This is a genomic window from Actinotalea solisilvae (assembly GCF_016464425.1).
Lineage (GTDB): Bacteria > Actinomycetota > Actinomycetes > Actinomycetales > Cellulomonadaceae > Actinotalea > Actinotalea solisilvae.
In genome coordinates this window covers 57,672-114,380 of record NZ_JADDKQ010000015.1, presented here as the reverse complement: position 1 = coordinate 114,380, position 56,709 = coordinate 57,672, and the positions used below count along the sequence as shown (strand labels likewise).

Below are 56,709 nucleotides of genomic sequence, written 5' to 3'. Positions count from 1 at the left end.
CGGGGGACGGGTCGTAGCCCGCGCGCGCGAGGGCGTCCACGACGGCGCCTGCGCCCCAGAGGTCCTCGACGGCGGGGCGCAGGCCCCCGTCCGGCCACCGCTCGCCCGCGGGCACCACGGCGACGACGCCAGGGGTCTGCGTCGCGACCCACTCCGCCACCGCCGACGCGTTCCGCAGGCACGCGCCCACGACGACGCAGCCCGCCAGCGCCAGGGCAGCGCTGATCGCGGACCCGTTCGGTGACGGCAGCACGAGCGTTTCGACCGGCGGTGCGACGCGCAGCGACGCGGGCGAGAGGCTCGGACGGCCGTCACGGGCCTCGCGGCCCGACGCGACGACGCCGCCGTGCCGGGCCGCCAGCGCCGCGGCGTCACCCCGGACGTCGCAGGGCACGACGCGGGTGCCGAGGTCGGCGGCCACCGAGAGCGTCGTCGTGAACGAGAGGACGTCGACGACGACGGCCACGTCGGCCCGGCCCGCCACCTCGCGGGCGCCGGTGAGGCCCCACTCGAGCCGGAGGTCCCAGGGCGTCTGCCGGTGCGCGTCCACGGCCCCCTGTCTAGCAGAAGCCCTCCAGGGGCGGTGGTGGGCTCCGGGACGCCCACGGGCGCGGCGCGCCGCAGCACGCCGCGCCCGTCGGACGCTCCGGGGGGAGCAGGTCAGGGGACGATGAGGCCCGAGGTCTGCGAGCGTGCGCGCTCGAAGCGCGCACCCGCGTCGGCCCAGCTGACGATGTTCCACCACGCCTTGACGTAGTCCGCCTTGACGTTGACGTAGTCGAGGTAGAAGGCGTGCTCCCACATGTCGAGCAGGACGATCGGCACGATGCCCAGCGGGATGTTGCCCTGCTGGTCGTAGAGCTGGAAGATGCCCAGCTTCTGGCCGACCGAGTCCCACGCGAGGATCGCCCAGCCGGAGCCCTGGATGCCCACGGCCGTGGCGGCGAAGTGCGCCTGGAAGGCGTCGAACGAGCCGAAGAACTCGTCGATCGCGGCGGCGAGCTCGCCCACGGGACGGTCGCCGCCCTCGGGGGACAGGTTGGCCCAGAACGCCGAGTGGTTGACGTGGCCGCCGAGGTTGAACGCGAGGTTCTTCTCGTGCAGGTTGACGGCCGCGAAGTCGCCCTTCTCGCGCGCCTCCGCGAGCTTCTCGAGCGCCGTGTTGGCACCCGTCACGTAGGCGGCGTGGTGCTTGTCGTGGTGCAGCTCCATGATGCGCCCCGAGATGTGGGGCTCGAGCGCCGCGTAGTCGTACGGGAGATCGGGCAGGGTGTAGTCAGCCATGAAGCTGCTCCTCCGGTCGGGTCGCTGTCGCGACGGCTCGTACTGCTGGTCGGATCAGGACTGCGGGTCGTGCGGCAGGACGTCGTGAACGGGACCGGGCTCGCCCCGCGGCGCGCGAGCGCTGCGTGACGAGCCCGGGATGCCCACTCTGGTCGATCGTCAGTGGTCCTGCACGGGGGGACGGGGGTTCTCGCCCTCGTCGGGGAGCGGGGCACCGGTGACGGCGTGACGCCCGCCGCCCGAGCCGGCACCGATCTCGCGGGCCTCGTGGTCCGCCGCCGGGAGGGCGTCGTGCTCGCCGTGCGAGTGCGCGGCAGCCAGCTCGGCAGGCGTGACCGGCTCGACCCGGTCCTCGTAGAAGAAGCGCGAGACCCGGGCGCGCAGCGCGTCGGCGCGGTAGCCCTTGCGGCGCACGCCACGCGCGTCCTCGGCCGGCAGGAGCTCCAGCGGCCGACGCGGCTCGTGGTGCACCCGGATCCACCGCTCGTACTCGTCGAGGGGCTTGTGCACCTCGATGTACTCGCCGTTGGCGAAGCGCACGATGCGTCCGGTCTCGTGCCCGTGGAGCACCAGCTCGCGGTCCTTGCGCTGCAGGCCGAGGCAGATGCGCTTCGTGGCCCAGAACGCGACGAACGGCAGGACGAGCACCAGCACGCGGAACACGTTCGTGATGTCGTTGATCGACAGCGCGAAGTGCGTCGCGATGAGGTCGTTCGAGCCCGCGAGGATGAGGATGAAGAACGCCGTGAGGATCGCGACACCGGTCGCCGTGCGGACCGGCGCGTTGCGCGGGCGGTCGAGCACGTGGTGCTCGCGCTTGTCGCCGGTGGCCCACGCCTCGATGAAGGGGTACAGCGCGAGGAGCGTGAACAGGATGCCCGGGACGACCATCGCGGGGATGAGCACGTTGAGCGGCAGGGTGTAGCCGCCGATCACCCACTCCGTGCCTTGGCCGGGCATCATGCGGAGCGCGCCCTCGAGGAAGAGCATGTACCAGTCGGGCTGGGCGCCGGCCGAGACGGGCGACGGGTCGTAGGGCCCGTAGTTCCACACCGGGTTGATGCTCATCGTGCCGCCCATGAGGGCGAGGACGCCGAACACCACGAAGAAGAAGCCACCCGCCTTCGCGACGTACACGGGGAAGAGCGGGAACCCGACGACGTTGCGCTCGGTGCGCCCCGGCCCGGGGAAGTGGGTGTGCTTGTGGAGCACCACGAAGAACAGGTGCAGACCGATGAGGGCCAGGATGAGGCCCGGCACCAGCAGGATGTGGACGGTGAAGAGCCGCGGGATGATGTGCTCGCCCGGGAACTCGCCGCCGAAGAGGAAGTACGACGTGTAGCTGCCGATGATCGGGATCGACTTCACGACCCCGTCGGTGATGCGCAGGCCGTTGCCCGAGAGCACGTCGTCCGGCAGCGAGTAGCCGGTGAAGCCCGCGGCGAGGCCGAGGATCATGAGCACGAAGCCCACGAGCCAGTTGACCTCGCGCGGCTTACGGAAGGCGCCGGTGAAGAAGACGCGCATCATGTGCGTGACGATCGAGGCCATGAAGAGCAGCGCCGACCAGTGGTGGATCTGCCGCATGAGCAGACCGCCGGTCACCTCGAACGACAGGTCGAGCGTGGAGGCGAACGCCTCGGACATCTCGACGCCGTTCATCGGCGCGAAGGGGCCCTCGTACGTGACCAGGCCCATGCTCGGCACGAAGAACAGGGTGAGGAACACGCCCGTGATGAGGAGCACCACGAACGAGTAGAGGGCGATCTCGCCCAGGAGGAAGGACCAGTGGTCCGGGAAGATCTTCCGCGCGAAGTTCTTCACGGCCAGGCTGATGCCGGTGCGCTGGTCGAGGTAGTCGGCCGCGCCACCTGCGGCGCGCTGCGCCGCCGTCGTCGGTGTGCTCACTTCAACCGCTCCCAGTAGCTCGGGCCGATCGGCTCGTTGAAGTCGCTCTGCGCGACCAGGTAGCCCTCGTCGTCGACCGTGATCGGCAGCTGGGGCAGGGGCCGGCTCGCCGGCCCGAAGACCACCCGCGCCTCGTTCGCCATGTCGAACGTCGACTGGTGGCAGGGGCACAGGAGGTGGTGCGTCTGCTGCTCGTAGAGGGCCACGGGGCAGCCGACGTGCGTGCAGATCTTCGAGTAGGCGACGATCCCGTCGTAGGACCAGTCGCGGCGCTCCTCGCGCTCGGTGAGGTCGGCCGGGTCGAGGCGGACCATGAGCACGACGGCCTTGGCCTTCTCCTCGATCCAGTGCTCCTCGTCGCGCAGGCCCTCCGGGATGACGTGGAACACCGACCCGATGGTGACCTCGGACGCCTTGATCGGCTCGCCCGAGGGGTCGCGGGCGAGCCGGCGGCCCGCGCGCCACACGGTGTGGCGGAACTTGGAGACGTTCCAGTCGCCGCCGACCTCGCCGATGAGCGGCACCGCGATGCTCAGGGGCGCCAGGGCGAGCGCGGTGACGACCGCGCCCTTGAGCACGCCGCGCCGGGCGATGCCCGAGTCCGCCACGCCCTCCTCGAGGGTCGCGACGGCCGCGGCGCGGACCTCGGCGTCCTGGCGCTGCGGGTGGCGCGGCTCCTGACGCTCGTGGTCGGACATGAGCACCTTGGCCCAGTGGACCGCGGCGATGCCGATGCTGAACATCGCGAGGAAGAGCGTGAGCCCGAGCAGCAGGTTCGACAGCCGCATGCTCGCGATCGACTCGCCGGGCGGGAACGCGAAGTAGGCGACGAGGAAGCCGATCGTGCCGAGCACGGAGAGGCCGAACAGCGCGACGACCTGGCGCTCGCCCTTCTTGTCCGCAGCCGGGTCGACGTCGGCCATCCGCTCGCGGTGCGGCGGGAGGCCGGGGTTCTCGAACCGCTCGGGCAGCGCCGAGCCGTCGCGCCGGACCTCGAGCCCGGTCGAGCTGTTGTCGGTGGTCATGAGGACTTCGCTCCGATCCAGACCGCGCAGCCGATGAGCAGGCCGATGCCGACGACCCAGACCCACAGGCCCTCGGCCACGGGGCCGATCGCGCCGAGGTCGGTGCCGCCGGGGCTGCCGGCCTTCTGCTCCTCGAGGAAGGCGATGATGTCCTGCTTCTCGTCGGGGGAGAGGTTCGCGTCGTTGAACACGGGCATCGACTGCGGCCCGGTGACCATCGCCTCGTAGATCTGCGTGGGCGTGCTGTTGGTCAGCGACGGGGCGTACTTGCCCTCGGACAGGGCGCCGCCCTTGCCGATCGAGCCGTGGCACATCGCGCAGTTGGTGCGGAACAGGGCCATGCCGTTCGCCGCGTCGCCGCCGGCCGGGTCGACCTGCTCGGGGGCGGGGATCGCCGGCCCGGGGCCGAGCGACGCGACGTACGCCGCGAGCTGCGCGATCTGCTCCTCGTCGAACTGCGGCGGCTTCGCCTGCGCCTGCGGGCCGTTCGCCTGCATGGGCATGCGGCCCGTGGAGACCTGGAAGTCGACGGACGCGGCGCCGACGCCGACGAGCGACGGGACGCCCTCGCGTCCCTCGGCGGACGGGCCGTGGCACGTCGCGCAGTTGGCCTGGAAGAGCGCCTCACCCGCCTCGACGTCGGACTCGTCCGGGGCGGCGGCACCGGCGGCGCTCGGGGCGAGGGCGGCGTACAGGCCCCCGGTGACGAGCAGCGCCAGCAGGAGCAGGACCACCGGGGCGAGCCGGTGGTTCCTGCGGGCGGCGATGGCCTTCACGAAGCGGTCCTCATCTCGTCGGTGCACGTCGGCGGTGCGTCTGCGCTGGTGGTCCTGTACCCACTACCCGCCGGGAGGCCCCGGCGGATGCAGGCGGGCGTCATCGGATCAGGTAGATCGCGCCGAAGAGCGCGATCCACACGACGTCGACGAAGTGCCAGTAGTAGGAGGTGACGATCGCCGTCGTCGCCTCGTGGTGGCCGAACCGCTTCGCGGCGAACGAGCGGCCGAGGAGGGCGAGGAACGCGATGAGGCCGCCGACGACGTGCAGGCCGTGGAAGCCGGTCGTCAGGAAGAAGACCGAGCCGTACGGGCTCGAGGAGATCGTCAGACCCTCGTGCGCGAGCTCGGCGTACTCGTAGACCTGGCCGCCGATGAAGGTCGCGCCCATGAGGTAGGTGAGCGTCATCCACTCGTTCATGCCCCAGCGGTTCACCTGGAGCAGGCTGCCGGTGCGGGTCGGCTGGAACCGCTCCGCGGCCCACACGCCCATCTGGCACGTGATGGAGCTGAGCACGAGGACGATGGTGTTCGCCGTCGCGAAGGTCAGGTTGAGCTTCGCGGTCTCCTCGGTCCAGAGCTCGGGCAGCGTCGAGCGGATCGTGAAGTACATCGCGAAGAGCCCCGCGAAGAACATCAGCTCGCTCGCGAGCCACACGATCGTCCCGACCGAGACGGGGTTCGGTCGGTTGACGCTCAGGTGCGGGCGCGTGACAGGGGCAGCCGTTGCGGTTGACACCCCGTCATTATGGCCGACGCGCGGCGGACATGGGTCCAAAGGCCCGGGTCGGCACGACACGAGTCGATCACAGTGCCGCCGGGTCGCCGCCGCTCGGGCGGCGCGTGCCTCCACGTCGCGTCCGCACCGTCTGCACAGGACGTGCCAAGATGCGGTGGTGCCAGGCGGCACGCGACGCGAGGACGGGTGAGGACTCATGGCCACGACCGGGCAGCACGACGGCGACGAGTGGGAGGTCGCCGACCGCGCGGACGCCCCGACGACGTTGCGCGTCCTGCTCTACAGCGACCACGTCGAGACCCGCGAGCAGGTCAAGCTCGCCGTGGGCCGCCGGATCTCCAAGGACCTGCCGCCCGTCGAGTGGGTCGAGGTCGCGACGCCCGACATGGCGATCACGACCGTGGACGCCGGAGGGCTCGACCTGCTCGTGCTCGACGGCGAGGCGGGCAAGGCCGGCGGCATCGGCCTGTGCCGCCAGGTCAAGGACGAGGTCTACCGGTGCCCCCCGGTGCTCGTGCTCATCGCGCGTCCTCAGGACGCGTGGCTCGCGTCGTGGGCGCAGCCCGACGCCGTCGTCTCGCGCCCGCTGGACCCGATCGAGCTGCAGCAGGCCGTCGCCGGGCTGCTGCGCACCGCCCGCGCGGCGTGACCCGGGGGACGGTGTGACGACGGGGCCCGACACGACCGCGACCACCTGGCCGCGCCTGCTCACCCGGCTCGTCGCCGGGACCGACCTCGAGCCGGCCGACGCGCGCTGGGCGATGGACCAGGTGATGAGCGGCTCCGCGAGCCCGGTGCAGCTGGCCGGGTTCCTCGTCGCGCTGCGGTCGAAGGGCGAGACGGTCGAGGAGCTCACGGCGCTCGTCGAGGTGATGCTCCAGCACGCGCGACGCATCAGCGTCCCCGGGCGTGCGGTCGACATCGTCGGCACGGGTGGCGACATGATGCACACCGTCAACATCTCGACCATGGCGTCGCTCGTGGTCGCGGGTGCGGGGGTCCGCGTCGTCAAGCACGGCAACCGCGCCGCGTCGTCGTCGACCGGCGGGGCGGACGTGCTCGAGGCGCTCGGCGTGCGGCTCGACCAGTCGCCCGAGCGCGTCGCTGCCCTCGCGGGCGAGGTGGGCATCACCTTCTGCTTCGCGCAGGTCTTCCACCCGTCCATGCGGCACGCCGCGACGGCCCGCAGCGGCCTCGGCGTGCCGACGATCTTCAACTTCCTGGGCCCGCTGACGAACCCGGCGCAGCCGGCCGCCGCGGCGATCGGGGTGCCCGACGCGCGGATGGCGGGCCTCATGGCGGGAGTGCTCGCCGCGCGCGGGACGTCGGCGCTCGTCTTCCGCGGGCACGAGGGTCTCGACGAGCTCGCCGCGACCGGCCGGGCCGACGTCTGGTGGGTGCGGGACGGCGAGGTCGAGCGCACGGAGCTGGACCCGACGGGCGAGCTCGGGCTCGACGCGATCGCCGTCGGCGACCTCCGCGGGGGTGACGCCGCGTCGAACGCGGGTGTCGTCCGGCGCGTGCTCGAGGGCGAGCAGGGGCCGGTCCGGCAGACCGTCCTGCTCAACGCCGCGGCGGCGCTCGTCGCGGACGGCACGCTCGAGGGCACCGGGAGCGGGACGCTCGTCGAGCGCCTGCGGGCGGGCCTGGGCCTCGCGGCGGCGTCCGTCGACTCGGGGAGCGCCGCGGCCGTGCTCGGCCGCTGGGTCGAGGCCTCGAGCCGGTCCTGACGGCGCGCGACCGACGCGTCAGTCGCCCAGCCCGAGGTCGAACGCCGCCTCGAGGTCGTGCTGCGAGTACGCGCGGAACGCGATGTAGGTCTGCGTGCGCAGCACGCCGTCGACCTTGCTGATGCGGTCCGCGATGACGTCGGCGAGCTGCTCGTGCTCGCGCACGCGGACCATGGCGATGAGGTCGACCTCACCGGTGACCGAGTAGACCTCGCTCACGCCGGCCACCTCCGCCACCTCGGTCGCGATCTCGGGGATGCGGGCCGGTTCGGCGTCGATCATGACGACGGCGGTGAGCATGCGCGTGCCTCTCCCTTGGTGCGGTGACGACCCATCATGCCCCCACGCCGCGCTGCCGCGTAGCCGGGTCGAGGGGGTGGCCCGTGACGTCGTGGGGCGGCGCCCAGCCCTCGGCCCCGGCCGTGCCGGCGGTGCGTGCGAGGGCGTCCGCCTCGTCGAACGGCCCGGCCCCGCCCTCGGCGTCGTCGGCGCGGAGCGGTGCCACGCCCCACGTGCGGGGCGCCGGCACCAGGGTCGGCAGGGGCGCGTCGAGCGCAGCGGTGGTCGTCCGGGCGAGGTCACCGGCCGCCTGCGCGGCCGAGACCGCGGCGGCGGTCGCTCCCGGCGTGCGGAACGCCTCCGCTCCGTGCACCGGGCACGCCCAGCCCTCGTCGACCTCGACGAGGCGCACGCCGGGCTGCTCGAGCCAGTCGAGGACGAGGTCGGTCTCCTCGGGGTGCGCGGCCGAGGCGGGCAGCACGGGTGCGGGGACGTGCTCCGCCGTCGCGACGAGCGCGCCGATCGCCGGACGGGGGTCGGCGCACGGCGGGGTCGCCGTCGTCGACGAGAGGCGGCCGTGGCGGACGACCGCGACCTCCCAGCCGCCGCCGTCGCGGGGCCGTGCGGCGACGAGCTGGGCGTGCGCCGCGGCGCGGCGGGACCGCTGGGCCCGGGCGGCCCCCCGCAGGAACGCCGCGAGCTGGTCCCGCCAGGCGGCGGCCTCCTCGAAGCGCTCGGCCGCGGTCAGCGCGGCGATCCGGGCCGCGTGCACGCGGACGACGGGGCCGGGGTCGCCGAGCATCGCGTCGCGCACGGCCGCGACGACCTCGCCGTAGGCCTGCTCGTCCTGGCCGCCCGTGCACGGCGCGCCGCAGCGACCCATGCCGGCCAGCGCGCACGGGCTGGCCGCCGGGTCGGCGACCCGCGGCAGCCGCGGGGTGCACTGGCGCACGGGGAACGTCGCGTGCAGCGCGTCGAGCGCCTGCTGGGCCGCCGCGCGGCTCGCGAAGGGCCCGATGTGCGCCTCGGCCTCGCCCGGTCGCGGGCCGCCGTCGGCGCGCACCTCGCGGACGACCGACAGGCGCGGGTAGGGCTCGACCGTCAGGCGGACCCAGGGCATGCGCTCGGGAGAGCGCGAGCGGCGGTTGTAGCGCGGCGAGTGCTCCGCGATGAGCCGGAGCTCGCGCACCCGGGCCTCGAGCACGGTGCCGCAGACGATCGGGACCACCTGCTCGGCGAGCCCGACCATCTCGTTCATGCGGCGGCGGTGCTCGGCGGCGGTGAAGTAGCTGCGCACGCGGGTGCGCAGCGAGGTCGCGGTCCCGACGTAGAGGATCTCGCCGCGCGCGTCGCGGAACTGGTAGACGCCCGGCGCGTCCGGCAGCCCGTCCGCGAGGTGGCGCTTGCGGCGGCGCGCGGCGGGCACCGGGTCCGCCGCCGTCGCCAGGTCCTCGAGGTGCGTGACGCCCAGCGGGCCGAGCCGCCCGAGGAGGGCGTGGAGCACGTCCACGGTCGCGCGGGCGTCGGACAGCGCGCGGTGGTCGGGCGTGACCGTCGCACGGAAGTACCCGGCGAGCGTCGAGAGCTTGTGGTTGGGCACCTCGTCGCGCGTCACCGCGCGCCGCGCGAGGGCGACGGTGTCGACGACCTGGTGCGCGGGCCACGCGTAGCCGTGCTCGGCCGCCGCGGCCTTGAGGAAGCCGATGTCGAACCCGGCGTTGTGGGCGACCAGCACCGAGCCGCGCGCGAACTCCAGGAAGCTGGGCAGCACCTCTCCGATGCGGGGCGCGCCGCGCACCATCGACGTCGTGATCCCGGTGAGCGCCGCGATGAACGCGGGCACGGGACCGCCGGGGTCGACGAGGGTCTGGAACTCGCCCAGCACCTCGCCGCCGCGCACCTTGACGGCGCCGATCTCGGTGATGGCAGACGTCGCCGGCGTGCCGCCCGTGGTCTCGAGGTCGACGACCACGAACGTCACCTGCGCGAGCGGCGTCCCGACGGCGTCGAGCGTGAGCTGGACACCGGGCCCCGAGGGGACGGGACCGCGCCCGCCGACGGCCGTGGCACCCGGCAGCCCGGCGAAGGGCGTCGAGCGCGGGACCAGGTGCATGGCGAGGACGGTAGGCCGGGGCACCGACACGACGGGTCGCGCAACGCCGGTCGAGCGGCCGGACGTGCCGGACGGCCGGTCGTGTCGGAGGTCGGTCGTAGCGTCCGGGGCATGATCATCGACTGCGGGACCTGCACGGTGCGCGGGGACGCGTGCGCCGACTGCGTGGTGACCTTCCTGACCATCCCGGTGCGCGCGGCGACCGCCGACGAGGCGCACGGCCGCGACGCCCCTGCGCACGGAGCAGTGCCGTCGGTGTCGGCCGCCGTGTCGTCCGGCGGCGCGCCCGCCGTCGCCACGGCGTCGTCGGCGGCGGCGGCGGCAGGGGCCCCCGGGCGACCGGGTGCCGGGGGAGTGGACCTCGACGACGCCGAGCGCGCGGCGATCGCGGTGCTCGCCGGCCAGGGACTCGTCCCCCCGCTGCGCCTGGTGCGCGCGGTCTGACGCCGTCGGGCGGGCACGCGCCCGGCGCGCCCGGGCTTGGAAGGCACGACACGCGACGGCGGTGCCGGTCGAGGTGACCGGCACCGCCGTCGTGGTCCCGCGCGTGGCGGTTCGTGCCGCCCTCAGCTGGCTCCCGCGGACCTCAGTGGTGCGACTCCTGCGCGGCGCCCGCGTACAGCGCCTCGATCTCGGCGGTGAAGTCGGCGATGACCTTGGCGCGCTTCACCTTGAGCGACGGCGTGAGGTAGTCGTTCGCCACCGTGAAGTCGCTCGTGAGGACCGTGTACTTGCGGATCGACTCCGCGCGGGACACGGCCGAGTTGGCGCGCTCGACGGCACGGTCGAGCGCGGCGCGGACGTCGGGGTGGGTGGCCGCGGCCGTGACGTCCATCTCGGGCAGGCCGTGCGTCGAGAGCCACCCCGGCAGGGACTCGGCGTCGAGCGTCACGAGGGCGCCGATGAACGGCTTCTGGTCCCCGACGACGACGACCTGGCTCACGAGCGGGTGGCCGCGCAGGCGGTCCTCGAGCACCGCGGGCGCGACGTTCTTGCCGCCGGCGGTGACGATGATCTCCTTCTTGCGCCCGGTGATCCGCAGGTACCCGTCGGAGTCCATGGAGCCCAGGTCGCCGGAGCGGAACCAGCCGTCGACGAACGCGTCGGCGGTCGCCTGGGCGTTGTTGTGGTAGCCGACGAAGACGCCGTCGCCCTTGATGAGGATCTCGCCGTCGTCGGCCACGCGGACGGCGAGGCCGGGCAGCGGCGGGCCGACCGTGCCGATCTTCACGGCGTCGGGGACGCTCACGGTCGCGGGCGCGGTGGTCTCGGTGAGGCCGTAGCCCTCGAGCACGTTGAGGCCGACGCCGCGGTAGAAGTGCCCGAGCCGCTCGCCGAGGGGCGCGCCGCCCGAGATGGCCCACTGCGCGTCGCCGCCGAGCGCCGCGCGGATCTTCCCGAGCACGAGGACGTCGGCGACCTTGTGCTGCAGCCGCAGCCACGGGCTCGGGCCGCCCTTCTGGTCGAGCGCGCGCGAGTAGACGATCGCCGTCTTGGCAGCGCGCTGGAAGATCGCGCTCTTGCCGCCCGCCGCGGCCTTCTGCTCCGAGGAGTTGTAGACCTTCTCGAACACGCGCGGGACCGACAGGATGAAGGTCGGCTTGAAGGAGCCGAGGTCCGCGACGAGCGTCTTGGTGTCGGGCGCGTGACCGAGGATCGCTCCCGCCGGGATGATGAGCACCTCGATGAACCGCGCGAACACGTGGGCGAGCGGCATGAAGAGCAGGGTGCGGGACCCGGGCGGGCACACCTCGCCGAGCCGTGCGACGGCGTTGCGGGTCAGCGAGACGAAGTTCGCGTGCGTCAGCTCGGCGCCCTTGGGGCGTCCCGTGGTGCCGGACGTGTAGATGATCGTCGCGACGTCGGAGCCCTGGGCGATCGCGCGCCGACGCACGATCTCCTCGTCGGGCACGGCCGCGCCCGCGTGCGTGAGCGCGGCGACGGCACCGTCGTCGAGCACGAGCACGTCCTGGAGCGCGGGGGTCTGGTCGCGCACCTCGGCCGCGGTCGCGGCCAGCGCCGCCGTCTCGACCACGAGGAGGCGCACGTCGGAGTCGGTGAGGATCCAGGCGATCTGCTCGGCGGACGAGGTCTCGTACAGCGGCACGGGGACGGCGCCCGCCGCCCACACGGCGAAGTCGAGGAGCGTCCACTCGTAGCGCGTGCGGCTCATGATGCCGACGTGGTCACCCGGCTGGATCCCGCGGGCGACCAGTCCCTTCGCCACGGCGACGACCTCGGCCTCGAACTCACGCGCGGAGATCGGGATCCACGGGCCGTCGGGCGTCGTCTTGTGCTCGATGAGCGTCGCGTCGGGGCGGTCGGCCACACGTGCGGCGAGCAGGGTGTTGAGGTTGTCGGACGGGGACACCTCGACGAGGCGGGGGGAGCGGAACTCGTCCATGCTGACTCCAGTGGCAGACGGATGGTGCTGACGACCCTATCGATTCCCCGGTCGAGGGCGGTGCAGGTCCGGTCGTCCTGCATCCGAACGTGTGAGGATCGGTAGCCTGCACCGACGCGCCCGGCACGGGCACGTCCCCACTCCCAGTCAGCAAGGACGGACATGTACGCGATCGGTGTGGACATCGGCGGCACGAAGATCGCCGCGGGTGTGGTGGACGAGGACGGCGTCATCCTCGCCAAGGCGAAGCGCAAGACCGCGGCACGCGATGCGGCCGAGATCGACCGGGCCGTCGCCGACCTCTACACCGAGCTCGCCGCGCAGTACGAGGTGAGCGCGCTGGGCGTCGCGGCGGCGGGCTTCATCGGCTCCGACCGCGCGACGGCGCTCTTCGGAGCGAACATCGCCTGGCGCGACTACCCCCTGCGCGACCGCATCGCCGAGCTCGTGGCCGACGACGTCCGCATCGTCGTCGAGAACGATGCCAACGCGGCGGGCTGGGCCGAGTTCCAGTTCGGCGTGGGGCGCGACGTCGACGACATGCTGCTGCTGACCGTGGGCACGGGCCTCGGGGGCGCGCTGGTCGTCGGCGGACGCCTCGTGCGCGGTGCCTGGGGTGTCGCGGCCGAGGTCGGCCACCTGCGCGTCGTGCCGCAGGGCCACCAGTGCGGCTGCGGCCTGCACGGGTGCTGGGAGCAGTACGCGTCCGGCAGCGCGCTCGTGCGCGAGGCGCGCGCCGCCGCCGCGGCCCACCCGTCCCGGGCGACGCGGCTCGTCGAGCTCGCCGACGGCCGCCCGGACAAGGTGAGCGGCCCCTCGGTGACGCAGGCGGCCAAGGAGGGCGACCCGCTGTCGATCGAGCTCCTCGCCGAGCTGGGCCGCTGGATCGGCGAGGGGTCGGCGTCCGTCGCCGCGCTGCTCGACCCGGCGCTCGTCGTCATCGGCGGCGGCGTCGGTGCGGCCGGCGACCTGCTCCTCGAGCCGGCGCGCGCCGCCTATCTCAGCCAGCTCTCCGGCCGGGGCTTCCGGCCCGAGGCGCGCATCGAGCTCGCCGCGATGGGCAACGACGCGGGCATCGTGGGCGCGGCGGACCTCGCGCGCCTCTGACCGGCACCGCCGGCGGCGGGCCTTCGTCGGCGTCAGACCACGGCGCCCGGCCCCGCGTCGTCGTCGCGCCGGTGCGGCATGCGCCACAGGAGCAGGGCGATGGCGCCGACGAAGGCGACGCCGGCGACGCGGAGGACGACCGACGGCATGTCGCGCCAGACGACGACCGCGACCAGGAGCAGCACGGGGACGCCGACGGTCGCGATCCAGGCCATCGTGAGCAGCGGGTCGCCGCCGAGCACCGGTCCCGGGTCGGGCGGCTGGAAGTGGTCCTCGGCCTCCTCGACGTCGGGGTCGGGCGACCACGCCCGCGGACCCGTCGGCGTGGGTGGCTGCGCGGGGCGCACGGTGCGCGCGCCGGGGGCCTGCGCCCGGGGGAGCGCGGACGGCGGCTCGGGGGGCAGGTCGGTCGCCCTGCGCCGCGGCGGGCCGGCGGGCGGGGCCGTCCCGAGGTCGCCGAGCTCGGCCACGATGGCGCGCCACCGGGCGTCGATGTCGACGTCGGCCTCGGACAGCGGTCCGGTCGCGGGTGTCCCCGGCCCGGCGTCGCCGTCGTCGGCGGAGGCCCGCGGTGCCGGCAGCGCGGCGTCCGACGGCGCGTCCGCGGCGACGGCGTCCGCGTCGCCGGCGAGGTCGGGGCCGGGCTCGCCGGAGCCGGCCGCGTGCTCCTCGCCGGGGTGCTGGTCGTCCCCGTGCCCGCCTGCCGGCGGCTCGGCCGGACCCGGCGTCGCGCCGACGGGCGGGTCGCCGTCCCCCGGCCTCGCCGAGGGCTCGTCGGCGTCGTGCGGACGTCCAGCCATGCAGAGCACTCTAGAGTGGGGACGCTGCGCGCGGGTCGCGCGGGCGCCGCAGCGGAGGTGACGCTTGTTCTACTGGCTGATGAAGCACATCGCGGCCGGACCGCTCCTGCACGGGATGTTCCGTCCGTGGGTGCGTGGCCTGGAGAACGTCCCCGCGGAGGGGGGCGCGATCCTCGCGAGCAACCACCTCGCGGTGATCGACTCGTTCGTGCTGCCGCTCGTGCTCTCCCGGAAGATCCGGTTCATCGGCAAGTCCGAATACTTCACCGGGACCGGCATCAAGGGCCGGCTCAAGGCGGGCTTCTTCCGCGGTGTCGGGACCATCCCGGTGGACCGCGGCGGCGGCAAGGCGAGCGAGGCGGCGCTGCGCACGGGCCTCGCGGTGCTCGAGTCCGGCAACCTCTTCGGCATCTACCCGGAGGGCACGCGCAGCCCCGACGGGCGCCTGTACCGCGGCAAGACGGGCGTCGCGCGCCTCGCGCTGGAGTCGGGCGTGCCGGTGATCCCGGTCGCGATGATCGACACCGACCGCGCCCAGCCCCTCGGCACCGTCATCCCGAAGCCCATCCAGATCGGCATCGTCATCGGCGAGCCGCTCGACTTCAGCCGCTACAAGGGCATGGAGAACGACCGGTTCATCCTGCGGTCGGTGACGGACGAGATCATGTACGCGCTCATGAGCCTCTCGGGCCAGGAGTACGTGGACATCTACGCGGCGACCGCGAAGGCCCGGATCGCCGCAGGCCACGGGACCGACGCGGGCCCCGCGGAGGTGGGTCCGCCCGCTCCCGGCGGTCGCCCGGCCCCCGACGTCCAGGTTCCGGTCCCGCCCCAGGACGAGACGCCGCCGTCAGTAGGATGACGCGGTCGCAGGCGCCCGGTCAGGACCCAGGGCCCCTCGTCGTGCGGTCGGTCGCCCCGATGCTTGCGGGGGTCGTCCGACCCTGAGCTTGATCTGCATCCAACGAGAGGTGTGTCCCGAGATGTCGGTTCGTCGTGTCGCCCTGCTGACCGCCGGTGGCTTCGCCCCCTGCCTGTCCTCCGCCGTCGGAGGCCTCATCGAGCGGTACACGGAGATCGCGCCCGAGATCGAGATCATCGCCTACCAGCACGGCTACCACGGCCTGCTCACGGGCACGAAGGTCGTCGTCGACGACGAGGCGCGGGCCAAGGCCGGCATCCTGCACCGCTTCGGCGGCAGCCCGATCGGCAACTCGCGCGTCAAGCTCACCAACGCCAAGGACTGCGTCAAGCGCGGCCTCGTCCAGGAGGGCCAGGACCCGCTGCACGTCGCGGCCGAGCAGCTCAAGGCCGACGGCGTCGACGTCCTGCACACGATCGGCGGCGACGACACCAACACGACGGCCGCGGACCTCGCCGCGTACCTGCACGAGAACGGCTACGAGCTCACCGTCGTGGGCCTGCCGAAGACGATCGACAACGACGTCGTGCCGATCAAGCAGTCGCTCGGTGCCTGGACGGCGGCCGAGGAGGCTGCCGGGTTCGCGCGCAACATCATCGGCGAGCACCGCTCGGGCAACCGCATGCTCATCGTCCACGAGGTCATGGGGCGCCACTGCGGCTGGCTCACGGCGGCGGCGGCGGCGGAGTACCGCCGGTGGCTGGACACGCAGGAGTGGGTGCCGAGCATCGGCCTGTCGCGCGAGCGCTGGGACGTGCACGCGGTCTTCCTGCCCGAGCTGGCGATCGACCTCGACGCCGAGGCCGCGCGCCTGCGCGAGGTCATGGACACGGTCGGCAACGTGAACATCTTCCTGTCCGAGGGCGCGGGGATGCACGAGATCGTGGCGCAGCTCGAGGCCGCGGGCGAGGAGGTCCAGCGCGACCCGTTCGGCCACGTCAAGCTCGACACGATCAACCCGGGGCAGTGGTTCGCGAAGCAGTTCGCGGAGAAGCTGGGCGCCGAGAAGACGATGGTCCAGAAGTCCGGCTACTACTCGCGCGCCGCGGCGGCGAACGCCGAGGACCTGCGCCTCATCAAGTCGATGACGGACTATGCGGTGGAGTGCGCCCTGCGCGGGGAGTCGGGCGTCATCGGGCACGACGAGGAGAACGGCGACCGCCTCGCGGCGATCGCGTTCCCGCGCATCGCGGGCGGCAAGGCGTTCGACGTCACCGTGCCGTGGTTCGGCGCGCTGCTCGAGGGCATCGGCCAGCCCCTCGTCCCGGGCGGGCATCAGTGAGCGTCGCGCCGGACCCGGCGCTCGTCGCCGGGCTCGACGCGTGGCGCTCCCTGCCCGCGCGTCAGCAGCCGCACTGGCCCGACGCGGACGCCGTCGCCGTGGCGACCGGCGAGCTCTCGACCCTGCCGCCGCTCGTCTTCGCGGGCGAGGCGGACGTGCTCACGGCGCGCCTCGCCGCGGCCGGGCGGGGCGAGGCGTTCCTGCTCCAGGGGGGCGACTGCGCCGAGACGTTCGCCGAGGCGACGGCCGACAACATCCGCAACAAGATCAAGACGATCCTGCAGATGGCCGTCGTGCTCACGTACGGCGCGAGCCTGCCGGTCATCAAGATGGGCCGGATGGCGGGGCAGTACGCCAAGCCGCGCAGCTCGGACGACGAGACGCGCGAGGGCGTGACGCTCCCGGCCTACCGCGGCGACGCGATCAACGGGCACCCGTTCACGCCCGAGGCGCGCATCCCGGACCCGCAGCGGCTGCTCGCCGCGTACCACCGCTCGTCCGCGACGCTCAACCTCATCCGCGCGTTCACCACCGGGGGCTTCGCGGACCTGCGCCGCGTGCACGAGTGGAACCGCGGGTTCCTCGACAACAAGGCGTACTCGCGCTACGAGGAGACCGCGGCGCAGATCGACCGCGCCATCCGGTTCATGGCCGCGTGCGGCGCGGACTTCGACGCGCTGCGCACGGTCGAGTTCTTCTCGAGCCACGAGGCGCTCCTGCTCGACTACGAGCGCGCGCTCACGCGGATCGACTCGCGCACGGGCACGGCGTACGACTGCTCGGCGCACTTCCTGTGGATCGGGGAGCGCACCCGGCAGCTCGACGGCGCGCACGTCGACTTCCTCTCGCGCGTGCGCAACCCCATCGGCGTCAAGCTCGGGCCGACGACGTCGCCCGACGACGCCCTCGCGCTCATGGACCGCCTCAACCCCGCGGACATCCCGGGTCGGCTCACGTTCATCACGCGCATGGGTGCGGGCCGGATCCGCGACGCGCTGCCCGCGCTCGTGGAGAAGGTCCACGCGTCCGGGCGGCCCGTGACGTGGGTGTGCGACCCGATGCACGGCAACACGATCACGTCCGCGAGCGGGTACAAGACCCGGCGCCTCGAGGACGTCCTCGACGAGGTGCGTGGGTTCTTCGAGGTGCACCACGCGGCGGGCACCGTGCCCGGCGGCCTGCACATCGAGCTCACGGGCGACGACGTCACCGAGGTGCTCGGCGGCAGCGAGGAGATCGACGACGCCGGCCTCGCGCGGCGCTACGAGACGCTCGTCGACCCGCGGCTCAACCACCAGCAGTCGCTCGAGATGGCGTTCCAGGTCGCGGAGATGATCCGCGGCGCCTGAGCCCCGCTCGGTGCGACGACGTCGGGCCCCCCCCCCCCACCGGGCGGGGGGGGGCCCGCGGCCCCGCCGGGGGGGGAGGCGCCCCCGGGGGGGCGCGCCGCGGGCCCCCCCCCCCCGCGCGGGGGGGGGGGCCCGACGCGCGTACGAGCGGGGCGGTCAGACGACCCGGAGGGTGATGGTGCTGCCGACGGGCGCCATCGTGCCGGCGGCGACGTCCTGGCTGTGGACGGTGCCGAAGAGCCCGCCCAGCACGTTCTCCTTCGCGACCACGAAGCCCAGGCCCTCGAGCGTCGCCTTCGCGGCCGAGAACTGCTGGCCGAAGACGTTCGGCACCTCCACCAGCGGCGGGCCCTGCGACACCGTGATCGTGATGACGTCGAGGCGGAACGCCTGGCTGTCCGGCGCGAGGCTCTGGGCCATGACCGTGCCGGCGGGGTACTCCGTCGAGAAGTCCGCGGCCTCGGCGACGTTGAGACCCGTGTCGGCGAGCTGCTGGATCGCGACCTCACGGGTCGCACCGAGCACGCTGATGACCGTCACGGGCTCACGGCCGTCGGAGACGGTCAGGGTGACCTCGCTGCCCACGGGGAGCTGGGTGAGCGGCTCCGCGCCCACGGCGATGACGTGGTCCAGCGGTACCTCGTCGTGGTACTCGCGGACAGGCTCGGGCACGACGAAGCCGGCGGACTCGAGGGCCGCGGTCGCGTCGGCCACCGCCAGCCCGGCGAGGCCCTCAGGGACGACCCGCAGGTCGGGGCCCTTGGAGACCACGAGCTCGACGGTGCCGTCCTTGCGCACGCGGTCGCCCTCGGCGGGCGTCGCCGAGACGACGACGTCGTCCGGGACCTGGGGGTCGAACGCCTCCGTGACCGACGCCTCGAGCTCCGCCGCCGCGAGCACGCTCTGCGCCTGGGTGAGCGGCACGCCCTCGAGGCCGCCGGGCACGGTCGTGTACGCGCCCGGGCCTGCGGCGGCGTACCACCACACGCCGCCGGCGGCGAGGCCGAGGACGAGCAGGACCGTCGCGAGGAGGCCGAGCCGGCGGCGCCTCCCGTCGGCCGGCGGCGGGTCGTCCGTGCCGTCGGGGCCGTCGACGCCGGCGCCGATGCGCAGCGCCATCGTGCGACCGAAGGGTGCGCCGTCACCCGGCGCGTCGGCGCGCGCGACGCCGTCGGCCCGGCGGGCGGCGACGTCGAGCGCCTCGGTCGCGTGCGGGTCCGGCGTCGTGGCGCCGTCCGCGTCCCCGGCCGACGCCGGCGCGTCCGCCTCGACCGTGCCCGCGGGCGTGGTCGTCGCGGCCGCGGTGCGGTCGAGCGTCGCGTCGTCGAGCGCTGCGCGCGTGCGGCGCACGAGGTCGAGGGCGGCGCGCGCGTCCGTGGGGCGCTCGTCGGGCTCGCGCGCGGCGAGCGCCTCGACGAGCTCGTCGAGCTCGGCGGGGATCCACGCCACGGCCGCCGACGGGGCCGGCACGTCGGAGTTGACGTGCTGGTAGGCGATCTGGATCGGCGTCGCGCCCGTGAACGGCTGGGCGCCCGTGAGCATCTCGTAGAGCAGGATGCCCGCGGCGTAGATGTCGGTGCGCGTGTCGCTGGCGCCGCGCGCGACGAGCTCGGGCGCGAGGTAGGCGACGGTGCCGAGCACCGTGCCCGTGGTCGTCGCCGTGACCTCGGTGACCGCGCGCGCGAGCCCGAAGTCGGCGACCTTGACGCGGCCGTCGGCCGCGAGCAGCACGTTCTCGGGCTTGATGTCGCGGTGCACGAGGCCGACGCGGTGCGCGGCGGCCAGCGCGTCGAGGACGGCCTCGAGGACGTCGAACGCGTCGCGCACGCTCAGCGGCCCGTCGCTGATGCGGCGGCGGAGGTTGGTGCCCTCGACGTACTCCATCGTGAGGTAGCTGGTCTCGCCGTCGACGCCCTGGTCGAAGACGGCGACGAGGCCGGGGTGCGTGAGGCGCGCCGCGGCGCGGGCCTCACGCCGGAAGCGGGCGACGAACTCCGCGCCGGTGCCCCCCTCGGCGAGGTGGGCGTGCATCACCTTGATGGCGACCTCGCGGTCGAGGCGGCGGTCCACGGCGAGGTACACCGTCGCCATCCCGCCGCGCGCGATCCGGGACAGCACCTCGTAGCGCCCGTCGATCAGGTGACCGAGGAGCGGGTCCGCGAGGGTGGTTGCCACGGCCGCAGTCTACGGAAGGCAGGCCCGCGAACCCGTCAGGCGTACCGGGCCATGTGCGTCTGGACGCTGGCGACGTAGCGGCGCGTGTCCGGGTACATGCCGTAGCGCGCGACGCCCGCGGCGCCCTGGTAGTAGCCCGCGATCGCCGTCGGCAGGTCCGGGCTCGTCGCGACGAGCTGGCGCAGGATCGCGACGCCGGCCGTGACGTTGTCGCGCGGGTCGAGGAGGTTGAGCGGGCGGCCGACGAGGTCCGAGGCCCACTGGCCGGAGCTCGGGATGACCTGCATGGTGCCGATCGCGTTGGCGGGGGAGACGGCCGACTGGTTGAAGCCCGACTCCTGGTACGCGACCGCCTGCGCGAGGGCCGGGTCGACGCCCATGGCCTGCGCCGTGGAGATGACGAGCTGCTGCATCTCGGCCTTGCTCGGCACGCCGATCGCGAGCAGCGTCGCCTTGTTCGCGTTGGCGGACGCGACGGTCGCCTCCGGGTAGGTGCGGCCCGCGAAGGTGTTGCCGACGAGCGCCGTCGTGGGCGTGGCCGCCGGCGCCGCTCCGGGCACGGAGAGCGTCTGGCCGATGCGGATGAGGGCGTTCGCGCCGAGGCCGTTGGCGCTGACGATGGCGGCGGTCGTGGTGCCGTAGCGGGTGGCGATGCCGGAGACGGTGTCGCCGCGCACGACGGTGTGGCTGCCGGCGGCGGGTGCGGCCGGGGCCGGGGCGGCGGCGGGTGCTGCGGTGGGTGCGCCACCGGTCGGGACGGTGAGGGTCTGGCCGATGCGGATGAGCGCGTTCGCGCCGAGGCCGTTGGCGCTGACGATGGCGGCGGTCGTGGTGCCGTAGCGGGTGGCGATGCCCGAGACGGTGTCGCCGCGCACGACGGTGTGGCTGCTGGCGGCGGGTGCGGCCGGGGCCGGGGCGGCGGGTGCGGCGGTGGCTGCGCCACCGGTCGGGACGGTGAGGGTCTGGCCGATGCGGATGAGCGCGTTCGCGCCCAGGCCGTTGGCGCTGACGATGGCGGCCGTCGTCGTGCCGTAGCGGGTCGCGATCCCCGAGACGGTGTCGCCGCGCACCACGGTGTGCGACGCGGACGTGGGCGCGGGAGCGGCCGCGGGGACGGGCGTCGCGGCGGCCGCGGTGGGGATGACGAGCCGCTGGCCGGCCGTGATGGACGCGCGCGCGTCGAGACCGTTCGCGCTGACGATCGCCGCGACCGAGGTCGAGGTCCGCTGCGCGATGTGGCTCACCGTGTCGCCCGGCGCGACGACGTAGTCGCCCGCGTGCGCCGGGGCCGCGGTCGCGGCGACGCCGACGACGGCGAGCGCGAGGCCGACACCGGTGCCGCTCGCGGCGCGGCGCCTCGTCGCTGGGGCGCGCAGGGCGGCGTTCGACGCGGCGTTCGGCATGGGGTGTCTCCGTCGGTTCGAGTCACGCGTGTGACTGGTGTTACTGGTGTGACTGAAGTGAAAGTACCGTGCGGCGGCGCGCCGACGGAAGCGGTAGCGGTGAGCCGGTCGGGTGACCGTAGGGTGACGGCGTGAGCATGGACACGCTGGTGGACGAGTGGCTGACCCTCCCGGACGTGGCCGAGCGCCTCGGGACCGACGTCGGGAAGGTGCGACGCCTGCTGCAGGAGGACAAGCTCGTGGGCGTCCGGCAGGGGGAGCGGCGCATCCTCAGCGTCCCCGCCCGGTTCCTCGCGCCGACGGCCGAGGGCGGCTGGGAGGTCGTGGCGTCGCTGCAGGGCACGCTCGTGCTCCTGCGCGACGCCGGCTTCTCGGAGGAGGAGACCATCGCCTGGCTCTTCACGCCCGACCCCTCGCTCGAGTCGCTCGGGACCGGCGCGACGCGTCCGTCGACGCCGATCGACGCGCTGCGCGCGGGGCACAAGACCGAGATCCGGCGTCGCGCGCAGGCGCTCGCGCTCTGACGTCGAGGCGCTGCCCGGCCCGCTGCGCGCGGGTCAGGCCTGGCGGTGGACCGCCGCCCGGCCGAGCTCGACGAGCATGCCTCGTCCCGGCTCGGCGAGCGGCGCGGCCGCCAGCGCGGACAGCGCCGGCTCGGACAGCTCGGCGATGAGCCCCTCGACGGCCTCGACCGCCCCGGACCGGTGGAGCACGTCCCGGAGCGCGGCGACGTCGTCGGACGTGAGGTCGCGGCGGCCCAGGTGCTCGCGCACCAGGGCGCGGTCCGCGGGGGAGGCCGCGCCCATGGCCCGCGCGACGAGCACGGTGCGCTTGCCCTCGCGGAGGTCGTCGCCGGCCGGCTTGCCCGTCGCCGCCGGCTCGCCGAAGACACCCAGGAGGTCGTCGCGCAGCTGGAAGGCCTCGCCGAGCGGCAGGCCGACCTGCCGGCACCGGTCGACGTGCTCGGCGTCGGCGTCGGCGAGCGCCGCGCCGAGCACGAGCGGGTGCTCGACGCTGTAGCGCGCGCTCTTGGCGCGGATGACCTCGCGCGCCCGGCGCTCGTCGTCGGCCGGGTCCTCGCCCCACGGCAGGGCCTGGGCGAGGACGTCGAGGTACTGGCCGACGGTCACCTCGGTGCGCATCGCGTCGAACACCGCCCGCACCGCGCCGCCCCGGGGCACCGGCAGGTCGGCGACCGCGGCGGTGAGCTCCCGGTCGCACGCGATGAGCGCGAGGTCGCCCAGGAGGATCGCCGCGGACTCGCCGAACCGCTCCGCGGGGCCGGACCACGCGCTGCTCCGGTGCAGCGCCTCGAACGTGCGGTGCGCGGCGGGTCGCCCGCGGCGCGTGTCCGAGCCGTCCATGACGTCGTCGTGGAAGAGCGCGGCCGACTGGAAGAGCTCGAGCGCGGCGCCCGTGCGCACGGCCGCGGTCCGACCTGCGGCGTCGGCCGGGTCGCCCCCGTGCGCGCGCCAGGACCAGTAGCAGAGCGCCGCCCGGAGCCGCTTGCCGCCCGTGAGGATCGCGGCGACCTGCTCGACGAGCGGCGCGGCGTCGCCCAGGGCGGACAGCTCGGCGCCGAGCACCTCGAGGTGCCGCGCGAGCGCGGCGTCGACCTCGGGCCGGACGTGCTCGACGGCGGCCTGGGCGCTCGGGGTCGGGTCCACGGCGCCACCCTACGGGCGGTCAGGCGGGCGTCCGCACCCGTCCGCCGACCGTGACCGTGCGCGCGCTGCCGTCGTCGACGACGCCGATGGAGACGAGCTCGTCGCCGCCCGACCGGACGAACGTCACCTCCGCGGCGAGGTCCGTGGTGGCGAGCGCGGACGGCGGCACCTCGGTGAACCCTGCCTCCGTGAGCGCGCCGCGGTAGAGCGCGACGACGTCCTGCACCGCGGCGGCGGTCCGCAGGTTGAGCGAGACCTCCTGCACCTCGGCGTCGCCGACCGGTACGGCGGAGGTCACGAGCACGACGGCGTCCGGCGGCACGGGCAGCAGGTCCGTGGGGAACCCGGCGACGAGGGCGCCGACCTCCGAGTGTTCGTCCGGCGCCGCCGTGACGAGGGGCTCGCCCTCGTCGGCCGGTGCGGGCTCGGGCGGCGCGGGCGTGGCCGTGGGTGCGGGAGCGGCGACGGTCGGGGTCTCCTGCGGCGCGTCCTGGCCGCACGCCGCGGTGCCCGTGACCAGCAGGAGCGCGGCGGTCGCCGCGGCGAGCGCGGCCCGCGCACGCGGGGTGCTCGGGGCCACGTCTCGGACGCTCGACGTGCCGGCGTGGGCCATGGACCCACGGTAGCCCGCGCCGGGCCGGTGGGCGCCCCGGGGGCACGGCCCGTCGCTGCACGGGGCACGCCCGCCCGCCCGGCGCCGTGCACGGTGCCGGTGCCGGTCCGCCGCGGCGCCTCGTCCACAGCCGCGCCTCGTCCACAGCCCGCGGGGTCCGTCCGGCGCGGGGCGGCGGGGACCGGCTGCGATGGGCGCATGCCGACGACGATCCGCACCTCCGAGCCCCGCGAGCTCCTCTCGCTCATCCCGTTCCAGCTGGGGTTCCAGCCGACCGAGAGCGCCGTCCTGCTCAGCCTGCGTGGCGAGCGGTCGCGCGTGGGTCTCGTGGCGCGGGTCGACCTCGCGGACGTCGCGGACCCCGAGCACGGCGGCCACGTGGCGCGCTCGGTCGTCCGGCACCTCGAGGAGGACGGCGCGACCCGCGCGGTCCTCGTGCTCTACCCCGGGCGCTCGCGGGCCGCGGCCGCGGGGCTCGTGCGCGACGTGCGGGCGGTCGTCGGGGACGCCGCGGCGCACCTCTTCGGCCAGGTCGACTGCTGGGTCGTCGGGCCCGGGGGCTACTACGCGCCGGACTGCGCCGACCCCGGCTGCTGCCCCGGCGAGGGCCGCCCGCTCGAGGAGCTCGCGTCGACCCGGGTCGGCGCGGAGATGGTGCTCTCGGGGGCCGCGGTGCTGCCGTCGAGGGACGACGTGGGTCGCATCCCCCCGGCGTCCGAGCCCGCCCGGCGCGCCGCGCGTCGCGCCGCGCAGCGGTGGTCGCGCCGGGTCGAGGGCGCCGTGGACCCCGGCGAGCTGCACGCCTGGCGCCGGGAGGGGCTCGCGCTGTGGCGGGCCGAGGTCGAGCATGCGGTCGCGGCGATGGACGCCGGCGTGCGTACGGGGACCGCGACGGGACGGGGGGCGGCGCGCGGCCGGCCCGCCCCGGGCCCCCTGGAGCCCGTCGTCGCCGGCAGGCTCCAGGCGTTCCTCGCCGACGTGCTGTGCCGCGACGCCGCCCTCCTCGGCTTCGTGCCGGGCTCGGCCCGCGCGGCCGACCGGCTCGTGGCCGGCGACTCGACCGGCGTGGCGGCGGTGCTCGCCGCGATCTTCGAGCCCCGGCCCGGGGTCGCGCCGGACCCGGTGCTCGCCGCGGCCTCCACGGTCCTGCTCGAGCAGGTCGTCGCGCACAGCGCGCGCCGCGGGCAGGGCCCGGCGCTCACGCTGCTCGGCGTGCTCGCGTGGTGGCAGGGCGACGGCGCCCGCGCCGCTGTGCTGGTCGACCGCGCCCTGAGGTCCGAGCCGGGCTACCGCCTCGCCCTCCTGGTCGACGAGGCGCTCGCCGCCGGCCTGCCGCCGGGCTGGATCCGTCGGTCGACGGCCTGAGGGGCCGTCCGCGGGGCGGAGGGGAGGACGAGGCGGGTGCCGGGTCGCCGGGGAGCGCCCTCGCGGTCGTCGCAGCGGGGCGTCCAGGGTGCCGCCGCGGTCCCGGGGGCGCGGGCGCGCCGATCCGGTACGGTCGGTGGCGAGCCGTGGGCCTCGTCACTCGTCCGAAGGAGCATCGATGAGCGTGGTGGTGGGCTACGTGGCCACCCCGGAGGGCGCCGCGGCGCTCGAGGCGGCGACCGAGGAGGCGCGGAGCCGGGGGGTGCACCTCGTCGTGATCCTCAGCGAGCGCGGCAACCGCTTCGGCAGCGACGCGCCCGACGTCGAGAGCGCCGCCGAGGAGGTCCGGACCCGGCTCGCGTCCAGCGGCGTCGAGCACGAGGTGCGTCTCACCGGCAAGGGCCGGGACGTCGCCGAGGAGATCATCGACGCCGCGCAGGAGTCGGGCGCCGAGCTCATCGTCATCGGCCTGCGGCGTCGAAGCCCGGTCGGCAAGCTGCTCCTCGGCTCCAACGCGCAGCGGATCCTGCTCGACGCGCCGTGCCCCGTCCTCGCGGTGAAGCCCTCGACGGCCTGACCCGTCGGGCGCGACGCCGCTGCTCAGGGCGCCGCGCGCGGGCCCGGGCGATCCCTCGCGCGAGCGGCCCGACGGTCGTCCCGGGGCGGCCCGGACGTCACCCGGACGGCTCGTCGGGCATGGATCGGGACCCTCCGGACGTTACAATGTCCGTCTACTCCCGGACCGTCTCTGCGAGCCTGGCGCTGCCGAAAGGTTCTTCGTGTCATCCCTCTCCTCTGTTCCCTCCCTCCCGCGCGAGTTCGAGCACCCTGCCCTGCAGGAGCTCGTGCGCGTCGGCCGCACCCACGGCACCGTGGCCGCGGCCGACCTCAGGGCTGCCTGCGAGGTCGCCGACGTGGCCCCGGCACGCCTCAAGCGGGTGCTGCGCGGCCTGGCCGACGCCGGCGTCGCCGTGAGCGACGCCGTCCCGGCGCGTCCCGCGGTCGCCGCGGCCGCCGCGCGCCGATCGACCACCACCACCGCGCTGGCCCCCGAGGCCGGCGCGGCGAAGCCCGCCGCCAAGGCGGCGGCCAAGCCCACCGCCAAGGCCACCGCGGCCAAGGGCGCGGCGAAGACGGGCCCGGCGAAGGCCGCCGTCGGCGCCGCAGCCGCGAAGAAGTCCGCCGCGGCCGCGTCGCGCCCCGACACGGACGACGTCGACGAGAGCGACGACGACCTCGAGGCCGAGCCGGCCGAGGACGAGGTCGTCGCCGAGGAGGTCGTGGTCGACGAGGTCGACGCGGAGGTCGAGACCGTCGAGGACGAGGTCGCCGCCGACGAGACGGAGACGGACCCCGAGGCCGAGACGAAGGCCCCCGCGCCTGCCGCCGCGGCCGCGGAGGAGGAGACCGAGGACGCCGGCTTCACGTACTCCGACGCCGACGACGACGACGCCCCGGCCCAGCAGGTCGTCACGGCCGGTGCCACGGCGGACCCGGTCAAGGACTACCTCAAGCAGATCGGCAAGGTCGCCCTCCTCAACGCCGAGCAGGAGGTCGAGCTCGCCAAGCGCATCGAGGCCGGCCTGTTCGCGGACGAGAAGCTCGCGGCGAACCCGAAGCTCGAGCCCAAGCTGCGGCGCGAGCTCGAGTGGATCGCGTCCGACGGCCGTCGGGCCAAGAACCACCTGCTCGAGGCCAACCTGCGCCTCGTCGTGTCGCTCGCCAAGCGGTACACGGGCCGCGGCATGCTCTTCCTGGACCTCATCCAGGAGGGCAACCTCGGTCTCATCCGCGCGGTCGAGAAGTTCGACTACACCAAGGGCTACAAGTTCTCGACCTACGCCACGTGGTGGATCCGCCAGGCGATCACGCGCGCCATGGCGGACCAGGCGCGGACCATCCGCATCCCGGTGCACATGGTCGAGGTCATCAACAAGCTCGCCCGGGTCCAGCGGCAGATGCTCCAGGACCTGGGCCGCGAGCCCACGCCCGAGGAGCTCGCCAAGGAGCTCGACATGACGCCCGAGAAGGTCGTCGAGGTCCAGAAGTACGGTCGCGAGCCCATCTCGCTGCACACGCCCCTCGGCGAGGACGGCGACAGCGAGTTCGGCGACCTCATCGAGGACTCCGAGGCGGTCGTGCCCGCGGACGCGGTGAGCTTCACGCTCCTGCAGGAGCAGCTGCACCAGGTGCTCGACACGCTCTCGGAGCGCGAGGCCGGCGTCGTCTCGATGCGGTTCGGGCTGACCGACGGTCAGCCGAAGACGCTCGACGAGATCGGCAAGGTCTACGGAGTCACGCGCGAGCGGATCCGGCAGATCGAGTCGAAGACCATGTCGAAGCTGCGCCACCCGAGCCGGTCGCAGGTGCTGCGCGACTACCTCGACTGAGGTGGTCCGCCGCTGGACCGGCAGGCTGCTGCTGGTCTGTGCCGTGGTGTGGGCGGTGACCGTCGCGGGCCTCGCGGTCCGGGACGGTCACGCCGACCCCGTGCTCGTGACGATCGCGGTCCTCGCGCTCGTCGGCGGGGTCGCGCTCGTCGTCACCGACGCCCGCCACGAGCGCAGTCGGAGCTCCTGAGGGACGTGCCGCCGCCCGAGGACACCGGCGTCCCTCGGGCACGGTGCGCCGCGGCGCCCCCGCGCGTCCCGGCCCGGTGGTGCGACCGCCCGCTCAGGCCCCCACGCCGACGAGCACCGCGACGAGCCACACCGCCGCGGCGGCGCAGGCGAGGCCGAGCTCGACGAGCATGCCGAGCGCCGTCGCCTTGAGGGCGAGCACGGCGGAGCGCCGCGCCTGGGCGACGTCGCGCAGGCGCAGGTACTCCATGCCGAAGAGCCCGAGCGGGAAGAAGATCAGCAGCCCCGCGACCGGGATGACGAAGAAGCCCACGATCCCGGCGAGGCCCGCGACGACGAGCGACCGGCGTGGGACGCCCGCCCCGGAGACCCGTCGGCCCGCCACGACGTAGGTCGCGGCCCAGCCGGCCGCGAGGAGCAGGCCCACGACGGCGAAGACCACCCACCCGGCGGCCTCCTCGGCGTCGATGGCCCACACGAGCACGGCGGCGGCGATGAGGAGCGAGCCGGGCAGGACGGGCACGACGATGCCCACGAGCCCGACGAGGATCGCGAGGCCGACGAGCGGGGTCACCAGGTCCACGGCCGGTCCTCCTGGGACGCGTCGGGCGTGGGGGGGCCGGTCGGCCGCGGCTGGCGTGGGTCCGACGTGGGGCCCGGCACGGACGAACCGTGCCGGGCCCCTCGTCGAGGTCGGGTCAGCGCAGGGCCGCGGCGCCGTGCTCCTCGCGCAGGCGGTCCGTCTCGTCCTGGACGTGGACGGCGACGTCGGCGAAGGCGGCGGCGTGCCGGCGCGCGTGGTGCGCGCAGAAGAGGAGCTCGCCGCTCGGCAGGACGACGCGCACGTATGCCTGAGCACCGCAGCGGTCGCAGCGGTCGGCTGCGGTCAACGGGGAGGTCTGTGTCGTGGTCACCGCTCCATAGAACCACCCGCCGGGGACACCAGCCCGCCGGACCGGGCCGAATTCGCTCACCGCGTAGTCCCTTCGTCCCTTGCCCCGCACGGCGCGACCTCACCGTGACCCGACCGTGACCGCATCGGTACGCGGTGACGGGCCCGGGCGGAGCAGCCGCCCGCGCCGCGGGCGCGCGCTCGTGGGGGCCGCGGGCGGCCGCGCCTCCCGGGCCGTGTCCGGGGGAGCGTCTACCCTCGTCGAGTGACCAGCACGGTGTCCGAGTCCAGCTATACCGCCCGCCACCTCTCCGTCCTCGAGGGGCTCGAGGCGGTGCGGAAGCGACCCGGCATGTACATCGGGACGACCGACTCGCGCGGCCTGATGCACTGCCTCTGGGAGATCATCGACAACTCGGTCGACGAGGCGCTGGGCGGGCACTGCGACCGGATCGACATCGTGCTCCACGCGGACGCGTCGGTCGAGGTGCGGGACAACGGGCGCGGCATCCCGGTCGACGTCGAGCCCAAGACGGGCCTCACGGGCGTCGAGGTGGTCTTCACCAAGCTGCACGCGGGCGGCAAGTTCGGCGGCGGCTCCTACGCCGCCTCGGGCGGCCTGCACGGCGTCGGCGCGAGCGTCGTCAACGCGCTCTCCTCGCGGCTCGACGTCGAGGTGGACCGCGGGGGGAAGACCCACCGCATGACCTTCCACCGCGGCGAGCCCGGCGTGTTCTCCGACCCCGCGGGCCGTGTCGACCCGGACGCGCCGTTCACCCCCTTCGTCGACGCGTCCGAGCTCGCGGTCGTGGGCAAGGTCGCGCGCGGCCGCACGGGGACGCGCGTGCGCTACTGGGCCGACCGCCAGGTCTTCCCGCGCACCGCGGTCTTCTCGTACGACGAGCTCGTCTCGCGCGTCCGGCAGACGACCTTCCTCGTCCCGGGCCTGACGGTCACGGTGCGCGACGAGCGCGGCCTGCCGGGCACGCCCGGGGCCGACGGCCCGCACGAGGAGACCTTCGTGCACCACGGCGGCACCGTCGACTTCGTCGAGTTCCTCGCGCCGGACACCCCGGTGACGGACACGTGGCGCCTCACGGGCTCGGGCACGTTCACCGAGACGGTGCCGGTGCTCGACGGCCGCGGCCACCTCACCTCGCAGGAGGTCACGCGCGAGTGCGAGGTCGACGTCGCCCTGCGCTGGGGCACGGGCTACGAGACCGAGATGCGCACGTTCGTCAACATCATCTCGACGCCCAAGGGCGGCACGCACCTCGCCGGGCTCGAGCAGGCGCTCGTCAAGACGGTGCGCAAGCAGGTCGAGCTCAACGCCCGCCGGCTCAAGGTCTCGACGAAGGACACGTCCGAGCGGATCGAGAAGGACGACATCCTCGCGGGGCTGACGGCGGTGCTCACGGTCCGGCTCGCGGAGCCGCAGTTCGAGGGCCAGACGAAGGAGGTCCTCGGCACGGGTCCCGTGCGCGGCATCGTCGCGAAGGTCGTCGAGACCGAGCTCACCGCGCTGCTCACGTCCCCCAAGCGCGACCTCAAGACGCAGGCCTCGCTCGTCCTGGACAAGATCGTCGCGGAGATGCGCGCGCGGCTCTCGGCGCGCAAGCAGAAGGAGATCTCGCGGCGCAAGAACGCGCTCGAGACCTCGGCGCTCCCGTCCAAGCTCGCCGACTGCCGCAGCGACGACGTCGGCCGCAGCGAGCTCTTCATCGTCGAGGGCGACAGCGCGCTCGGCACGGCCAAGCTCGCGCGCAGCTCGGACTTCCAGGCGCTCCTGCCGATCCGCGGCAAGATCCTCAACGTCCAGAAGGCGTCCATCTCGGACATGCTCAAGAACGCCGAGTGCGCCGCGATCATCCAGGTGATCGGCGCCGGCTCGGGCCGCAGCTTCGACCTCGACGCCGCGCGCTACGGGAAGATCGTGCTCATGACGGACGCCGACGTCGACGGCGCCCACATCCGCACGCTGCTGCTCACGCTCTTCTTCCGGTACATGCGTCCGCTCGTCGACGCCGGCCGCGTCTACGCGGCCGTGCCGCCCCTGCACCGGGTCGAGGTCATCGGGGGAGGCTCGCGCAAGAACGAGTACGTCTACACGTACTCGGAGGCCGAGCTCGCGGCGACGCTCAAGAAGCTCGAGCGCTCGGGCCGCCGGTACAAGGAGGACATCCAGCGGTACAAGGGCCTGGGGGAGATGGACGCCGACCAGCTGGCCGAGACGACCATGGACCCGCGGCACCGGACGCTGCGCCGGGTCACCGCGCAGGACGCCGCCGGCGCCGAGGCCGTGTTCGAGCTGCTCATGGGCTCGGACGTCGGCCCGCGCCGCGACTTCATCGTCGCCGGCGCCGCCGGGCTGGACCGTGCCCGCATCGACGCGTGACGCCGGGTGCCTGCGCGGGCCGGCGCGCCGTCCGGTCGGGGTGACGGCGGACCGGACGACGGCGCCCATCGCCTAGGGTCTGTCCTCGTGAGCACGCTCGAACCGATCTCCGTCCGCGCCGACGCGCCCGCGGTGCTGGAGCTGCCGCCCGCGCACCTCGAGCTGACGTGGCGACCGCTCCAGGAGACCGACGCGGACGCGCTGTTCGCGCTGGTCCAGGCGGTCGAGGAGGCCGACGCCCCGGCCCAGCGCGAGTCGCACGACGAGGTCGTCGAGCTCTTCGAGGGCGCATGGAAGGACCTGCACCGCGACAGCCTCGGCGGCTTCGACGCGTCGGGCGCCCTGCGCGCCTACGGCCTGGTCGAGGTCCGTCCGGGTGACGCCCGGACGGTCCGGGCGTTCCTGCGCGGGGGAGTGCACCCGCAGTGGCGCGGCCGCGGGCTCGGCCGGGCGGTCTCCGCGTGGCTCGAGGGTCGCGGCCGGCAGAAGCTCGTCGAGACGGGCAAGGAGCTGCCCGCGCGCCTCGCGGTCTTCGTCGACGAGGCCGCGCGCGATCAGCGGCGGCTGTGGGCCGCCGCGGGCTTCAGCCCGGTGCGCTGGTACACCGGCATGCGCCGCGACCTCGCGGCACCGCTCCCGGACGCGCCCGTCCCGGACGGCGTGCGCATCGTGCCGTGGTCGGCCGAGCTCGACGACGCCGTGCGGCGGGCGCACAACGAGGCCTTCGCCGACCACTGGGGCTCCGAGCCCCAGACGCCGGAGACGTGGCGCCACGACGCGCACTTCCGTCCGGCGTGGAGCTTCGTCGCGCTCGCCGAGGGCGGGCAGCCGGGCGACGACCACGCGCCGGACGCACCGGTCGTCGCGGGCTACCTCCTCTCGGGCGCCTACGAGCAGGACTGGGAGCCGCTCGGCTACACGTGCGGCTCCACCGAGCTGCTCGGCGTGCGGCGCCCCTGGCGCGGCACAGGGCTCGGCTCGGCGCTCCTGCGCCACGCGATGGAGGCCTACCGGGCCGACGACATGCAGTACGCGACCCTCGGCGTCGACACGGCGAACCCCACGGGCGCGCACGGTCTGTACGTCCGGCTGGGGTACGAGCCGACCCAGGGCCAGGTCCTCTACAGCGTCGAGCTCTGAGGGCGGACCCGCAGGCAGCGTGAGCGTGAGGGCCGACGGGCCGCCGCTCAGCCCAGCGCGTGCACCGGGGCGGCGAGCGCGACGCCCGAGCCGTCGCGACGCGGGTCGGGCGCAGGGAGGTCGAGCGCCTGGCCCGCCGAGCCCGTCGCCCGCACCGGCGCCGCGCCGACCCACGCGAGGAGGAGGGTGTCCTCGCCGCGCAGGAACCGCTGCGCCCGCACGCCGCCGGTCGCCCGGCCCTTGCCCGGGTAGAGCTCGAACGGCGTGACCTTGGCCGAGCCCGGCTGGGTGCCCGGCAGCGCGCCGGAGGTCCCCGCGACGGTCACGACGACGGCCTCGGGCGTCCCGGCCGGCACGGCGCCGAAGAACACCGCGCGCTCGCCGGGCGCGAGCTTGACGCCCGCCATGCCGCCGGCGGGCCGGCCCTGGGGCCGGACGGTCGCGGCGCCGAAGTGCAGCAGCTGGGCGTCGCTCGTGACGAACACCAGCTCGTCGTCGTCGCCGACCGTGGTGGCACCCACGACCTCGTCGCCGTCGCGCAGCCCGATGACGTCCCACGCGTCGCGGGCCGGCGCCTGCTCGCTCACGACGCGCTTGACGACGCCCGCCGCCGTGCCGACGGCCAGCGTGGGCGCGTCGGCGCCCAGGCCGACCAGCGCGAGCACGCGCTCGCCCGCCGCGAGCTCGAGGACCTCGCTCACGGGCACGCCGCCCGAGAGCGACGGCGGCCCGTCGGTGGGCGGCATGCCCGGCAGGTCGAGGACGGGCAGTCGCAGCACGCGGCCGCGGGTCGTCACGGCGCCGATCTCACCCCGCGTCGAGGTGAGGACGGTCGACGCGAGCACGTCGTGCGCGGAGCGGCGGCCGCCGCGCACGGGCGCGGCGTCGTCGGCGGTGCGCGCGAGCAGGCCCGTCCCGGAGAGCAGGGCCCAGCACGGCGTGTCGGCGATCTCGAGCGGGGCCTGGCGCGCCGCGGGCGCCCCCACCACGCCCGTGCCGCCCGCGTGCTCGAGCAGGATCGTGCGCCGGGGCGTGCCGAACGTGCGGGCGACCTCCGCCATCTCGTCGCTCACGACCGTCCGCAGCCGCGCGTCGTCGCCGAGGACGGCCTCGAGCTCGGCGATCTCGCGCCGCAGCTCCTCGGCCTCCTTCTCGAGCTCGATCCGGGAGAACTTCGTGAGGCGGCGCAGGCGCAGCTCGAGGATGTACTCGGCCTGCGGGTTCGACAGGTCGAAGACGCTCATGAGCCGCTCCCGCGCGACCTCGGCCGTGTCCGACGCGCGGATCACCTGGATGACCTCGTCGATGTCGAGGATCGCGACGAGCAGGCCCTCGACGAGGTGCAGCCGCTCGCGGCGCTTCGCGAGCCGGTGCTCGGAGCGCCGGCGCACGACCGTGATCCGGTGGCTCACCCAGACCTCGAGCATGTCCCGCAGGCCGAGCGTGCGCGGCTGGCCGTCGACGAGCGCGACGTTGTTGATCCCGAAGGAGTCCTCCATCGGCGTGTACCGGTAGAGGTGCTCGAGCACGACCTCGGGGTCGAACCCGCTCTTGACCTCGATGAGCAGGCGCAGCCCGTGCTGACGGTCGGTGAGGTCCGTGACGGCGGTGATGCCCTGGAGCTTCTTCGCCTGCACGCCCTCCTTGATCTTCTCGATCACCTTCTCCGGGCCGACGAGGTAGGGCAGCTCGGTCACGACGATGCCCTTGCGGCGCGGCGTGACGTTCTCGACCTTCGCCGTCGCGCGCGTGCGGAAGCTGCCGCGGCCCGTGCGGTACGCGTCGCGCACGCCCTCGAGGCCGACGATCTTGCCGCCGCCCGGCAGGTCGGGCCCGGGCACGAAGCGCATGAGGTCCTCGAGCGACGCGTGCGGGTGCGCGACGAGGTGCCGCGCGGCCGCCACGACCTCGACGAGGTTGTGCGGGGCCATGTTGGTCGCCATGCCCACGGCGATGCCCGACGTGCCGTTGACGAGCAGGTTGGGGATCGCGGCGGGCAGGACCTCGGGCTGGGTCAGCTTGTTGTCGTAGTTCGGCACGAAGTCGACGACGTCCTCGTCGAGGTCCGCGACCATCGCCATCGCCGCGGCCGCGAGGCGAGCCTCGGTGTACCGCGGCGCCGCCGGCCCGTCGTCGAGCGAGCCGAAGTTGCCGTGCCCGTCGACGAGCGGCAGCCGCAGGGAGAACGGCTGGGCGAGGCGCACCAGGGCGTCGTAGATGGGGCTGTCGCCATGGGGGTGCAGCTTGCCCATGACCTCGCCGACGACGCGTGCGCTCTTGACGTACGCGCGGTCGGGCCGCAGGCCCATGTCGGCCATCTGGAAGAGGATGCGGCGCTGGACCGGCTTGAGGCCGTCCCGCGCGTCCGGCAGGGCGCGCGCGTAGATGACCGAGTAGGCGTACTCGAGGAACGAGCCCTCCATCTCGGCCGCGACGTCGATGTCGACGATCGTCTCCTCGACGGGTCCGCTCGGGGCGTCCGGGGTGCGGCGGGCCATCGGCGAGGCTCCTCGTCAGGTCGGTCGTGCTGGGGCGTGCGGGTGGTGCGGGCCGGCGGCCCGACGGGGCCGCACGCGTCCCCATTGTCGCTGCTGGCCGGGGGACACCCGTCCACCGACGCGCCCGGCGGCTAGCCTGGACCGGTGAGCGACGCGGCGGCCCCCACACCGCAGCCGGCGTCCCCGCCTGCCGAGCCGGCCGGCTACCCCCGCCACTGGGAGGCCGACGTCGTGCTCCGCGACGGGGGCACGGCGCGCGTGCGGCCGATCCTCCCGGGCGACGCCGACCGCCTCCAGGCGTTCCACGTGCGCCAGTCCGAGCGCTCGACCTACTTCCGCTTCTTCGCGCCGCTCGAGCGGCTGCCTGAGCGGGACCTCTCGCGCTTCACGCAGGTCGACCACCACGACCGCGTCGCGCTCGTCGCGGTCGCCGACGAGGACGCGGGCGAGCGCATCATCGCCGTGGCCCGGTACGACCGGACGGGCCCGGGCGAGGCCGAGGTCGCCTTCAACGTCGCCGACGACCACCACGGCCGCGGGCTCGGCTCGGTGCTCCTCGAGCACATCGCCGCCGCGGCGCGCGAGCGCGGCATCCGCCGGTTCACGGCCGAGGTGCTGCCGCAGAACGGCGCGATGCTCGCGGTGTTCCGCGTCGCCGGCTACGCCGTGAGCCAGCACCTCGACGACGGCATCGTCACCGTGTCGGTCGACCTCGACCCGACCGAGCGGTCCCTCGCCGTCATGGCGGACCGCGAGCACCGCGCCGAGGCGCGCAGCGTCCGGACGCTGCTCACGCCCCGGTCGGTGCTGGTGGTGACCGACGGCGGCGCGGAGACCCGCCCCCAGGCGCTCGCGGTCGTCGACCACCTCCTCGGGGCGGGCGCGCCGTCCGACGCCCCCGCCGTGGCGCGCCCCGCGGTGCACGCCGTGGGCCTGGGCGACGCGGCGGAGGTCGCGCAGGACGTGCCCGGCGCGCCCGCGGTGCAGCACTGGCCCGACGTCGCCGCGGTGCCCGGCCCGGTCGACCTGCTCGTCCTCGCCGTCGCGGCCGAGGCCGCCGCGGGCGTCGTCCGCCGGTGCGCGCGGCTCGGCGCCCACGCCGTCGTCGTCCTGTCGCGCGGGTTCGCCGAGACCGGGCCGGACGGCCTCGCGCACCAGCGGGACCTGGTCCACACGGCGCACGGGATCGGCATGCGCGTGCTCGGTCCGGCGTCCTTCGGGTTCTTCCGGCACGGCGTCGCCGCCGACGAGCCGACGGTCAACGCGTCGCTCACCCCGGTCGTGCCGCAGCCGGGCCGCCTCGCGCTGTTCTGCCAGTCCGCGCCGCTCGCGGTCGGCATGCTCGCCTCGGCCCGGCGCCGCGGCCTCGGCCTGTCGACGTTCGTGTCGTCGGGCAACCGCGCGGACGTCTCGGGCAACGACCTCATGCAGTTCTGGACGGAGGACGAGGCGACGTCCGTCGTCGGCCTCTACCTCGAGTCGATCGGCAACCCGCGCAAGTTCACGCGCGTCGCCCGGCGCCTGGCCGCCGCGAAGCCCGTCGTCGTGCTCACCGCGGGCCGGTCGGGTCACGTCGTGCCCGCGGGGCACGCGGTCCGCTCGACGCGGGTGCCCCGCAGGGCGCTCGACGAGATCCTGCGGCAGGCCGGCGTCGTGCGGGTCGACAGCCAGCACCAGCTGCTCGACGTGGCCCAGCTCCTCGTGCACCAGCCCGTGCCCGCGGGCCGACGGGTGGCCGTGCTCACGGGCTCGGAGTCGCTCGCGGCGCTCGTCGCCGAGGCGGCGGCGTCCGCGGGGCTCACCGTGGTCGACCGGCGGGCGATCCTCGCGGCGGGGGAGTCCGACGAGGAGATGGCGCGCCTCGACGCGACCCTGGCCGCCGTCTACGCCGACCAGGGCGTCGACGCCGTGGTCGTCGCGCACGTGCCCACGCTCGGTGCCCCGGACCCGCGGATCGCCGCGGCCGTCGCACGCGCGGCCGCGGGGTCCGGCCGGACCACGGTCGCGTGCGTGCTCGGCCTGAGCGGCGTGACGGCCGAGCTCACGGCGCCCGACGCCGACGGCGAGCCCCGGACCGTCCCGGCGTACGCGGCACCCGAGGACGGCGTCGTCGCGCTCGCCGCGGCGGCCCGGCACGCCGCCTGGCGTGGCCGCGACCACGGCCAGCCGCTCGACCCGCCCGGCATCGACCGCGCGGCCGCGCGACGGCTCGTGCTGGCGGCGCTCGAGGCGTCCCCGCAGGGGGGAGCGCAGCCCGACGGCGACGACGGCGGCGCGGACGGCGCGGCCGGCACGGGCCCCGAGGGTGGCGTGCCGCTCGACCAGGCCGCCGCACGCGAGCTGCTCGCCTGCTACGGGATCCCGGTGTGGCCCACGCGCCGCGTCCACGACGAGGACGAGGCCGTCGCCGCCGCCGAGGAGCTCGGCTGGCCCGTCGCGCTCAAGAGCACCGTCGCGCAGCTGCGGCACCGGATCGACCTCGGCGGCGTGCGGCTCGACGTCGCGGGACCGGTCGCGCTGCGCGAGGCCCTCGCCCAGATGAAGGCCCACCTCGGGCCGTCGGCCGCGGGGCAGCCGTTCGAGGTGCAGGCGATGGCGCGCAACGGCGCGGCGTGCGTGGTCCGCACCGCCGAGGACCCGCGGTTCGGGCCGGTCATCTCGTTCGGCCTCGCGGGCGACGCGGTGGACCTGCTGGGCGACGTCGCGCACGCGGTCGCACCCCTGACCGACGTCGACGTCGCCGACATGGTGCGCAGCGTGCGCACCTCGGCGCGCCTCTTCGGCTACCGCGGCCTGCCCGCGCTCGACGTCGCCGCGCTCGAGGACGTGCTCGGACGCGTCTCGGTGCTCGCGGACGACCTGCCCGAGGTCCGCTCGCTCGAGCTCCACCCCGTCGTCGTCGCCGAGCAGGGCGTCGCGGTGCTCGCGGCGCGCGTGGAGCTGGGCGCGGCGGGGCGTGCGGACGGCGCGCGCCGCGCGCTCCCGCAGTAGCGCCCGGCGGGGGCCGCCGGACCGGCCTGGGGATCAGACGGGTCCGGTCGTGATCGGTGGGAGGATGTGCAGATGCCCGGAACCACGACCGACCTGCGCCGCAGCCTGCACCACGCGGGCTACTACCCCGAGCTCGTGGGGGACGTCCTCGACGTCGCCCTGGCGGGCGAGGAGGTGCTCGGCCACCTCGTGCACCCCGAGACGACGTTCGACTCCGCCGAGGTGCGCCGCCACGTGACGGTGCTCGTCCTCACGCCCACGCGCCTGGTCCTCGCGCACGTCGACGACCACCCCGCCGACGCCGAGCACCCCTCGGCGAGCGCGTCCGCGACGACCGAGTCCGTCCCCCTCGCGCACCTGCACACGGTGTCCCTCACGCACGTGGTGCCCGTCCCCGAGCGGCACACCCCGGGCGCCGTGCCCGCCGAGCTCACGCTCGCGCTGGGCTGGGGCGCGGTCCGGCGGATCGACCTCGAGCCCGCGACCTGCGGCGACCCCAGCTGCGACGCCGACCACGGCCTCACGGGCACCAGCTCGCCCGACGACGTCGTCGTGCGCGTGTCCGCGCAGGCCGAGGGCGCCGAGGCCGTGCGGGCGGCGGTCGCGTTCGCGCGCGCGCTCTCGGCGGCCAGCGCCCAGGCCGGCGCGCCTCGCCCGTGACCGCGGACGCCCTGAGCCCGGTCACCGACGCCTTCGCGCGGGCCGGGTTCGTCCGGCCGGACTACGGCGGCCGCTGCCTCGACGCGGTGCTGCCCGGCGCGGCCGCGGCGGTCTGCGCGGCGCTCGGCCTCGACCCCGCGCCGCTGCCCGCGGGCGCGGAGGCGGCCCGGGCGCGGCTCGCGCTGCCGGCGGCCTCGCGCGTGTGCGTCGTGCTCGTCGACGGGCTGGGCCAGGAGATGCTCACCGAGCGGGCCGGGCACGCGCCCTTCCTGCGCGGCCGGGCCGCCGCGACCACGACGCTCACCGTCGGCTACCCCTCGACGACGGCCGCGTCGATGGGCGTCTTCGGCACCGGCCGCGGCCCCGGCCGCACGGGGCTCGTGGGCTACACCGCGCGCAACCCCGAGCACGGGGGCCTCGCGAACCTCGTCTCGTGGGACGGCGCGGGCGACGCGTCCCTCTGGCAGCGGGAGCCGACGGTCTTCGCGGGACTGACCGCGGCGGGCGCCGCCGTCACGTCGGTCGGACCGGCCTCGTTCGCGGGGTCCGGGCTCACCGAGGCCGCGCTGCGCGGCGCGTCCTACGTCCGGGCCGAGTCCCTCGCCGACCGGGTCGACGCCGCGCTCTACGAGCTCTCCGCACCCGGCCTCGTCTACCTCTACTGGGGCGACGTCGACAAGGCGGGGCACCAGCACGGCTGGCGGTCCTCGGCCTGGGGCGACGCCCTCGGCGAGGCCGACCGCGAGCTGGGCCGGCTCGCGCGCGGCCTGCCCGCGGGCACGCTCCTCCTCGTCACGGCGGACCACGGCATGGTCGACGTCGACCACGCCCGGCTCGTCGACGTCGCGACCACGCCCGCGCTCGCACGCGACGTCGTGCTCGTCGCCGGGGAGCCTCGCGCGTGCCACGTCCACGTGCGTCCGGGCACCGCGGACGCGGTCGCGGAGCGCTGGCGCGCGACCCTCGGCGACGAGGCGCTCGTCGCGCTGCGCGACGAGGCCGTCGACGCCGGGTGGTTCGGGCCGGTCGCCGACCACGTGCTGCCCCTGCTGGGCGACCTCGTCGTGGCGGCGCGGGACCGGGCGGGCGTCGTCGACTCGCGCACCCAGACGCCCCACTCGCTCACGCTGCGCGGGATGCACGGCTCGTTCACCCCCGGGGAGATGCTCGTCCCCCTGCTCGTGACCGGATGACGGAGGACTCATGGCGGAGCTCGTCTTCTTCAGCGGGACCATGGACTGCGGCAAGTCCACGCTCGCGCTGCAGCTCGACCACAACCACGCGGCGCGCGGGCGTGGCGGGGTCGTCTACACACGCGACGACCGCGCCGGGACGGACGTCCTCTCCTCGCGCCTCGGCCTGCGGCACGCCGCGGTCGAGGTGCACGACACCACAGACTTCTGGGACGACGTCGTCCAGCGGCGCAGCCGGGGCGAGCGCGTCGACTACGTGGTGTGCGACGAGGCGCAGTTCTACTCGCCGCAGCAGGTCGAGCAGCTCGCCCAGCTGGTCGACGAGCTCGGCGTCGACGTGTTCGCCTTCGGCATCACCGCCGACTTCCGCACGCGCCTGTTCCCCGGCTCCGCGCGGCTCATCGAGCTCGCGGACCGCGTCGAGGTGCTCCAGGTCCAGTCCCTGTGCTGGTGCGGAGCCCGCGCGACGCACAACGCGCGCACGGTCGACGGGGTGATGGTCGTCGAGGGCGAGCAGGTCGTCGTGGGCGACACGAACCGGCCCTCGGCCGACGGTGAGGCGCGCCGCGCGCCGACGGTCGCGTACGAGGTCCTGTGCCGGCGCCACCACCTGCGGCGGATGACGAGCGCGGCGGCCCGCGCGACCGCGACGGCCCCGGACACGCTCCCGCTCGAGGCGCTCGGCTCCACGCGGTCCTGAGGAGCCCGGCGCGCCTGAGGGGCGCCGTCCCGAGCGGCTACTCCGGCTTGGCGCCGAAGACGATCTCGTCCCAGCTGGGCACGCTCGCGCGCCCCCGCCGGACGCGGCGCGCCAGGGGTGGCGGGACGTCCTCCGCGGCCTCGGCGGTGTCGGTGACGTCGGCGGTGTCGGTGGCCTCGTCGGGCGCGGTGGCACCGGACGCGCCGTCGGCCCCGGCGGACGACCCGGCGGATGCGGTGCGCCGGGCTCCGGCGGGGAGCTCGAGGACCTGCGCGTCGGTCGCGAGGTCCGGTCGCGAGGCCGGCGGGTGCGCCGCGGGCACGGGGCCGGACGTGGTGGCACCGGGGTGGTCGAAGTCGAACGCGTGCTGGGGGCCGAAGCCCTCGAACTCCTCGCCGTCGTCGTCCGCGTCGTCGTCCCCGTCCGCGGCGACGGGCTGGCGGACGCCGCGCCGGTCGCTGAGGTCGTCGAGCAGGGCCTGCGTCGCGTCGGGCGCGGGCTGGGCCGGCGGGTCGGCCGGGAGGTCGACGGAGGCGAGGAGCGGGCGCAGGGCCGCGTCCACCTCGACGTCGAACACGCCGCCCGGGACGGCGGCGAGGTGCCGGCGGGGGATGGGCCCCTCTGCGAGCTCGGTCTCCGACAGCCACCGCGCCTCGTCGTCGACGGCGCGCAGCGTGCGGGTGGCGGTCTCGAAGGTCCACCGCGCCGAGCGCGTCGCGCCCGCGGCGTCGAAGGCGACCTCGACCGTCCACGGCCCGGCGCCACCCCGGAAGGCGTCCCAGCGCAGCGACGTGCCGTCGACGCCGCGGGTCGCGAGGCGGTCGGTCACCAGGTCACCGAGCACCGGCGCACCCGGGTCGTGGCCGATGCGCGTGCCGCGCGCCTGGGTCGCGACGTGCTCGCGCTCGGCGAGGACGGGCCCCTCGTAGCGGCGCACCATGGCGACCGGCATCCCGGACTCCTCGGCGACCTCGTCGGCCGTCGCGCCCGCCCGGATCCGCGCCTGGATCTCGCGGGGCGGCACGACGCCGCGCTGCTCGGCCCGCACCTGCTCCAGCTGCGGCCGGTCCCGGCGGACCGCGGCGCGCAGGGCGTCGTCGATCGGCAGGGAGAAGCGCTGGCCGTCGGGCCCTTCCAGGACGACGTGCTCGCCGTCGTCGTGCAGTCCCACCAGTCGCAGCTCGCTCATGGCACCTCCCGGACCGAGCCTGCCACCTGCCGGACGCGTCCGCGTGGAGGCGGCCCGGTGTGCCGCCCGGCGGCCCGGACGGGGGCCGCGCCGGGAGAGGATGGCGGGGTGAGCCTCGCACCCCAGGACCTGCCCGCCGACGAGCTCGCGCGGCTCGGCGCCCTCGCCGAACGCCTCGCGCGCGAGGCGGGCGCGCTCGTGCGCGACGGGCGCCCGCGCCGCGTCGACGTCGCCGCGACCAAGACGAGCCCCATCGACGTCGTCACCGCGATGGACCTCGCGTCCGAGGCCCTGCTGCGGCGCGTGCTCCACGAGGAGCGCCCGGACGACGGGATCCTCGGCGAGGAGGAGGGGCACGCCGCGGGGACGACCGGGGTGACGTGGGTCGTGGACCCGATCGACGGCACGGTCAACTACCTCTACGGCATCCCGGCGTACGCGGTGAGCGTCGCGGCCGTGACGGGGCCGCCCGTCCCCGGCGAGTGGACCGTCCAGGCGGCGTGCGTGCACGCCGTCGCCGACGGCCGGACGTGGACCGCGGTGCGCGGAGGCGGCGCGTTCCTCGACGGCGAGCGGCTCGCGGTCAACCCGCCCGCGCCGCTCGCGGCCTCGCTCGTCGGGACGGGGTTCGGGTACACGGTCGAGCGCCGCCGCGCGCAGGGGCGCGTCGTGGCGGCCCTGCTGCCCCGGGTGCGCGACATCCGCCGCATCGGGTCGGCGGCCATGGACCTGTGCACGCTCGCGAACGGCGGGCTCGACGCCTACTTCGAGCGCGGGCTCGCGCCGTGGGACCTGGCCGCTGCCTCGCTCGTGGCGCAGGAGGCGGGCGCGGTCGTCACAGGGCTCCGCGGCGCCGCCGCCGGCACGGCCATGACGGTCGCCGGCCCGGCCGCGACGGTGGCGACGCTCGTGGCGCTGCTCGAGGAGCTCGACGCGGACGACGACGCCCCCTGAGGCGGGCGCATCCGGCACCGCGGAGGAGGCCTCGTCGCGCGGGTTCCGTGATCAGCCGCGCGGGTTCCGAGATCACCCTGTGACCTGCGTCGCTCCCGGTGCGAGGGCAGGCCCCGCGCTGGTCGCGCCGGGCGCCCGGATAGGGCACAATCCCCTCGCCGAGCGGCTCCGGGAACAACCGGCGTGCGTCGTGCATTGAGTACGTACCGGCGCCGGCGCGACCGCGCGGCGCGAGAGCGACACGGAGTGTGGAACGCCTGATGGCAACCGATTACGACGCCCCTCGCAAGACCGAGGAAGACCTCTCCGAGGACTCGCTCCAGGAGCTGCAGGCCCGCCGTTCCGACAAGAACTCCGGTGTCGTCGACGAGGACGAGACGGAGGCTGCCGAGGGCTTCGAGCTCCCGGGCGCCGACCTGTCGGGCGAGGAGCTCTCCGTCCGGGTGCTGCCGCGCCAGGCCGACGAGTTCACGTGCTCGAGCTGCTTCCTGGTCCACCACCGCAGCCAGCTGGCGAGCGAGAAGAACGGTCAGCCGATCTGCTCGGAGTGCGCTGCCTGACCTGATCGACGCGCCGCCTCGACGGCGGCGAGCAGGGCCGCCGGCCGCCGCGTGGACACGAGCCACGCGGGGGTCGGGTCCTGCGGGTCGTCGACGACGACCTCCACGGCCCCGGGGATCCAGGAGCGCAGGCACGCGAACGTGCGGGCGTCGGACCCGGGGCCGAGGCGCGCCCGGACGCCTGCCCGGTCGAGGACCGACCCGGCGCCGAGGAGGGTGACCGGGATGTGCGCGGCCCCCGCGCGGAGCTCGCCGTCGGCGACCTCGACCCTCGCGCTCGTGCGCACCGCGACGACGAGCGCGACCACGAGCGAGACGAGCGCCGCGACGACGGCGACGTCGACGCGCACGGGCAGGAGCGCGATGAGCACGAGCACCGCGAAGCCGACGACGAACGACCAGCCCAGCGGTCCCGGCCACAGCCGCTCGCGGTAGGACCCGTCGGGGCGGGGGGAGGGCGCCATGCCCCCATCCTCCCAGGCCGCGCTAGGGTCGGGCGCCGTGGACCCTCAGCAGGGCGCCGTCGAGGTGCTGCTCGTGATGCTCGACCCGGACCTTCCCGAGCCGGCCTACGCCCATCCGGGTGACGCGGGCGCGGACCTCGTGGCGCGCGTCGACGTCGAGCTGCCGCCCCTCGGCCGGGCGACCGTGCCGACCGGCGTGAGCATCGCGCTGCCCGACGGCTGGGCGGCCTTCGTCCACCCGCGCTCGGGGCTCGCGCGCGACCACGGGGTGACGATCGTCAACGCGCCGGGCACCGTCGACGCCGGCTACCGCGGCGAGATCCAGGTGACGCTGCTCAACACGGACGCGACCACACCCGTGCGCCTGCACCGCGGCGACCGGATCGCACAGCTCGTCGTGCAGCGCGTCGGCCGCGCGCGGTTCGTGCGCGCCGAGCGCCTGCCCGGGTCGCACCGCGGCGCGAACGGGTTCGGCTCGACCGGCGGGCACCGCGCGGCGTCCGCGGACGGCGTAGCCGCCGAGTAGGAGCCGCCGCGTCCGGCGTCTAGTGTCGGAGGTGACAGCACTCGGTCAGATGGAGGCAGTTCGCGTGGGTGTGTTCCGGCGGGGCAAGCGGTCCGACGTGGAGCCGGAGGTCGCCGACGACCTCGACGCCCCGGTCGACGCCGGGGGAGCGACCACCCGCGAGCGCGGGCCCTGGGACGTGAGCGAGGTCGCCGAGCGCGGCCGCCGGATCGACCTCGGCGCGCTCTGGCTGCCCGGGCGCGACGGCATGGAGCTGCGCATGGAGATCGAGAAGACCTCGAAGATCGTCAGCGCCGCGGCCGTGTCGCTGCGCGGCTCGGCGCTCCAGCTCCAGGTCTTCGCCGCCCCGCGCACCGAGGGCGTGTGGGACGACATCCGCGCCGAGATCGCCGAGTCCGTCGCGAAGCAGGGTGGCTCGGCCGACGACGTCCCCGGGCCGTTCGGCCGCGAGCTGCTCGCACGGCTGCCGGTCCGCACGGCCGAGGGCCGTACGGGTCACCGGCCGGCGCGCTTCATCGGCCACGACGGTCCGCGCTGGTTCCTGCGCGGCGTCGTCACGGGCCGCGCCGCGGTCGAGCCCCAGGAGGCGACCGACCTCGAGGACGTGTTCGCCGACGTCGTCGTCGTGCGCGGCTCGGAGCCGCGCGTGCCGCGCGACCTGCTGCCGCTGTCCATGCCCGGCCAGCGCTCGCCCGTGCTGCCCACCGTCCCCGGGGCCGTGACGGCACCCCCGCTCGACCCCCTGACCCGCGGCCCCGAGATCACCGAGGTGCACTGATGGTCGTCGACCGTCCCACCCGTCCGCGCCCCGCCGAGGGCGCCGGGCGGCTGCGGAGCGCGCTGCGGGGCCTCGTGGCCTCCCAGGCCGAGATCGAGGCCGTCGAGGAGCGCAAGGAGACGCTGCGGCGCGGCTGCTCCGCGGTCGACGAGCTCGAGGACCGGCGCCGCGCGCAGGTCTCGGGCGTGCTGCGCAGCGTGACGCTGCGACCGCGCACCACCGTGCCCGCGCTCGAGGCCGAGCTCTACGACGGCAGCGGCAGCATCCAGCTCGTGTGGCTCGGCCGCCGCAGCATCGCGGGCGTCGAGCCCGGGCGTCGCGTGCGGGTCGAGGGCCTGGTGTGCGTGCAGTCCGGTCGACGGACCATGTTCAACCCGCGCTACGAGCTCGTCCCGCGTCCCGGTGAGTGACCACCCCGCGCACGACCCCGCGCTCGACGACCCTGCGGTCGACGGCGCCGCGGTGGACGACGCCGCGGTGGGCGGACCCGCGCAGCAGCCTGCCCGGGGCGTGCGCGTGCTCGGAGAGGACGACTTCTCCTTCAGCGCCGCCGTCGGCGGGGTCCGCGGCCTCGTCGAGTCGACGCTGCCCGCGCTCGTGTTCGTCGTGGTGTTCGTGGCGACCCGCGAGCTCGTGCCGGCGCTCGTCGCGGCCCTCGCGCTCACCGCGGTCGCCGTCGTCGTGCGGCTCGTGCAGCGCACGCCCGCGACCCAGGCGTTCTCGGGCGCGATCGGCGTCGCGATCGGCGTCTTCTGGGCCTGGCGCACGGGCGACGCGGAGGACTACTTCGCGTGGGGCCTGTGGGTCAACGTCGCCTGGTGCCTGGGCGCGCTCGTCTCGATCCTCGCGCGGTGGCCGGCCGTCGGCGTCGTCGTGAGCCTCGTGCGGGGCCAGGACATGTCGTGGCGGACGGACCCCGACGCGGCCCCGCTGCGGCGCCGGTACGTCTGGGCCACGTGGCTGTGGGTCGCGCTCTTCGGCGCGCGCCTCGCCGTCCAGGTCCCGCTCTACCTCCAGGGGACCGACGCGGTCGGCTGGCTCGGGACGGCCAAGCTCGTCATGGGCGTGCCGCTGTTCGCGCTCGCCCTGTGGGTCACGTGGCTTCTGGTCGGCTCACCAGGAGCGCGTGGAGCTCGTCCAGGTCCGCGTCCGACCCCGCCACGATGAGCAGCTCGTCGCGGGCCTCGAGCGTGTCGTCGGGGCTCGGGGCGATCGGCGTCGTGCCGCGCACGACGGCGGCCAGGACCGTGTCGGGCGGCCAGACGACCTGACCGACGCGCACGCCGACGAGCGGCGACTCCTCGGGCAGCGTGACCTCGAGGATGTCGGCGCCCGACTGGTGGAACGTGAAGATCTTGACGAGGTCGCCGACGGCGACGGCCTCCTCGACCATCGCGGTCATGATGCGCGGCGTCGAGACGGCGACGTCGACACCCCACGCCTCGTCGAACATCCACTCGTTCTTCGGGTTGTTGACACGCGCGACCGTGCGGGGCACCCCGTACTCGGTCTTGGCGAGCAGGGACACGACGAGGTTGACCTTGTCGTCACCGGTCGCGGCGACGATGACGTCGCACTCGTCGGCCTTCGCCTGCGTGAGCGTCGACAGCTCGCACGCGTCGGCGAGCAGCCACTCGGCGTCCGCCACGGACGCGACACGCATCGCCGACGGCTGCTTGTCGATGAGCGTGACCTCGTGCTCGGCCGCGATGAGCTCGGTCGCGATGGACCGGCCGACCGAGCCGGCACCGGCGATGACGACCCTCATCACTCCACCTCCGGGGGAACGCGCGTCAGGGTCCGCTCGACCTTGGCGAGGTCGGTGGCCATGACGAGCACGTGGACGACGTCGTTCTCCTGGAGCACCGAGGTGGGCCCGGGCAGCACGCCGTCGCCGTACCGGGTGAGGTAGGCGATGCGCGCGCCGGTCGCGGCCTCGAGCTGCGTGAGCGGGCGCCCCACCCAGCCGGGGTGGACGTCCATCTGGGCCATGAGCACCTGGCCGGACGCGTCGCGGTACTCGTCCGTCGCGCCCATCGGGAGCATGCGGCGCAGCACCTGGTCGGCGGTCCAGCGGACCGTCGCGACGGTCGGGATGCCGAGGCGCTGGTAGATCTCCGCCCGGTGGGGGTCGTAGATCCGCGCCACGACGTTGCCGACCCCGTAGGTCTCGCGCACGACGCGCGCCGCGAGGATGTTCGAGTTGTCGCCGTCCGAGACGGCCGCGAACGCGTAGGCGTCCTCGACGCCGGCCTGGACGAGCGTCTGGCGGTCGAAGCCGAGGCCCGTGACCCGCTTGCCCGAGAAGCCCTGGTCCAGCCGCCGGAACGCGTCCGGGTTCTGGTCGATCACGGCGACGGAGTGGCCGCGTCCCTCGAGCGACTGGGCGAGGGTCGCACCGACCCGGCCGCAGCCCATGATGACGAAGTGCACAGGGGCTGACGCTACAGCCTCGTGCGCGCGTCGGTGTCGTGGGCGGGGCCTAGCATGGTGCCTCGTGTCGGATGTCGCGGATGCCGCAAAGCGACTGTTGCTCGGACGGCCGGTCCGCAGCGACCGGCTCGGCCACACCCTCCTGCCGAAGCGCATCGCGCTGCCGGTGTTCGCGTCGGACGCGCTGTCGTCCGTCGCGTACGCCCCCGACGAGATCCTGCTGACGCTCGCGATCGCGGGCCTCGGCGCGACCCTGCTGTCGCCGTGGGTCGGCCTCGCCGTCGTGCTCGTGCTCGTCGTGGTCGTGACGTCGTACCGGCAGAACGTCCACGCCTACCCCTCGGGCGGCGGCGACTACGAGGTCGCGACGGTCAACCTCGGGCCGCGCGCGGGCGTCTCCGTCGCGAGCGCGCTGCTCGTCGACTACGTGCTCACGGTGGCGGTGTCCATCTCCTCGGGCGCCCAGTACGCGGCGTCGGCCATCCCGGCGCTGCGCGGCCACGAGGTGATCGTCGCGGTGGCCGTCGTGCTCCTGCTCGCGCTCATCAACCTGCGTGGCGTGAAGGAGTCGGGGACCGCGTTCGCGATCCCGACCTACCTGTTCATGGCCGCGCTCGGCGCGATCGCCGTCGTCGGTGCCGTGCGCTTCTTCGCCGGGACGCTGCCGCTGGCCGAGACCTCCGAGCTCGAGGTGCTCGCCGAGTCGGGGTACGAGCAGGGCCTCATGGGCCTGGGCGGGGCGCTGCTCGTCCTGCGGGCGTTCGCGTCCGGCAGCGCGGCGCTCACCGGCGTCGAGGCGATCAGCAACGGCGTGCCGGCGTTCCGGAAGCCGAAGAGCCGCAACGCCGCCACGACGCTCCTCATGCTGGGCTGCCTGTCGACGTTCTTCATCATGTCGATCCTGCTGCTCGCGCGGGCGACCGAGGTGCACTACGTCGAGTTCCCGGCCGAGCAGCTGCTGCGCGACGGCGTGCCCGTGGGCGAGGAGTACGTCCAGCACCCCGTGATCGTCCAGCTGTCGGAGACGGTGTTCGCCGGGATGACGCCGGTGATCGTCTTCATCGCCGCCGTGACGGGCCTCATCCTCGTGCTCGCGGCGAACACGGCGTTCAACGGCTTCCCCGTGCTCGGCTCGATCCTCGCGCGCGACGGGTTCCTGCCGCGCCAGCTGCACACGCGCGGGGACCGCCTGGCCTTCTCCAACGGCATCCTCACGCTGGCCGCGGGCGCCATCGTCCTCATCTGGGCGTTCGACGCGCAGGTCACGCGGCTCATCCAGCTGTACATCGTCGGCGTGTTCGTCTCGTTCACCCTGAGCCAGCTCGGCATGGTGCGGCACTGGAACCGGGAGCTGCGCACCGAGCACGACGCGCGGGCCCGCGTGCGCATGGTCCGCTCGCGCACCATCAACGCCATCGGGCTCGCCCTCACCGGCACCGTGCTCGTCGTCGTGCTCATCACCAAGTTCACGCGCGGCGCCTGGATCGCGATCCTCGCCATGGCCGTCGTCTACGCCCTCATGCAGGCGATCCGGCGGCACTACGACGCCGTGCACGAGGAGCTGGCGCTCGGCGACGACCCGGCCGCGGCGCGCGCGCTGCCGAGCCGCGTGCACGCCATCGTCCTCGTCTCGCGGCTGCACAAGCCCACGATGCGCGCGATCGCCTACGCGCGGGCGTCGCGCCCCTCGGTGCTCGAGGCCGTCACGGTGAGCGTCGACCCGCAGGACGTCGAGGCGATGCGCGAGCAGTGGGAGCGGCTCGAGCTGCCCGTCGCCCTCAAGGTGCTGGACTCGCCCTTCCGCGAGATCACCCGCCCGATCCTCGGCTACGTGAAGTCCATCCGGCGGGAGAGCCCGCGGGACCTCGTCGTCGTCTACATCCCCGAGTACGTCGTGGGCCACTGGTGGGAGCACCTCTTGCACAACCAGAGCGCGCTGCGCCTCAAGGGCCGTCTGCTCTTTACCCCGGGCGTCGTCGTGGCGTCCGTGCCGTGGCAGCTCGAGTCGTCCGTCGCGGCCGCGGCGCAGCTCAAGGGCAAGCCGTGACCGCGGGCGAGGGCGGCGGCCGTCCCGACCGGCGTCGCCGCGGTCGCCCGGGCGGACCGGTGCGCCCCTCGCGTCCGGCCCGGCCGGCGGCGCCCGAGGGTGCCGCTCGACCCTCGCGTCCCGGCCGTCCCGCGCCGCGCCGCGGCCCCGCGCCCGGCGAGCACGACGGCGAGGTCGTCGAGCTCGAGGTCGGCGCCGTCGCGCACGGTGGCATCTGCGTCGCGCGGCACGAGGGCCGCGTCGTGTTCGTGCGGCACTCGCTGCCCGGCGAGCGCGTCCTGGCCCGGCTCACGGACGCGCGGGAGGGCGCGCGCTTCTGGCGCGCCGACGCGGTGGAGGTGCTCGAGGCGAGCCCCGACCGGGTCCCGCTCGCGTGGCCCGACGCCGGCCCGGGCGGCGTCGGCGGCGCGGACCTCCAGCACGTCGCGCTGCCCGCGCAGCGACGGTGGAAGGCCGACGTCGTCGCCGAGCAGCTGCGCCGGCTCGCGCACGTCGAGCGGGACGTCGTCGTCGAGCCGGCCCCGGGCGACGACGTGGGGGACGCCCCCGGCTGGGGCTGGCGCACCCGGATCGAGCTCGTGGCCGACCACGACGGCCGGGCCGGCATGCACCGCACGCGCTCGCACGACGTCGCCGCGCTCGAGGACATGCCCCTGGCCGTGGGTGCGCTGCGCGAGCTGGGCCTGTTCAGCCGGCGCTGGCCCCCGGGCGCCCGGATCACCGCGGTCGCACCGGTCGGCGGCGACCGCCCGCTCGTGCTGGTCGACGGCGTGCCGTGGGGCGACAAAGGGCCGGACCGGCGCCCCAACGCGCGCACCGCGGTGCGCGAGCGTGCCGAGGTCGCGGGCCGCCACCTCGCGTGGCGCGTCGCCGGCGACGGCTTCTGGCAGGTCCACCGCTCGGCGCCGACGGTGCTCGCGAACGCCGTCGTCGACGCGGTCGGCGAGCGGGCCGGCGGGACCGTCGTGGACCTGTACTCGGGCGCGGGGCTCCTGACCCTGCCGCTCGCGCACGTCGTGGGCGAGCGCGGACGCGTCGTGGCGGTCGAGGGCGACCCCCGGGCCGTGCGGGACGCGCGGCGCAACGTCCACGAGCACCCCCAGGTCGACCTGCACGAGGGCGGCGTCGCCGAGGTGCTCGAGGCCGGTGCCGTCGCGCGCGCCGACGTCGTGGTGCTCGACCCGCCGCGCGTGGGCGCCGGACGCGACGTCGTCGGCCGCATCGCCGCGCTCGGCGCCGAGCGGGTGGTGTACGTCGCGTGCGACCCCGCCGCGCTCGCGCGCGACGTGGCCTACCTCGCCGACCACGGGTACGCGCTCGGCGGGCTGCGCGCGCTCGACCTGTTCCCGATGACGCACCACGTCGAGTGCGTGGCGGTGCTCGACCGGACGTGAGGCGACCGCTAAGATATCTTGATGTCGAGATATCTCGCGGGCGCGACGGCGGATAGCCTGCCCGGAGAGGTCTGCGGACGTCCGCGGCCGGGTCCACGACCCGCCGCAACCCCTGCCGGCGAACGCCGTCCCGCGGGGGAAGAACCACGAAGGAGCGCACCGTGAGCAGCGTCGACACGTTCGGGTCCCAGGGCACCCTGGAGGTCGGGGGAGCCTCGTACGAGATCTACCGCCTCGCGGCGGTGCCGGGCCTCGAGCGCCTCCCGTACAGCCTCAAGGTGCTCGCGGAGAACCTCCTGCGCACCGAGGACGGCGCCAACATCACGGCCGACCACGTGCGCGCGTTCGCGTCGTGGGACCCGGCGGCCGAGCCGAGCACCGAGATCCAGTTCACGCCCGGTCGCGTGGTCATGCAGGACTTCACGGGCGTGCCGTGCGTCGTCGACCTCGCCACGATGCGCGAGGCCGTCGCCGAGCTGGGCGGCGACCCGGCCCGCATCAACCCCCTGGCGCCCGCCGAGCTCGTCATCGACCACTCGGTCCAGATCGACGTCGCGGGGCGACGCGACGCCTTCGAGCGCAACGTCGAGCTCGAGTACCAGCGCAACTTCGAGCGCTACCAGTTCCTGCGCTGGGGCCAGACGGCGTTCGACGACTTCAAGGTGGTCCCGCCCGGCACCGGCATCGTGCACCAGGTCAACATCGAGTACCTGGCCCGCGTCGTGATGACGCGCGAGGTCGGGGGCGTCCTGCGCGCCTACCCCGACACGTGCGTGGGCACCGACTCGCACACGACGATGGTCAACGGCCTCGGCGTGCTCGGCTGGGGCGTGGGCGGCATCGAGGCCGAGGCCGCGATGCTCGGCCAGCCCGTGTCGATGCTCATCCCGCGCGTCGTGGGCTTCAAGCTCTCGGGCGCCATCCCGCCCGGCGTGACCGCGACCGACGTCGTGCTGACCATCACCGAGCAGCTGCGCCAGCATGGCGTCGTGGGCAAGTTCGTCGAGTTCTACGGCGACGGCGTCGCCCAGGTCCCGCTCGCGAACCGCGCGACGATCGGCAACATGAGCCCGGAGTTCGGCTCGACCTGCGCGATCTTCCCGATCGACGACGTCACGCTCGACTACCTGCGGCTCACGGGCCGCAGCGACGACCAGGTCGCGCTCGTCGAGGCGTACGCCAAGGAGCAGGGCCTGTGGCACGACCCGTCGGTCGAGCCGGTCTTCTCCGAGTACCTCGAGCTGGACCTCTCGACCGTCGTGCCGTCGATCGCCGGGCCCAAGCGCCCGCAGGACCGGATCGAGCTCACGGACGCCAAGGAGTCCTTCGCGACGAGCATCCTCGACTACGTCGACGACGCCGCCCGCGCGGCCTTCACGGGCCTCGACGAGTCGGTGGCCGAGACGTTCCCGGCGTCCGACCCCATCGCCGCCGGCGAGCACGCGGACGGCTCCGACAAGCCGACCCACCCCGCGCACGGCGACAGCGCGCGCCGCCCGCACAAGCGCGTGCCCGTGACGCTCGCCGACGGCACCGAGACCGAGCTCGACCACGGCGCCGTCGTCATCGCGTCGATCACGTCGTGCACCAACACGTCCAACCCGTCGGTCATGCTCGCGGCCGCGCTGCTCGCGAAGAACGCCGTCGCCCACGGCCTGACCGCCAAGCCGTGGGTCAAGACGTCGATGGCGCCGGGCTCCAAGGTCGTCACCGACTACTACGAGAAGGCGGGGCTGTGGCCCTACCTCGAGAAGCTCGGCTTCCACCTCGTCGGGTACGGCTGCGCGACGTGCATCGGCAACTCGGGCCCGCTGCCCGACGAGGTCTCGCAGGCCGTCAACGAGCACGACCTGTCGGTCGTCTCCGTCCTCTCCGGCAACCGGAACTTCGAGGGCCGCATCAACCCCGACGTGAAGATGAACTACCTCGCATCGCCGCCGCTGGTCATCGCCTACGCGCTCGCGGGGACGATGGACTTCGACTTCGAGAACGAGCCGCTCGGCACCACGGAGCAGGGCGAGCCGGTGTTCCTGCGGGACATCTGGCCGGCGCCGGCGGAGGTCCAGGCGACCATCGACTCGTCGATCGACCGCGACATGTTCACGGCCGACTACGCCGACGTGTTCGCGGGCGACGAGCGCTGGCGCTCGCTGCCGACGCCCGAGGGCAGCACCTTCGCGTGGGACCCGCAGTCGACCTACGTGCGCAAGCCCCCGTACTTCGAGGGCATGGGCGCGACGCCCGAGCCCGTCGAGGACATCGCGGGCGCCCGCGTGCTCGCCAAGCTCGGCGACTCCGTGACGACCGACCACATCTCGCCGGCCGGCTCGATCAAGGCCGACAGCCCGGCGGGCGCCTACCTGGCGGAGCACGGCGTCGAGCGGCGCGACTTCAACTCCTACGGCTCGCGCCGCGGGAACCACGAGGTCATGATCCGCGGCACGTTCGCCAACATCCGGCTGCGCAACCAGCTGGTGCCGGGCGTCGAGGGCGGCTTCACCGTGAACCACCTCACGGGCGAGCAGACGACGATCTACGACGCGGCGCAGGCCTACGCGGAGGCCGGCGTGCCGCTCGTCATCCTCGGCGGCAAGGAGTACGGCTCGGGCTCGTCGCGCGACTGGGCGGCCAAGGGCACGCGCCTCCTCGGCGTGCGCGCCGTCATCGCGGAGAGCTTCGAGCGGATCCACCGGTCGAACCTCATCGGGATGGGCGTCCTGCCGCTGCAGTTCCCGGCGGGGGAGACGGCCGACTCGCTCGGCCTCGACGGCACCGAGACGTTCGACATCGCGGGCGTCACGGCGCTCAACGAGGGCACCACGCCGCGGACGCTCACGGTCCGGGCGACGAAGGCCGACGGCTCCGTCACCGAGATCGAGGCGGTCGTCCGGATCGACACGCCCGGCGAGGCCGACTACTACCGCAACGGCGGCATCCTGCAGTACGTGCTGCGCTCGCTCGTCGAGGCCTGACCGCCGCCGCGGACGGTCCCGCCCCGCACCGGGGCGGGACCGTTCCGCATCAGGGCGGGACCGTTCCGCGCCGCCGGGCCCGCGCGGCATACTCGCGCCATGGCCGATCAGCCGAACAAGACGCAGCCGACCGACGCGGACGTCGAGGCCTTCATCGAGCAGGTCGAGCCCGCCACGCGGCGGGAGGAGGCCTGGACGATGCTCGAGCTGATGAAGCGGGCGACGGGGCAGCCCCCGGTGCTCTGGGGGCCGTCGATCATCGGGTTCGGCAGCTACCACTACCGGTACGCGAGCGGCCGCGAGGGGGACGCGGGAGCCGCCGGCTTCTCGCCCCGCAAGGCCAGCACGACCGTGTACTTCCCGGACGGGTTCGCCGACTACGGCGACGACCTCGCCCGGCTGGGCCCGCACAGCACCAGCGTGTCGTGCCTGTACCTCAAGAAGCTCGACAAGGTCGACCTCGACGTGCTCGAGGGGATGGTCCGGCGCTCGTACCAGCGGGTGTCGTCAGGGACGTGGCCGTGAGGGCCCGCCGGCAGGAGGAGGATCAGTGGCAGGTTCGTCCACGATGACGGTCGAGGTGGCGCTGCCGCCCGAGCAGGCGGAGGCGGCCGTGTACCAGGCGTTCCTCCAGGCGGGCCTCGAGTCCGTCGCCGGGGGTGGCGGGGTCATGCGCGGGTCCGTCGGGATGAGCTGGGCCAGCTGGGGCGAGCAGGTGAGCGCGACGATCGGGCACGGCCCCCAGGGCGCCGTCGTGCAGCTGCACAGCCAGAGCGCGCTGCCCACGACGCTCATCGACTTCGGCCGCAACCGGAAGAACCTCGAGAAGGTCGTCGCGGCGATGCGCGGGCTGGCGCCGGTGGTCTGAGGCGCGCGGCGGCGCCGTGCCGGGCGCGCGTCGAGCCGCCACTGGCGGTCCTCAGGCGCGCGCGGCGACCGCGTCGGCGAACGCGGCGAAGCCCCGCGTCGCGGCGGGGACGAGCGTGCCCAGCACGCGCGTCGCCGACCCCATGACGTCGACGCGGTGGAGCGCGAGGTCGGTCGCCATCGTCGGCGTCGCGATCCAGCTGCGGAGCATCGTGGCGTCGACCTCGACGTGGAACTGTAGTCCGAGCGCGCTCCCGGCGCGGAACGCCTGGACGGGGGTGCGCCGCGTCGCGGCGAGCAGGGTGGCGCCCTCGGGGAGGTCGACGGCGTCGCTGTGCCAGTGGAGCACGTCGGGGCGCTCGCCCAGCGGCGCGAGGACCGGGTCGTGCGCGACGACGGCGACCGCGCCGAACCCGATCTCGGTGGCGTTCGCGCGATGCAGCGGCGCGCCGAGCGCCCGCGCGAGGAGCTGCATGCCGAGGCACACGCCGAGCACGGGCAGGTCGGCGTCCACGGCCTCGGCGATCAGCCGCCGTTCGGCGACGAGGCCGGGGTAGCGCTCGTCGTCGTCGGCGGCCATGGGGCCGCCCATGACGACGAGCCCCGCGAGGTCGCGGATCGCGGGCAGGTCGGGTGAGTCCTCGTCGAGCACGATCCGGGAGGTGCGGGGGTGCGAGCCCAGCGCCCGCGCGATGAGGCCCGGGCCCTCCCAGGGGGCGTGCTGGAGCACGAGCACGGGGCGCGTGCCCGCGGTGGGCCGGCGCGAGGGTGGCGCGGCAGAGAGCGACCGAGGCGTCGGGGCGGTGGGTGTCGGCCCTGCGGTCGGTCCCGGGACCGGTGGGAGCGGGGGCGGCGGGGGCACCGCGGCGGACGGAGGTGGCGGTGCCGTGCCCGACGCCGGCGGCGGGCTCTGCTCCTGCGGCGTGCCGGGTGCCGGAGGCGTGCCGGGTGCCGGTGGCAGGCTCCGCTCCTGCGGCGTGCCGGGTGCCGGAGGCAGGATCGGCGCCCGCGGCGTGGGCGACGTCGTGCTCTCCCAGGTCCGCGGGGGCGGTGTCCCGAGCGGCGTGGCGGGCAACGCTCGTGTCCCTGAGACCCGGCGCGCGCGGCGGCGCGATCGTCGGGGCGCGGGCACCGGTGACATGGGGCGAGCCTAGGGCGTGGCATCGGTCGGAGCGGTGAGGTCGGGACACATGGCGTGACCGGTCTGATGACAGGCCCTGGGCCCGGACGGGAAGCTCCGGGCCGACCTGCCGAGGGTGCCGTGGCCACATCCCGGGCGCAGGTCGTGTCGGTGGTCGGTCCTAGCGTGTCCGGTATGTCGAGTTCCGTGGTCGAGGCGCCGGTCGGGCGGGTGCGCGCTGGCGCGGCCGCGGCGTCCGACGGTGGCGCCGCGATCCGCGGAGCGGACGGCGTCCCGCTCTCCTGGGCGGAGCGTCATCCGTTGGCGGCGGCGTTGGACGCGATGGTGCCGGGTGTGGGGTTGGTGGAAATGCTGGCGGGGTGTGAGCCGGCGGATGTCGATGACGCGGCGCTGGTGGAGCTGGTCGCGGGGTGGGAGCGGGTCGTCTCGTGGGCGGTGGCGGGTCAGGCGGCGGCGCTGGCCGAGCTCGGTCGTCGTCGGCTCGGGGAGCGGGCGGAGTTCGTGGGCGACGAGGTCGCCGCTCGTCTGAACGTGACGCGTGCGGTCGCGGAGGGGAAGGTCGCGCTCGCGATCGGTCTGGACCGGGTCCCGGTGGTCGCCGACGCCCTGGCCGACGGGAGGCTGGATGTGCGGCGGGCGACGGTCCTGTCCGACGAGCTCGCGCGGGTCCCCGAGCACGTGGCACAGGACGTGGCGGCGGCGGTCGTGCCGCGAGCGGCCGAGTGCACGGCGCCGCAGTTGCGGCACCGCCTACGCCGGATGGAGCTGCTGCGGGACCCGGACGGAGCGGTCGTGCGGCACCGGCGGGCGTGCGACCAGCGACGGGTGGAGCTGAGCCCGGCGGCCGATGCGATGGCGTGGTTGTCGGCGTACCTGCCCGCGGTGGACGCGGTCGCGGTCCAGGCCACGCTCACCGCCCTGGCCCGGGACGTGGCGCCGGAGGAGGGGGACCGCTTCGATGCCCGGACCTTGGATCAGCGCCGCGCCGACGCGCTGGTGGACCTGGCCACGCGGTGGTGGGACGCCGGGGTGCACCCCGACGGGCGTCCGCTGCGCACGGTGCAGGGTCGGGCGCCGCACCTGACGCTGACCGCGACCGCCGCGACGGTCCTGGGCCTGGAGGACCAGCCCGGCCTGCTCGACGGGTACGGGGTGATCCCCTCGAACCTGGTCCGGCGCCTGGCCGCGCGCTCGACCTGGGAGCCGCTGCTGGTCGACGCGGCCACCGGTGAGCCCCTGGCCCGCTCGACCCGCCGCTACGCCCCGACCCAGCCCCTGCGCGATGCGGTGACCGCCCGCGACCGCACCTGCACCTTCCCCGGCTGCCGCGTCCCGGCCACCCGCTGCGACATCGACCACATCGACCCCTTCAACCACGACCATCACGCAGCCGCC

Annotated in this window: 52 protein-coding genes (2 of these 52 running past the window's edge); 30 read left to right on the top strand and 22 right to left on the bottom strand. The window is 74.9% G+C overall.

Annotated elements, in window-relative coordinates:
* From JIG38_RS13055 to ctaE, 6 genes are all read right to left on the bottom strand, one after another.
* On the bottom strand, window positions 1-550 hold the 5' portion of the coding sequence (locus tag JIG38_RS13055; RefSeq protein ID WP_199424248.1) for a 2-phosphosulfolactate phosphatase. Its footprint begins 185 nt before the window's first position; 550 of the gene's 735 nt are visible here — the first part of the coding sequence; it begins with the start codon at window positions 548-550; the stop codon falls past the left edge of the window.
* Window positions 551-660: 110 nt separating this feature from the next.
* The gene (locus tag JIG38_RS13050) at window positions 661-1,284 is read right to left on the bottom strand and encodes a superoxide dismutase (RefSeq protein ID WP_199424247.1); all 624 of its coding nucleotides are present in this window, start codon (window positions 1,282-1,284) and stop codon (window positions 661-663) included.
* 159 nt (window positions 1,285-1,443) lie between these two features.
* Window positions 1,444-3,192, bottom strand: coding sequence for a cytochrome bc1 complex cytochrome b subunit (gene qcrB, locus JIG38_RS13045; RefSeq protein WP_199424246.1), 1,749 nt, complete (start codon window positions 3,190-3,192; stop codon window positions 1,444-1,446).
* On the bottom strand, window positions 3,189-4,217 hold the full coding sequence (qcrA, locus tag JIG38_RS13040; RefSeq protein ID WP_199424245.1) for a cytochrome bc1 complex Rieske iron-sulfur subunit: 1,029 nt from the start codon (window positions 4,215-4,217) through the stop codon (window positions 3,189-3,191). The genes qcrB and qcrA overlap by 4 nt, the downstream gene beginning before the upstream one ends.
* Window positions 4,214-4,993, bottom strand: coding sequence for a cytochrome bc1 complex diheme cytochrome c subunit (gene qcrC, locus JIG38_RS13035; protein WP_199424244.1), 780 nt, complete (start codon window positions 4,991-4,993; stop codon window positions 4,214-4,216). Before qcrC ends, qcrA begins: the two co-directional genes overlap by 4 nt.
* A 100-nt stretch (window positions 4,994-5,093) precedes the next feature.
* Window positions 5,094-5,732, bottom strand: a complete 639-nt coding sequence (ctaE, locus tag JIG38_RS13030) for an aa3-type cytochrome oxidase subunit III (protein ID WP_199424243.1) — start codon at window positions 5,730-5,732, stop codon at window positions 5,094-5,096.
* A gap of 196 nt (window positions 5,733-5,928) precedes the next feature.
* On the opposite strand from ctaE, the gene JIG38_RS13025 reads away from it, so the two are divergent.
* Window positions 5,929-6,381 (top strand): hypothetical protein, encoded by a 453-nt coding sequence (locus JIG38_RS13025; protein ID WP_233404940.1) that lies wholly within the window; start codon window positions 5,929-5,931, stop codon window positions 6,379-6,381.
* Between the two features lie 13 nt (window positions 6,382-6,394).
* The gene (trpD, locus tag JIG38_RS13020) at window positions 6,395-7,462 is read left to right on the top strand and encodes an anthranilate phosphoribosyltransferase (RefSeq protein WP_199424242.1); all 1,068 of its coding nucleotides are present in this window, start codon (window positions 6,395-6,397) and stop codon (window positions 7,460-7,462) included.
* An 18-nt stretch (window positions 7,463-7,480) separates the two neighbouring features.
* On the opposite strand, the gene JIG38_RS13015 is transcribed toward trpD, so the two are convergent.
* Together JIG38_RS13015 and JIG38_RS13010 are read right to left on the bottom strand one after the other, a co-directional pair.
* Complete coding sequence (locus JIG38_RS13015) at window positions 7,481-7,762, bottom strand: Lrp/AsnC family transcriptional regulator (RefSeq protein ID WP_199424241.1); 282 nt, start codon at window positions 7,760-7,762, stop codon at window positions 7,481-7,483.
* A gap of 34 nt (window positions 7,763-7,796) precedes the next feature.
* A complete protein-coding gene (locus JIG38_RS13010) occupies window positions 7,797-9,854 on the bottom strand; it encodes a DEDD exonuclease domain-containing protein (RefSeq protein ID WP_199424240.1) in 2,058 nt (685 codons plus the stop codon).
* 111 nt (window positions 9,855-9,965) lie between these two features.
* On the opposite strand from JIG38_RS13010, the gene JIG38_RS13005 reads away from it, so the two are divergent.
* Window positions 9,966-10,298, top strand: a complete 333-nt coding sequence (locus JIG38_RS13005) for a hypothetical protein (protein WP_199424289.1) — start codon at window positions 9,966-9,968, stop codon at window positions 10,296-10,298.
* Between the two features lie 142 nt (window positions 10,299-10,440).
* On the opposite strand, the gene JIG38_RS13000 is transcribed toward JIG38_RS13005, so the two are convergent.
* Window positions 10,441-12,258, bottom strand: coding sequence for an AMP-dependent synthetase/ligase (locus JIG38_RS13000; protein ID WP_199424239.1), 1,818 nt, complete (start codon window positions 12,256-12,258; stop codon window positions 10,441-10,443).
* Window positions 12,259-12,420: 162 nt separating this feature from the next.
* Between JIG38_RS13000 and JIG38_RS12995 the strand changes: the two genes are divergently transcribed.
* On the top strand, window positions 12,421-13,365 hold the full coding sequence (locus JIG38_RS12995) for an ROK family glucokinase (protein WP_199424238.1): 945 nt from the start codon (window positions 12,421-12,423) through the stop codon (window positions 13,363-13,365).
* Window positions 13,366-13,397: 32 nt separating this feature from the next.
* On the opposite strand, the gene JIG38_RS12990 is transcribed toward JIG38_RS12995, so the two are convergent.
* Window positions 13,398-14,165, bottom strand: a complete 768-nt coding sequence (locus JIG38_RS12990; protein ID WP_199424237.1) for a hypothetical protein — start codon at window positions 14,163-14,165, stop codon at window positions 13,398-13,400.
* 79 nt (window positions 14,166-14,244) lie between these two features.
* On the opposite strand from JIG38_RS12990, the gene JIG38_RS12985 reads away from it, so the two are divergent.
* The 3 genes from JIG38_RS12985 to JIG38_RS12975 all read left to right on the top strand — a co-directional run bounded on the left by JIG38_RS12985 (window position 14,245) and on the right by JIG38_RS12975 (window position 17,718).
* The gene (locus JIG38_RS12985; RefSeq protein ID WP_199424236.1) at window positions 14,245-15,027 is read left to right on the top strand and encodes a lysophospholipid acyltransferase family protein; all 783 of its coding nucleotides are present in this window, start codon (window positions 14,245-14,247) and stop codon (window positions 15,025-15,027) included.
* A gap of 121 nt (window positions 15,028-15,148) precedes the next feature.
* A complete protein-coding gene (locus JIG38_RS12980) occupies window positions 15,149-16,369 on the top strand; it encodes a pyrophosphate--fructose-6-phosphate 1-phosphotransferase (protein WP_199424235.1) in 1,221 nt (406 codons plus the stop codon).
* Window positions 16,366-17,718, top strand: a complete 1,353-nt coding sequence (locus JIG38_RS12975; RefSeq protein WP_199424234.1) for a class II 3-deoxy-7-phosphoheptulonate synthase — start codon at window positions 16,366-16,368, stop codon at window positions 17,716-17,718. The genes JIG38_RS12980 and JIG38_RS12975 overlap by 4 nt, the downstream gene beginning before the upstream one ends.
* 156 nt (window positions 17,719-17,874) lie before the next feature.
* Here JIG38_RS12975 and pknB read toward each other — a convergent pair whose 3' ends face one another.
* Window positions 17,875-19,893 carry a Stk1 family PASTA domain-containing Ser/Thr kinase gene (gene pknB / locus JIG38_RS12970; protein ID WP_199424233.1) on the bottom strand — a complete coding sequence of 673 codons (2,019 nt, stop codon included), beginning with the start codon at window positions 19,891-19,893 and terminating at the stop codon, window positions 17,875-17,877.
* Window positions 19,894-19,928: 35 nt separating this feature from the next.
* Window positions 19,929-21,296 carry a lytic transglycosylase domain-containing protein gene (locus JIG38_RS12965; RefSeq protein ID WP_199424232.1) on the bottom strand — a complete coding sequence of 456 codons (1,368 nt, stop codon included), beginning with the start codon at window positions 21,294-21,296 and terminating at the stop codon, window positions 19,929-19,931.
* Between the two features lie 137 nt (window positions 21,297-21,433).
* Between JIG38_RS12965 and JIG38_RS12960 the strand changes: the two genes are divergently transcribed.
* Window positions 21,434-21,820 (top strand): Rv2175c family DNA-binding protein, encoded by a 387-nt coding sequence (locus tag JIG38_RS12960; RefSeq protein WP_199424284.1) that lies wholly within the window; start codon window positions 21,434-21,436, stop codon window positions 21,818-21,820.
* Window positions 21,821-21,853: 33 nt separating this feature from the next.
* On the opposite strand, the gene JIG38_RS12955 is transcribed toward JIG38_RS12960, so the two are convergent.
* Both JIG38_RS12955 and JIG38_RS12950 read right to left on the bottom strand, forming a co-directional pair.
* Entirely contained in the window at window positions 21,854-22,963 is a 1,110-nt protein-coding gene (locus tag JIG38_RS12955; protein WP_199424231.1) for a polyprenyl synthetase family protein, read from the bottom strand.
* 19 nt (window positions 22,964-22,982) lie between these two features.
* On the bottom strand, window positions 22,983-23,543 hold the full coding sequence (locus tag JIG38_RS12950; protein ID WP_199424230.1) for a hypothetical protein: 561 nt from the start codon (window positions 23,541-23,543) through the stop codon (window positions 22,983-22,985).
* 231 nt (window positions 23,544-23,774) lie between these two features.
* Between JIG38_RS12950 and JIG38_RS12945 the strand changes: the two genes are divergently transcribed.
* The 4 genes from JIG38_RS12945 to JIG38_RS12930 all read left to right on the top strand — a co-directional run bounded on the left by JIG38_RS12945 (window position 23,775) and on the right by JIG38_RS12930 (window position 27,521).
* Window positions 23,775-24,941, top strand: a complete 1,167-nt coding sequence (locus tag JIG38_RS12945) for a DUF4192 domain-containing protein (protein ID WP_199424229.1) — start codon at window positions 23,775-23,777, stop codon at window positions 24,939-24,941.
* A 178-nt stretch (window positions 24,942-25,119) separates the two neighbouring features.
* On the top strand, window positions 25,120-25,518 hold the full coding sequence (locus JIG38_RS12940) for a universal stress protein (RefSeq protein WP_199424228.1): 399 nt from the start codon (window positions 25,120-25,122) through the stop codon (window positions 25,516-25,518).
* Between the two features lie 202 nt (window positions 25,519-25,720).
* On the top strand, window positions 25,721-27,331 hold the full coding sequence (locus JIG38_RS12935) for an RNA polymerase sigma factor (protein WP_199424227.1): 1,611 nt from the start codon (window positions 25,721-25,723) through the stop codon (window positions 27,329-27,331).
* 1 nt (window position 27,332) lies between these two features.
* Window positions 27,333-27,521 (top strand): hypothetical protein, encoded by a 189-nt coding sequence (locus tag JIG38_RS12930; protein ID WP_199424226.1) that lies wholly within the window; start codon window positions 27,333-27,335, stop codon window positions 27,519-27,521.
* Between the two features lie 93 nt (window positions 27,522-27,614).
* Here JIG38_RS12930 and JIG38_RS12925 read toward each other — a convergent pair whose 3' ends face one another.
* Both JIG38_RS12925 and JIG38_RS12920 read right to left on the bottom strand, forming a co-directional pair.
* Window positions 27,615-28,103 (bottom strand): DUF456 domain-containing protein, encoded by a 489-nt coding sequence (locus JIG38_RS12925; RefSeq protein WP_199424225.1) that lies wholly within the window; start codon window positions 28,101-28,103, stop codon window positions 27,615-27,617.
* Window positions 28,104-28,218: 115 nt separating this feature from the next.
* Window positions 28,219-28,434, bottom strand: coding sequence for a DUF7455 domain-containing protein (locus tag JIG38_RS12920; protein WP_199424224.1), 216 nt, complete (start codon window positions 28,432-28,434; stop codon window positions 28,219-28,221).
* 243 nt (window positions 28,435-28,677) lie between these two features.
* On the opposite strand from JIG38_RS12920, the gene JIG38_RS12915 reads away from it, so the two are divergent.
* Entirely contained in the window at window positions 28,678-30,807 is a 2,130-nt protein-coding gene (locus JIG38_RS12915) for a DNA gyrase/topoisomerase IV subunit B (protein WP_199424223.1), read from the top strand.
* An 87-nt stretch (window positions 30,808-30,894) separates the two neighbouring features.
* Window positions 30,895-31,947, top strand: coding sequence for a GNAT family N-acetyltransferase (locus tag JIG38_RS12910; protein WP_307844900.1), 1,053 nt, complete (start codon window positions 30,895-30,897; stop codon window positions 31,945-31,947).
* A 47-nt stretch (window positions 31,948-31,994) separates the two neighbouring features.
* Here the strand turns inward: JIG38_RS12910 and JIG38_RS12905 are convergent, their stop codons facing one another.
* Entirely contained in the window at window positions 31,995-34,445 is a 2,451-nt protein-coding gene (locus JIG38_RS12905) for a DNA gyrase/topoisomerase IV subunit A (protein ID WP_199424222.1), read from the bottom strand.
* Window positions 34,446-34,589: 144 nt separating this feature from the next.
* Here JIG38_RS12905 and JIG38_RS12900 point away from each other — a divergent pair, with 144 nt between their 5' ends.
* The 4 genes from JIG38_RS12900 (at window position 34,590) to JIG38_RS12885 (ending at window position 39,989) form a co-directional block, all read left to right on the top strand.
* Complete coding sequence (locus JIG38_RS12900) at window positions 34,590-37,436, top strand: GNAT family N-acetyltransferase (RefSeq protein WP_199424221.1); 2,847 nt, start codon at window positions 34,590-34,592, stop codon at window positions 37,434-37,436.
* A gap of 72 nt (window positions 37,437-37,508) precedes the next feature.
* Window positions 37,509-38,096: a DUF5998 family protein gene (locus tag JIG38_RS12895; RefSeq protein ID WP_199424220.1), complete on the top strand. Its 588-nt coding sequence runs from the start codon at window positions 37,509-37,511 to the stop codon at window positions 38,094-38,096.
* On the top strand, window positions 38,093-39,289 hold the full coding sequence (locus tag JIG38_RS12890) for an alkaline phosphatase family protein (protein ID WP_307844899.1): 1,197 nt from the start codon (window positions 38,093-38,095) through the stop codon (window positions 39,287-39,289). The genes JIG38_RS12895 and JIG38_RS12890 overlap by 4 nt, the downstream gene beginning before the upstream one ends.
* Window positions 39,290-39,299: 10 nt before the next feature.
* Window positions 39,300-39,989 carry a thymidine kinase gene (locus JIG38_RS12885; protein WP_199424219.1) on the top strand — a complete coding sequence of 230 codons (690 nt, stop codon included), beginning with the start codon at window positions 39,300-39,302 and terminating at the stop codon, window positions 39,987-39,989.
* A 37-nt stretch (window positions 39,990-40,026) separates the two neighbouring features.
* Here the strand turns inward: JIG38_RS12885 and sepH are convergent, their stop codons facing one another.
* Window positions 40,027-41,178, bottom strand: a complete 1,152-nt coding sequence (gene sepH, locus JIG38_RS12880) for a septation protein SepH (RefSeq protein WP_199424218.1) — start codon at window positions 41,176-41,178, stop codon at window positions 40,027-40,029.
* A gap of 108 nt (window positions 41,179-41,286) precedes the next feature.
* Here sepH and JIG38_RS12875 point away from each other — a divergent pair, with 108 nt between their 5' ends.
* Entirely contained in the window at window positions 41,287-42,132 is an 846-nt protein-coding gene (locus tag JIG38_RS12875; RefSeq protein ID WP_199424217.1) for an inositol monophosphatase family protein, read from the top strand.
* 260 nt (window positions 42,133-42,392) lie between these two features.
* Window positions 42,393-42,692 carry a DUF4193 domain-containing protein gene (locus tag JIG38_RS12870; RefSeq protein ID WP_199424216.1) on the top strand — a complete coding sequence of 100 codons (300 nt, stop codon included), beginning with the start codon at window positions 42,393-42,395 and terminating at the stop codon, window positions 42,690-42,692.
* On the opposite strand, the gene JIG38_RS12865 is transcribed toward JIG38_RS12870, so the two are convergent.
* Window positions 42,662-43,156 (bottom strand): DUF3093 domain-containing protein, encoded by a 495-nt coding sequence (locus tag JIG38_RS12865; RefSeq protein WP_199424215.1) that lies wholly within the window; start codon window positions 43,154-43,156, stop codon window positions 42,662-42,664. The two genes, JIG38_RS12870 and JIG38_RS12865, sit on opposite strands and share 31 nt — an antisense overlap.
* On the opposite strand from JIG38_RS12865, the gene dut reads away from it, so the two are divergent.
* The 4 genes from dut to JIG38_RS12845 are packed head-to-tail and all read left to right on the top strand — an operon-like array spanning window position 43,155 to window position 45,627.
* A complete protein-coding gene (dut, locus tag JIG38_RS12860; protein ID WP_199424214.1) occupies window positions 43,155-43,682 on the top strand; it encodes a dUTP diphosphatase in 528 nt (175 codons plus the stop codon). The two genes, JIG38_RS12865 and dut, sit on opposite strands and share 2 nt — an antisense overlap.
* Before the next feature lie 31 nt (window positions 43,683-43,713).
* On the top strand, window positions 43,714-44,460 hold the full coding sequence (locus tag JIG38_RS12855) for a DUF3710 domain-containing protein (RefSeq protein ID WP_307844897.1): 747 nt from the start codon (window positions 43,714-43,716) through the stop codon (window positions 44,458-44,460).
* Window positions 44,460-44,870, top strand: a complete 411-nt coding sequence (locus JIG38_RS12850; RefSeq protein WP_199424213.1) for an OB-fold nucleic acid binding domain-containing protein — start codon at window positions 44,460-44,462, stop codon at window positions 44,868-44,870. The genes JIG38_RS12855 and JIG38_RS12850 overlap by 1 nt, the downstream gene beginning before the upstream one ends.
* Window positions 44,863-45,627, top strand: a complete 765-nt coding sequence (locus JIG38_RS12845) for a DUF3159 domain-containing protein (RefSeq protein WP_307844896.1) — start codon at window positions 44,863-44,865, stop codon at window positions 45,625-45,627. Before JIG38_RS12850 ends, JIG38_RS12845 begins: the two co-directional genes overlap by 8 nt.
* Here the strand turns inward: JIG38_RS12845 and JIG38_RS12840 are convergent.
* Window positions 45,554-46,228: a potassium channel family protein gene (locus JIG38_RS12840; RefSeq protein ID WP_199424212.1), complete on the bottom strand. Its 675-nt coding sequence runs from the start codon at window positions 46,226-46,228 to the stop codon at window positions 45,554-45,556. The two genes, JIG38_RS12845 and JIG38_RS12840, sit on opposite strands and share 74 nt — an antisense overlap.
* On the bottom strand, window positions 46,228-46,878 hold the full coding sequence (locus JIG38_RS12835) for a potassium channel family protein (protein WP_233404959.1): 651 nt from the start codon (window positions 46,876-46,878) through the stop codon (window positions 46,228-46,230). Before JIG38_RS12835 ends, JIG38_RS12840 begins: the two co-directional genes overlap by 1 nt.
* Window positions 46,879-46,957: 79 nt before the next feature.
* On the opposite strand from JIG38_RS12835, the gene JIG38_RS12830 reads away from it, so the two are divergent.
* The 5 genes from JIG38_RS12830 to JIG38_RS12810 all read left to right on the top strand — a co-directional run bounded on the left by JIG38_RS12830 (window position 46,958) and on the right by JIG38_RS12810 (window position 54,174).
* On the top strand, window positions 46,958-48,940 hold the full coding sequence (locus JIG38_RS12830) for an APC family permease (protein ID WP_199424210.1): 1,983 nt from the start codon (window positions 46,958-46,960) through the stop codon (window positions 48,938-48,940).
* Window positions 48,937-50,334 (top strand): class I SAM-dependent RNA methyltransferase, encoded by a 1,398-nt coding sequence (locus tag JIG38_RS12825; protein ID WP_443592158.1) that lies wholly within the window; start codon window positions 48,937-48,939, stop codon window positions 50,332-50,334. Before JIG38_RS12830 ends, JIG38_RS12825 begins: the two co-directional genes overlap by 4 nt.
* A 161-nt stretch (window positions 50,335-50,495) precedes the next feature.
* Window positions 50,496-53,306: an aconitate hydratase gene (locus tag JIG38_RS12820; protein ID WP_199424209.1), complete on the top strand. Its 2,811-nt coding sequence runs from the start codon at window positions 50,496-50,498 to the stop codon at window positions 53,304-53,306.
* Between the two features lie 99 nt (window positions 53,307-53,405).
* Entirely contained in the window at window positions 53,406-53,831 is a 426-nt protein-coding gene (locus JIG38_RS12815) for a DUF1801 domain-containing protein (protein ID WP_199424208.1), read from the top strand.
* A gap of 25 nt (window positions 53,832-53,856) precedes the next feature.
* On the top strand, window positions 53,857-54,174 hold the full coding sequence (locus tag JIG38_RS12810) for a hypothetical protein (RefSeq protein WP_199424207.1): 318 nt from the start codon (window positions 53,857-53,859) through the stop codon (window positions 54,172-54,174).
* A gap of 51 nt (window positions 54,175-54,225) precedes the next feature.
* Here the strand turns inward: JIG38_RS12810 and JIG38_RS12805 are convergent, their stop codons facing one another.
* Window positions 54,226-54,909, bottom strand: coding sequence for a type 1 glutamine amidotransferase (locus JIG38_RS12805; protein WP_199424206.1), 684 nt, complete (start codon window positions 54,907-54,909; stop codon window positions 54,226-54,228).
* 798 nt (window positions 54,910-55,707) lie between these two features.
* On the opposite strand from JIG38_RS12805, the gene JIG38_RS12800 reads away from it, so the two are divergent.
* Window positions 55,708-56,709: the 5' portion of an HNH endonuclease signature motif containing protein gene (locus JIG38_RS12800; protein ID WP_199424205.1), read on the top strand. Its footprint extends 399 nt past the window's final position; 1,002 of the gene's 1,401 nt are visible here — the first part of the coding sequence; the start codon lies at window positions 55,708-55,710; the stop codon falls past the right edge of the window.

Coding starts and splice junctions, on each gene's coding strand:
- JIG38_RS12835 (WP_233404959.1), bottom strand. CDS start 46,878: ATGGGCTGCGGCCGGGTCGGTGCGACCCTCGCCCAGTCGCTCGAGGGA.
- JIG38_RS13010 (WP_199424240.1), bottom strand. CDS start 9,854: ATGCACCTGGTCCCGCGCTCGACGCCCTTCGCCGGGCTGCCGGGTGCC.
- JIG38_RS12985 (WP_199424236.1), top strand. CDS start 14,245: ATGAAGCACATCGCGGCCGGACCGCTCCTGCACGGGATGTTCCGTCCG.
- JIG38_RS12995 (WP_199424238.1), top strand. CDS start 12,421: ATGTACGCGATCGGTGTGGACATCGGCGGCACGAAGATCGCCGCGGGT.
- JIG38_RS13025 (WP_233404940.1), top strand. CDS start 5,929: ATGGCCACGACCGGGCAGCACGACGGCGACGAGTGGGAGGTCGCCGAC.
- JIG38_RS12840 (WP_199424212.1), bottom strand. CDS start 46,228: ATGAGGGTCGTCATCGCCGGTGCCGGCTCGGTCGGCCGGTCCATCGCG.
- JIG38_RS12885 (WP_199424219.1), top strand. CDS start 39,300: ATGGCGGAGCTCGTCTTCTTCAGCGGGACCATGGACTGCGGCAAGTCC.
- JIG38_RS12940 (WP_199424228.1), top strand. CDS start 25,120: ATGAGCGTGGTGGTGGGCTACGTGGCCACCCCGGAGGGCGCCGCGGCG.
- qcrA (WP_199424245.1), bottom strand. CDS start 4,217: ATGACCACCGACAACAGCTCGACCGGGCTCGAGGTCCGGCGCGACGGC.
- JIG38_RS12990 (WP_199424237.1), bottom strand. CDS start 14,165: ATGGCTGGACGTCCGCACGACGCCGACGAGCCCTCGGCGAGGCCGGGG.
- JIG38_RS13015 (WP_199424241.1), bottom strand. CDS start 7,762: ATGCTCACCGCCGTCGTCATGATCGACGCCGAACCGGCCCGCATCCCC.
- JIG38_RS12895 (WP_199424220.1), top strand. CDS start 37,509: ATGCCCGGAACCACGACCGACCTGCGCCGCAGCCTGCACCACGCGGGC.
- dut (WP_199424214.1), top strand. CDS start 43,155: ATGCCCCCATCCTCCCAGGCCGCGCTAGGGTCGGGCGCCGTGGACCCT.
- JIG38_RS12815 (WP_199424208.1), top strand. CDS start 53,406: ATGGCCGATCAGCCGAACAAGACGCAGCCGACCGACGCGGACGTCGAG.
- sepH (WP_199424218.1), bottom strand. CDS start 41,178: ATGAGCGAGCTGCGACTGGTGGGACTGCACGACGACGGCGAGCACGTC.
- JIG38_RS13050 (WP_199424247.1), bottom strand. CDS start 1,284: ATGGCTGACTACACCCTGCCCGATCTCCCGTACGACTACGCGGCGCTC.
- JIG38_RS12965 (WP_199424232.1), bottom strand. CDS start 21,296: ATGCCGAACGCCGCGTCGAACGCCGCCCTGCGCGCCCCAGCGACGAGG.
- JIG38_RS13005 (WP_199424289.1), top strand. CDS start 9,966: ATGATCATCGACTGCGGGACCTGCACGGTGCGCGGGGACGCGTGCGCC.
- JIG38_RS12960 (WP_199424284.1), top strand. CDS start 21,434: ATGGACACGCTGGTGGACGAGTGGCTGACCCTCCCGGACGTGGCCGAG.
- JIG38_RS12905 (WP_199424222.1), bottom strand. CDS start 34,445: ATGGCCCGCCGCACCCCGGACGCCCCGAGCGGACCCGTCGAGGAGACG.
- JIG38_RS12945 (WP_199424229.1), top strand. CDS start 23,775: ATGCCGACGACGATCCGCACCTCCGAGCCCCGCGAGCTCCTCTCGCTC.
- JIG38_RS12850 (WP_199424213.1), top strand. CDS start 44,460: ATGGTCGTCGACCGTCCCACCCGTCCGCGCCCCGCCGAGGGCGCCGGG.
- JIG38_RS12865 (WP_199424215.1), bottom strand. CDS start 43,156: ATGGCGCCCTCCCCCCGCCCCGACGGGTCCTACCGCGAGCGGCTGTGG.
- JIG38_RS12980 (WP_199424235.1), top strand. CDS start 15,149: ATGTCGGTTCGTCGTGTCGCCCTGCTGACCGCCGGTGGCTTCGCCCCC.
- JIG38_RS13000 (WP_199424239.1), bottom strand. CDS start 12,258: ATGGACGAGTTCCGCTCCCCCCGCCTCGTCGAGGTGTCCCCGTCCGAC.
- JIG38_RS12870 (WP_199424216.1), top strand. CDS start 42,393: ATGGCAACCGATTACGACGCCCCTCGCAAGACCGAGGAAGACCTCTCC.